The sequence below is a fragment of the Pseudomonas sp. HR96 genome (genome assembly GCF_034059295.1).
GTDB lineage: Bacteria > Pseudomonadota > Gammaproteobacteria > Pseudomonadales > Pseudomonadaceae > Aquipseudomonas.
The window spans coordinates 1,801,802-1,858,360 of sequence record NZ_CP139141.1; the positions used below are offsets into that span (position 1 = coordinate 1,801,802).

Genomic DNA, 56,559 nt, shown 5'->3' on the forward strand with positions numbered 1-56,559 from the left:
GCCGCCTTCTTCGTAGTTGAGTACGAACGACAGAGCGATGCGCGCATTGCCCGGCCAGTGCGGGTGGGGAGGGTTGGAGCCGTAACCGATCAGGTCGCGTGGGTAGTCAGCGCTCACCGCAGTTTCCTTCTGTGCGTCATGGGGGTGGCGAGGGCAACGGCCGCTGCGCCACGGCGATGGAATGATTGTATACAACTTTATCGCCAGATTGTAAGCCTGTTTTTGCTCGGATTTGCCTTGCCTGGCATCCTTTTCAAGCTTGCAAAAAACCTGCCCGTTTGGTCAAGATATCACCGGCGCGGGCTGTGTGGCAGACTCCGTGCATTATTACTGGCTATTTTGGCAGCATGGTCAGAGGTTGGACAAAATTATCAATAAAATTGTGTACAACTTTTCTAAAAACTGTCTTAATAGGCGCATTCGCAACGCTCCCCGGCGCCAAACCGGTGCAGCCCACCCCCATTTCATAGAGGACCGCCTGAGCATGGGACGTTTGACCACACACGTACTGGATGCCGCCCACGGTTGCCCCGGCAGCGCCATCAAGGTCGAGCTCTATCGCGTCGAGGGCACGGCACTGACCCTGGTCGCCACTGCCCTGACCAACAGCGACGGGCGCTGCGACGCGCCGGTGCTGCAGGGCGACGAGTACCGCACTGGGGTCTATCAGATCCAGTTCAGCGCCGGCGACTACTACCGCGCGCGCGGTGTGGCCTTGCCGGATCAGGCGTTCCTGGATGTGGTGGTGCTGCGCTTTGGCATCGATGCCAATCAAGAGCATTACCACGTGCCCTTGCTGATCTCCCCCTACAGCTACTCAACCTATCGCGGCAGCTAGCACGACACATTTTGCAACAGCCTGATGAAGTTCCCCGACCGACTTCGTAGGTAACCTCGCCCGCTCACACTGCGGGCTTTTTTTTGCCTGTTGTTCGTGCCAAGGGGCAGGTAATCTTGCCCGTTCACATGGCGGGCCGCTGTAAGGCCCGCGCGAAAGGAACTCGTCGGGTCGAATCATGAATAAGGCAGTCAGCGTCATCGCAGGAGTCGTGGTCGTGGTCGGGGCAGTGGCTACCGCCGGGGCCTGGTACACCGGTACCAAGGTGGAGGAGGTGATACGCGCCGGGGTGGCGGAGGCCAACGTGCAGTTGCAGGAGCGCATGGCTGGCGACAATGGCTCCGCCAGCCTGGAGGTCACCTCGGTGGAGCGGCATTTCTTCAGCAGCGAGGTGCATTACAAACTGCTGCTGGGCGGCGAGCACTTCTCCAACCAGGGCCAGCCGCTGCAGCTGGACTTCGTCGATCACCTGGAGCATGGGCCGCTGCCGCTATCGCGGGTCAGGCAGCTGAACCTGGTGCCGGTGATGGTGGCCAGTCATTTCGAGCTGCTGCGCACGCCGTCGACCGAAAAATGGTTCACCGCCACCCACGACGTCGCGCCGCTGCAGGGCCAGGCGGTGGTCAGCTACGAGCGCAACGCCAAGGTCGACGTGAACTTCCTGCCGCTGAGCCTCGATGGCAGCAACGGCGCCCTGCGCTTCTCAGGCGCCGACCTGCACATCTCGGCCTCCGGCGATGGCCAGCGCCTGGACACCACCGGCAGCATGGATGAACTGCAATTCACCCTGCCCACCGAGAAAGGCATGCTGAACCTGCTGTTCAAAGGCCTGACCCTGAGCTCGGGCGGCAGCAAGGGCCGCTCCGGTTTCTATCTGGGCCACACCGACGGCAAGCTGGCGTCGTTCAGCGGCCAGGTGCAGGGCGGCCCGGCCGTCGAGTTCAAGGATTTCAGCAGCGCCAGCCTGCTGCAGGAAGTGGAAGGCAACCTGGCCGGCGAGGTCAATTACGACGTGGCGGCCATCAGCGTCGCTGGCAAGCCGATCGGCTCCTCGCACCTGTCCGGCAGGCTGAACAATTTCGATATCGCCGCCACCCAGGCGCTGGTGCAGTTCTACCGCGCCAAGGTGTTGCCGCAAGCCCAGGCCGTCAACGCCGCACGGGCTGCCGGGCAGGACTACGACCTGCACCTGAGTCCGGCCGACCAGGCCCAGCTGAACGCCAATCTCACTACCCTGCTGGCGGCCAAGCCCCATGTGCAGCTGGACAAGTGGTCGCTCAAGACCGCCCATGGCGAAAGCCAGATCAGCCTGGCGCTTGACCTGGCCAACCCCGGCAGCTTCGATCAGGCGCCGGCCGACCTGTACCGCCAGCTGGTCGCCGACTTCAAGGCCGAGGTGCTGTTGAACAAGCCGATGGTGGCCGATCTGGTCGCCTTCCAGGCCCAGGTCCAAGGCCTGACCGATCCTGCTGCCGTGGCCAAGCAGGCCCAGGGCACCGCTGACGGCCTGGCCGGCATGGCCCAGGTGTTCGGCCTGGCCAGGATCGAAGGCGAGAACATCGTCTCGCGCCTGCACTTCGCGCAAGGCATGGTCGACTTCAACGGGCAGAAGATGACGCCGGAGCAGTTTGCGGCGCTGATGAGCGCCAAGGCAGGGCAGCTGGCGCCGCATTGAGGGTTTTTGGGTCACACTGGAAGGCTTGACTGCAACACAGGCGAGGGGGCAAAGCCCCCTCCCGCCGGCTCACGCCCTGCTCAACAACGACACCGTCCCCGCCGCCCCAAACAACCCGGCGCTGACCCGGTTGAACCAGCTCTGTCCCTTGCCAGTGCGCAGGTAGCGCGCCGCGCTGCGGGCGCCCAGGCCGTAGCCGACCTTGCACAGCAGATCGAGTACTGTCCAGGTTGCAATCATCACCAGCAATTGCCCCGCCAGCGGCCGATCCGCGCTGAGAAACTGCGGCAAAAAAGCGGCAAAGAACAGGATGTCCTTGGGGTTGCTCGCGCCCAGCACGAAGGCTCGCCCGAACAGCGCGCCGAAGCGTGGCGCCGGCAGCCCACCGGGTACCTCGCGGGCGGCGGCCGGCAGGCGCGATTGCTGCCAGCTCTGCCAGGCCAGATAGAACAGGTACAAGGCCCCGACGATCTTCAGCAGCGAGAACACCCGTTCCGAGGCCATCAGCAGCGCCCCCAAGCCCAGCGCCGAGGCGCTGAGCAGGCAGATCGACGCGCTCACCCCACCCAGAAATGCCGGGTAGGAGCGGCGCAGGCCGTAGTTCAGGCTGTTGCCGATCATCAGCAGCGACAGCGGCCCGGGGATGACGATCACCACCCAGGCGGCGCCGGCGAACAGCAGCCAGGTTTGCAGACTCATCGCGCATTCTCCTTACATGCAAAAGCCCCGTCGCAAGGACGGGGCTGGTGATACCTCAGAGCGTTAAAGGTATACAAACTTGGCGATAAATATCGCACAAAGTACCCACAGGCTCAGCGAAATTTCTTTCCAGCGGCCGGTGCCGGCCTTGAGCACCACGTAGGTGATGAAGCCCAGTGCGATGCCGTCGGCGACCGAGAAGGTCAGCGGCATCATGATGGCGGTGATGATCGCCGGAATGCTGTCGGTGGCTTCTTCCCATTCGATGTGGGCCAGGCCGCCCATCATCAGCATGGCCACGTAGATCAGCGCGCCGGCGGTTGCGTAGGCCGGAATCATCCCCGCCAGCGGGGCGAAAAACATCGCGGCGACGAATAGGATACCGACGGTGACGGCGGTCAGCCCGGTGCGGCCACCGGCCGCCACACCGGCAGCGCTTTCCACGTAGCTGGTCACCGGCGGCACGCCGAGCAGGGCGCCGCAGACGCTGGAGGCGCTGTCGGCCTTCAAGGCTCGCGAGAGATTCTCGATGCGCCCGTCCTTGTTCACCAGGCCGGCGCGCTGGGCCACGCCCATCAGGGTGCCGGCGGTGTCGAACATGTGCACGAAGAGAAAGGCCAGCACCACGCTGATCATGCTGATGTTGAACACGCCCTTGACGTCCATGGCCAGCCAGGTAGGCGCCAGGCTCGGTGGCATCGAGTAGATGCCGCCATATTGCACCAGGCCCAGGCCCCAGCCGGCGAGAGTCACGGCGATGATGCTGATGAGGATCGCGCCGAACACGCGGTGGTAGCTGAGCACCGCGATCATCAGAAAGCACACCGCCGACAGCAGCGGGCCTGGCTCGCGCAGTGAACCGAGCTTGATCAGCGTGGCCGGGCTGGCGACGATGATGCCCGAGGTTTTCAGGCCGATCACCCCGAGAAACAGGCCGACCCCGGCGCCCATGGCGTAGCGCAGGCTGACCGGAATGCTGTTGAGCAGCCATTCCCGCACTCGCGAGACGGTGAGGATCATGAACAGCACCCCGGAGACGAATACTGCGCCGAGTGCCGTTTCCCAGTGATAGCCCATGGTGCCGACCACGGTGTAGGTGAAGAACGCGTTGAGGCCCATACCCGGCGCCAGGCCCACTGGCCAGTTGGCGTAGAGGCCCATGAGCAGGCAGCCCAGGGCAGCGGCGATGCAGGTGGCGACGAATGCGGCGCCATGGTCGATGCCGGCATCGGCCATGATGTTGGGGTTGACGAAGATGATGTAGGCCATGGTGATGAAGGTGGTCACGCCGGCCAGCATTTCGGTTTTGACGGTGGTGCCGTGTAGCTTGAGTTTGAAAATCCGTTCCAGCCAGCTGTTGCTGACGGGCGCGAGATCCAGCGTAGGGGCTTCGGATTTGGGGCTTTCCACAGCGAGTACTCCTCAAGACTTTTCTTGTTTTGCGAAGCGCTCTGGGCAGAGGTCAGCTTCGTGAGGCAATCGGGATCGAGCTTGGCGCACAGAGTTGACCTGAAGGTCAGGAAGTGGCTCGGATGCGATTATGCTTTTGTATACAAATAAAGCAAATACTGTTTTTAAGATTGTTCGCCGAGTCAGCTTCGCTCTCGCTATATACCGTTGATTTGCGGGCTTTTGCCGGCGATCGACGGGGTGATTGGCTGAACCGCTTTACCTGACAGATAATCACGGCCCTGTGTACAATGCGCCCACTGCCGGTCACTTCGCCCACGAGCTACCATGAACGAACAGCTGCAACCTCTGAAAAAAGTTTCACGCGCCAGCAAGATCGGGCGCAGCGGTACCCAGGACGACATCGTCTATGCGCACATCTTCGAGGCCATTCTCGAACAGCGCCTGGCACCGGGTACCAAGTTGAGTGAAGAGGCTCTGGGCGAGATCTTCGGCGTCAGCCGTACCATCATTCGCCGCTCGCTGTCGCGCCTGGCCCATGAGGGCGTGGTGCTGCTGCGTCCCAACCGCGGCGCGGTGGTGGCCAGCCCCAGCGTCGACGAGGCCCGCCAGGTGTTCTTCGCCCGGCGCATGGTCGAGAAGGCCATCACCGAGCTTGCGGTCGAGCACGCCAGTGCCGAGCAATTGGCCGAGCTGCGCCAGATGGTTCGTGACGAGCGCGACAGTTTCTCGCGCGGCGATCGTGGCGCCGGCATCCGCCTGTCCGGCGAGTTCCACCTCAAGCTGGCCGAGGCGGCGCGCAACGCACCCTTGATCAGCTTCCAGCGCAGCCTGGTTTCGCAGACCTCGCTGATCATCGCCCAGTACGAAAGCGGCAACCGCACGCACTGCTCCTACGATGAACACACCCAGCTGATCGACGCCATCGAGGCGCGTAACCTGAGCTTGGCGGTGGACCTGATGATGCACCACATGGACCACATCGACAGCAAGCTCAACCTCGACGAGGAAAGTGCCTCGGATGATCTGCACGCGGTGTTTTCCCATTTGATGTTGGGCAAGAAGCCGGGCAAGGGGTGAGGGCTTCGTGCAGGGCTCGACGCTGCTCGCCCGCGTCAGATTTGCTCCTGCAGAAACTCCAGCAACACCCGATTGAATACCGCCGTATCACTCACGCTCGACGCATGCCCGCCATACGCCAGCAGGTGCAACTGCGCCTTGGGCAAGCGCTCTGCGAGCCGGGCAGATTGCTGCCAGGGCACCAGCATGTCGTCGCGATTGGCGATCAGCAGCGTCGGCGTAGTGATATCCCCCAGGCGCGCATCCACATCGAACGCCTGCAATGCGGCGATCCTTCTCAGCAAGTTCGCCTGCGGTGGAAAATGCGCCAGGGCATGGGCATCGTCCTGCGCCAATTGCGCCGTGTTGGCGGCGATCCAGTCGGCCGGATAGAGAAACAGCGCCTGCGCCTGCACATAGGCGGCCGGCCCGCTGTCGCGCAGCAGGGTCTTGCGCACCGCGAAGCAGCGCGCGCTGTGGTCGTTGGGGCGGCTCCAGGCGTTGATCAGCACCTGGCTTTGCAGCAACGCAGGGCGCTGCAAGGCCAGCTCCAGGCCGACCAGGCCGCCCAGGGCATGGCCGATGAAGTGGCAGCGCTGCACCTCCAGGCTGTCGAGCAGCACCGCCAGTTCACCGGCCATATGGCCGATCGAATAGTCGTCGGGCAGCTCGGCCTGCGAGCGCCCGCAGCCGGCCTGGTCATAGACGATCACCCGGTAGTCCTGCAGCAGCACCGGCAGTTGCGGCGCCCAGAAGCGCGCCGAGCCGCCCAGCCCGGAGCTGAACACCAGGGTAGGGGCGGCGGCGTCCTGGCGGCCGAGAATTTCGTGATACATGGATGGCTCCTCGCTGAATGGGAAACGGCGTCAGCCGATGTGGGCGATGCTGGCGATCTCGATCAGCGCTTCGGGTTTGACCAGCCCGCACTGGATGCAATAGCGCGCCGGTTTCTCGCCGGCGAAATAGTGCGCGTACACCAGGTTGATGGCCGCATAGTCGGCCCAGTCGCGCAGCATGATCATGTTGAAGGTGACGTCGTCCAGGGTGCCGCCGGCGGTCTCGATCACGCCCTTGATGGTCTCCAGCACATGGCGGGTCTGCGCGGCGGCGTCGCCGACATGGACCACGTTGTTGTCCTTGTCGAACGGCAGGGTGCCGGAGACGTAGAGCACGCCGTCGGCCAGGGAACCGGGTACGAACGGCGCGATCGGCACGCCGCTACCGGCGGGAATGATGGCTTGCTTGGGCATGGCAGGGTCCTCAGTGGTCGGTGTCGGGGGCAAAGGTGCTGCAGAAGTCATCGACGCTGGAAACCCAGCCGAAGAAGGTCTCGATGTTGAACAGCGCGGCCTGCTGGGCGAACGGCGGGCCGGCCTGGTGGGTAGCGTCGGCCAGCACCACGCCGAAGTACTCGAGGAAGAAGCCGTCGCGCAGGGTCGACTCCACGCAGACATTGGTGGCGATGCCGGTGAACACCAGGTTGCGGATGCCGCGGCTGCGCATGAGGCTGTCGAAGTTGGTGTTGAAAAAACCGCTGTAGCGGGTCTTGGGCACCACCATGTCGCCGGGCTGCGGGGTCAGTTCGTCCACCAGTTGGTAGTCCCAGCCGCCCTTGGCCAGCAGTGTGCCTTGCAGCTCCGGGCGCTGGCGCATGGTCTTGAGCGCATTGGACTTGTGCCAGTTGGGCGAGCCGGGGCCGCCGGCCTCGACGTAGGCGCTGTCCCAGCCGTTCTGGAAGAACACCACCGGCATGCCGGCAGCGCGGGCGCTGGCCAGGGCCTTCTGGATGTTGGCGACCACCGGGCCCGTGCTGCTGACATCGAAGCCGGCTAGGTCCAGATAGCCGCCTTGGGTCGAGTAGGCGTTCTGCATGTCCACCACCACCAGCGCGGTTTCATGGGCCTTGAGGCTCAGCGCTTCCGGGCGCGCGGGCAGGGTGCGGGCAGGGCGGGCGGGCAGCGCCGGGGCGTAGCCGCTGACGTGATTGGTAGCAGTGCTCATCAAGCGGACTCCTGCAAGGTGTGGATGTGCTGGCGGCTGCTCATCAGCGGCTGGATCTTCTGGCCGAAGTTTTCCACCCCGGCGATGAAGTCGTCGAAGGTGAGCATCACGCCCTGGGTGCCGGGCACTGTGGCCACTTCGTCGAGCATGCGCGCAACGCTGGCCCAGGAGCCCACCAGGGTGCCCATGTTGATGTTGACTGCCGATGTCGGGTCGGCCATCTGCCGCATGTTCGAGCCCGGGCTCTGGTCGGCGGCGCCTTTTTCCCCCAGCCAGGCGATGGCCTCCTGGTCGGCGCCGGCCTTGATGTGTTCCCAGCGTTCGCGGGCGGCATCATCGCTGTCGGCGGCGATGATCATGAACAACGGAAAGGAAGTGACGTTGCGCCCAGTCTCGCGGTTGGCCTCGATCAGCTTCTGCGCGGTGGGGGCGAAGGCGGTCGGGGTGTTGACGCCTTTGCCGAAGCAGAAGTTGTAGTCCGCGTACTTCGAGGAGAAGGCCATGCCGGCTTCGCTTTGCCCGGCGCAGATCAGCTTCATGTCGGCTTTGGGTTTAGGGCTGACGCGGCAATCGCTCATGGTGAAGTGCTGGCCCTTGAGGTCGCTGCTGCCGGTGCCCCACAGGTCACGCAGCACTTGCGCGTATTCGGCGAGGTATTCATAACGGGTGCCGAAAAATTCGTCGCCGGGCCACAGACCCATCTGCTCGTATTCGGGCTTCTGCCAGCCGGTGACCAGGTTGACGCCGAAGCGCCCATTGGAGATGGAGTCGATGGTCGAGGCCATGCGCGCGACGATCGCCGGCGGCAGGGTCAGGGTGGCGGCGGTGGCGAACAGCTGGATGCGGTTGGTGACCGCGGCCAGGCCCGCCATCAGGGTGAAGGATTCGAGGTTGTGCTCCCAGAACTCGGTCTTGCCGCCGAAGCCGCGCAACTTGATCATCGAGAGGGCGAAGTCCAGCCCGTAGTGCTCGCTGCGTTGCACAATCTGTTTGTTGAGTTCGAACGTGGGCAGGTATTGCGGGGCGTTTTCCGAAATCAGCCAGCCGTTGTTGCCGATGGGGATGAAGATGCCAATATCCATGAAGCAACCCTCCGAGGTGTCTGGGGTAGGGTTTTGCATGGACCGGGCCAGTTTTTGAATTGTATTGTGTTTCAGTGGGTTAGTTGATTTGCCGATTAATATCGGACCATCTGGTCTGGAAAAGAGCACTTGGTTTGTGCGCGCTGCGCTGGATTGGGGCGTTGCCCGCCGCCCCGATAAGAAGGGTGCAAGGCCAACTTGATCGGCGCTGCATTGCCTCGGCAGGTACGCCTATACCCAGGCGATCAGGTAAAGTGCCACCATCGAGCCGTTCTGGAATGCCTGCCTTCATGAAAGACAAAGCCCCCACCAAGCGCACGCCCAGCGCCGCCACCCTCAGCCGCCGCACCCGCCTAGTCGAAGGCAAGCGCACGGCAATCCTGGACGCTGCCTTGCAGATCTTCTCGCGCTACGGCCTGCATGGCACCAGCCTTGATCAGGTCGCCACGCTGGCCGACGTGTCGAAGACCAACCTGCTTTACTACTTCGCCAGCAAGGAAGAGCTGTACCTCAGCGTGCTGCGCCAGCTGCTGGACGTCTGGCTGTTGCCATTGCGCGGCTTCAGTGCCGAGCAGGACCCGATCATTGCCATCAGCGAGTACATCCGCATCAAGCTGCAATTGTCTCGCGACCATCCGGCCGAGTCGCGGCTGTTCTGCCTGGAGATCATTCAGGGCGCGCCGCTGTTGCTGGGCGAACTCGAGCAGCCGCTGCGCGAGACTGTCGAGGCCAAGGTGGCGGTTATCCAGGGCTGGATCGACGCCGGCAAGCTGGCGCCGGTGGCGCCCTACCACCTGATCTTCTCGCTTTGGGCGACCACCCAGCACTACACCGACTTTCGCACGCAGATCGACGCGGTCACCGGCAAGACCCTCGATGACCCGCAGTTCTTCGCCGAGGTGCTGAGCAGCGTGCAGAGCCTGTTCCTTGATGGCATAAGGCCAAGGGTTTGACACACCTTTGAGACATAACCGCCAAAGTTCGTGCTGGGGCGCCCCGAAAGCGAGCAGCCTGCACAAACCGGGTGCTCCGAAGTAGATCGACTGGTCAAACTCTGGCATTGTCTTTGGCTCAAGCCAATGAATCCAAAGACAATAAAAACCATGGCACACAATCTGCTATTCCAAAGCCCAGTCTTCACCCGTCAATGCTTGCATGGCTCTTTCAAGACGAGTTTCAGAAGCTCGCCCTAGAGCGCTCGCAAGCCATTGAAGCGCATCGCGCGATGCGCACGACATCAAGCCTCGCCAGCGATTGTTCACCGGTTTTGACCGGCGACGAACCTGTGTGCGCGCTGAAAACCGGAAAACTTTGAAGGATCAAGGAGTGTGGCCGTGGCAGTGAATAAAAAAGTGAAAGTTGCAAACGTTTGCGTAGGCCTGTGGAGCCTGGCAGCAGCCAGCACCGGCTGGACGGCCGAGGCGCCAGCCAAGGGCGTCGACAGCGCCCAGGGCGAGGGCCTGAGCTACGAGGTGGCGCCGCCGGAGCCGAGCAAGGCGGCGCCCTGGTTCAACCAGAACCTGACCCTGATCGGCAGCAAGGACATCAGCTTCGGCCCGCGCCCCAGCGACGACATCTACCTGGAATACGAGTACTTCGGTCGCAAAGGCCCCTTCGAGCTCTACGGCTACATCGACGCACCGAAGATTCTCGGCATCGGCAACAGCCATGACAGCGGCGTCTGGGACAAGGGCTCGCCGTTGTTCATGGAACACGAGCCGCGCATCTCCATCGATGAATTGACCGGGCGCAAGCTGGGCTTCGGCCCGTTCAAGGAGTTCTACCTGGCGTTCGACTGGATCTACGACAACGGCCACAACCGCGCCGGCCGCGCCAACACGCTGTACAGCGGCTTTGGTACGGACATCGACACCCACAGCCGGGTCAACCTGTCGGCCAACCTCTACGCCCGGCGCCAGTTCGAGAACTACGGTGCACCCAACGAATATTCCTGGGACGGCTACCGCGCCCAGCTCAAGTATGTGGTGCCGATCTACAAGTACAATAATGGCGCTTCGCTGACCTACATCGGTTTCACCAACTTTGACTTCGGCTCCGACCTGCATGACCAGGCTGGGCCCTCGCGTACCGCCGACGCCACCGTGGCCACCAACGTGTTTCTGTATTCGTTCACCCATCTGCGTTTCATGGCCGTAGGGCGCTACTTTCACAACGGTGGCAACTGGAAGGACGGCAGCGAGCTGAACTTCGGCGACGGCCCCTTCGAGGCCCGCTCGAACGGCTGGGGATACTACTTCGGGGTCGGCTATTCATTCTGAAGGCAGCTGCACGCTGCACTACCATCACAAGACGAGGCAAGGCTGAGATGAACACGCAACTTTCCAGTGAGCATTTGCAACTGCTCGAAGCGGCCAAGGCGGCCGCCCAGGCAACCTATTCGCCTTATTCGCACTTTCCAGTGGGTGCGGCACTGCTGACCGCCGACGGGCAGATCGTCAAAGGCTGCAACGTCGAGAACATTTCCTACGGCCTGACCAACTGCGCCGAACGCAGTGCCTTGTTCAGCGCCATCTCCCAGGGCGGCCAGCCGCGCAGTTTCAAGGCCATGGCAGTGTTCGCGCCCAAGGTCGAGCTGATCAGCCCCTGCGGCGCCTGTCGCCAGGTACTGCTGGAGCTGATGGCGGCTGACGCCTTGATCCTCTGCCAGGGCAGCGACCCGGCGGCGACCCGGGTGTGGACCCTGGAGCAATTGTTGCCCGGCGCTTTCAACGCCTTCTGACCCTACCTTGGAATCCAATACATGATCAGTCTGCTTGGCATTGTGGTGCTTGTCCTTATTGCGCTGGGCCTCTCGCGCCAGCGCCGTTCCATCCAGTGGCGCACGGTAGGCGGGGCGTTTCTCATACAAGTGGTCATCGGCGCCTTCGCCCTTTACGTGCCCTGGGGCCAGAGCGTGCTGGCAGAGCTGGCAGGCGCCGTGTCATCGCTGCAGTCCTATGCCAACAAGGGTATCGAGTTCATGTTCGGCGGCCTCGCTTCGCCGCACATGTTCGAGGTGTTCGGCAGCGGCGGCTTTGTCTTCGCCATCAGGGTACTGCCGGTGATCGTATTCTTCGGCAGCTTCATCTCGGTGATGTACTACATCGGCGTGATGGGCTGGATCATACGCATCGTCGGCGGCTTCCTCCACGTCGTACTGCGCACCAGTCGGGTCGAGTCGATGGCGGTGACCTCGGCGGTATTCATCGGCCAGTCCGAAGTGCCGCTGGTGGTGCGTCCGTTCATTGCCCAGATGACCCGCTCGGAACTGTTCGCGGTGATGGTCGGCGGCTTTGCCGCAGTGGCCGGCTCGGTGCTGCTGGGCTACGCCGGGTTGGGCGTGGAGCTCAAGTACCTGATCGCCGCCTGCTTCATGTCGGCGCCCGGGGCCTTGCTGATGGCCAAGCTGATGGAGCCGGAGACCGAAGAAGTGGTCGAGGCCCAGGCGCTGGACGTGCTGCACGACAAGGCCAGCAAGCCGGCCAACATTGTCGACGCCGCCGCCGAAGGCGCTCAGGTCGGGCTGCGCCTGGCCATGGCGGTGGGGGCCATGCTGCTGGCGTTCATCGGCCTGATCGCGCTGCTCAACGGCCTGCTTGGCTGGGCCGGGGGCTGGGTCGGCTTCCCGCACCTGACCCTGCAGCTGATCCTTGGCTACCTGCTCGCGCCGGTGGCGTTCATCATCGGCGTGCCGTGGAACGAGTGCGTGCTGGCCGGCGGTTTCATTGGCCAGAAGCTGATCCTCAACGAGTTCGTCGCCTATGCGGACCTGGGCAACTACCTGACCGCCGAGCGCGCGGCCCAAGCCAACGTGCCGCTGTTGTCGGCCCATACGCAAGTGATCGTGACCTTTGCCCTGTGCGGCTTCGCCAACCTTTCGTCGATCGCCATCCAGCTGGCCGGCCTTAGCGGCATCGCCCCGCAGCGGCGCCACGAACTGGCGAAACTGGGCTTTCGAGCCATGGTCGGCGGCACCTTGTCGAACCTGATGAGTGCGGCCATCGTCGGCTTTTTCATTTCCATCTGAAGGGGAGCGCGCGTCATGTGGATGGCCCAGGAAGTGATTCGTCGCAAACGCGACAGCCAGGTGCTCGGCGAGGCGGACATCCGCCGCTTTGTCGCCGGCATTGCAGATGCCAGCCTGAGCGACGCGCAGGTGGCAGCCTTCGCCATGGCGGTGCTGCTCAAGGGTATGACCCTGGCCGAGCGCATCGTCTTCACCGCCGCCATGCGCGACTCCGGCGAGGTGCTGCACTGGGCGCTGCCAGGGCCGGTGGTGGACAAGCACTCCACCGGAGGCGTCGGCGACTGCGTGAGCCTGGTGCTGGCGCCGCTGCTGGCCGCCTGCGGCTGCTATGTGCCGATGATTTCCGGGCGCGGCCTGGGGCACACCGGCGGCACCCTCGACAAGCTTGAAAGCATCCCCGGTTACGACTGCTACCCCAGCACCCAGCGCCTTCGCGAGGTGGTGCAAGAGGTCGGTTGCGCCATCGTCGGCGCGACCGCCAGCCTGGCGCCGGCCGACAAGCGCCTGTACGCCATCCGTGACGTGACGGCGACGGTGGAGTCGGTCGACCTGATCACCGCCTCGATCCTTGCCAAGAAGCTGGCTGCCGGTCTGCAAGTGCTGGTGATGGACGTCAAGACCGGCAACGGCGCGTTCATGGAAAGCGCCAGTGCGGCGCGGGAACTGGCGCAAAGCATCGTCGAGGTGGCCAATGGCGCCGAGGTGCGCACCTGCGCGCTGGTCACCGACATGGGCCAGCCGTTGGCACGCAGCGCCGGCAATGCGCTGGAGGTGGCCGAGGCGGTGGCGTTGCTCAAGGGCCAGGTGCGCAGCGAGCGGTTGTGGCAGGTGGTACTGGCCGTCGCCGAACAGGCCCTGTTGCTGGCGGGGCTGGCCCCCGACCTGGCCGCCGCCCGCGCGCAATTGCTGCACGCGTGGCGCAGCGGCGAGGCCTTGCAGCGCTTCGCGCGCATGGTCGTGGCCCTCGGCGGCCCAGCCGACCTGTGCCAGCGCCCCCAGCACTACCTCCCTGAGGCGCCGATCCGCTTCGCCGTATGGGCCCAGGCCAGCGGCCACGTCACCGCCATCGACACACGCAACGTCGGCCTGGCGGTGGTCGCCCTCGGTGGCGGCCGCCAGCAGCCGGACGACGCCCTCGACCTGGCCGTCGGCTTCAGCGACCTGGCCTTGCCGGGCGACGCGGTGGGCGAGCAGCGCCCGCTGGGCTGGGTGCATGCCGCCACCCAGGCGCGTGCCGAAGAGGCTGCCAACGCGTTGCGCGCCGCCTACCGGCTGGGGCCGGAACCGGTGGTGCCCGAGGTACTGATCCACGAACACATCCATTGACCCGAATGAATCGAAAAGCAACCACAAGGAGTCTCATCCGATGAACTCGATCAACCGTTTCACCCTCGTCGGCAGCCTGACCCTGGCCGCCCTGAACTGCCACGCCTACGCCGCTGAGGCGCCGCCGGTGCAACCCAAGGTGATGCTGATCGCCATGTTCGGCCCCGAGTCGCAGCACTGGATCGAACGCCTCAAGCTGACCCGCGACATCCCCGTGCCCGGCCTCTCCGAGGACTATCCGGCGGTGCACTGCAACGACCAGCAGGTGTGCCTGATGACCACCGGCATGGGCCAGACCAACGCCACCGCTTCGACCCTGGCGCTGGCCCTGGCGCCGCAGTTCGACCTGCGCAAGACCTACTTCGTGGTCGCCGGTATTGCCGGTATCAACCCCAAGCTGGGTACCCTTGGCACCGCCGCCTGGGCCCACTACCTGGTGGAGTTCGGCACCCAGTGGGAGATCGATCCCAGGGATGCGCCCAAGAGTTGGCCTACCGGCTACCTGGGCATCAACACCAAGGGGCCCAAGGAGAAGCCGCCGCTGGACTACAAGACCGAAGTGTTCGAGCTCAATCCGGCGCTGCAGGCCAAGGCCTATGCCCTGTCCCAGCACGTGGTGTTGAGCGAGAGCAAGGAGTCTGCGGCCTGGCGCAAACACTACCCGCAGGCCCCGGCCAACCTGGCGCCGGTGGTCACCCGCTGCGACACCGTGGCCGGCAACACCTGGTTTTCCGGCACGCGCCTGAGCGAGCGCGCCGAAGAATGGACGCGTCTGCTCACCGATGGCAAGGGCGCGTATTGCACCACTCAGCAGGAAGACAACTCCACCTACGAAGCGCTGCTGCGCGCCAGCCGCCTGGGCCGGGTGGACATCCAGCGCCTGGCGGTGCTGCGCGCCGGCTCGGATTTCGACCGGCCTTATCCTGGCTACAGTGAAGTCGACAACCTGCTCAAGTACGCCGATCAGGGCGGCTTCGTCCCGGCCCTGGAAAACCTCTATCGGGCGGGCGAGCCGCTGGTCAAGGACATCATTGAGCATTGGGCCCAGTGGGAGCAGGGGGTGCCGGCTTCCTGAGCGTGCGTGCGGGGGCAATGCCCCCGCGTGTTGAAAGATCAATTAAATCCAACTAACGACTTCGCGAAATTCAATATTCATTATCTTTACAGTTGTTCTTCTTGAGCCAGCTCGATACTCACCTATGCTCTCACTCAGCCTTTGAACCCGGGTTTATCCCGTTCATCCCAAGCAAGCCATGAGTGAGGAGGGTGGGCATGCTCGACCACGATGAGTTCCCTCAATTTGCTCGAAAATCTCAGGCGGTCGAGATTGACGGTGTCGGCGACTCAGGCACGAGCAGCGCGGCGTCAGGGTCACAGATACTGCAGTTCGTCGCCGCCAATGGCGGCCGTTCGCCAGCCCCGTCACCACAGCCGGCTGAGAGCGCCATGCGCGTGCATATCCAGGCCAGCGTCGAGCAGTCCCTTGGGCAAATGCTGGAGTTCGAGCGTTTTGGCCACAACCGCCTGCTCCCCAAGGCGGTCGACCTCGATGAGCTTAAATCTCGCTTGCGGGCCATGAAATGGCGGCCTTTGCAACGCTGGCAGCGCGATGTTCTGCACCTTCTTGAAGCGCCCGCGCTGGCCTTTATCGACAAGTTCAAGCTGTACAGTAAAGGTCGCGGCCTGCCGGGGGCCAACCTCGATCTCATCAACTTCAAGTTGCGCCTGCTGCAGGAAGGGCTTGATGAAAACAGCGCCGATTACGAACTGTTCAGACAGGCCAACCTGCTGGCTGAGCACATCGGCGCCACCCTGGATCTGTTTCCGAGCCTGATGTTCTATGCCAATGCACCTTCCTGGCAGGGGCTTGTGCAGAAAACCCGTGGACGACTGTTTGATGAAGTGCTGCCGGTACCTGCCGAGCGCCCGCCGATCAATCGACCCTTCACGCAGCAATTCAACCAGATCGTCAATTCGGCCCTCTGGGAAGAACGGGTCAAGCGCGAAGTACGCGGTGGGGAAGTACGGAGTAAGGCCAACAAGCTGCTGACCGGGGTGCGGCTACGCGGCAAATTTGCCGACGAGGTCCGCGGCGAGTCTGGCGGTGGCACCGAGCTTGCCGATTACATCCACGACGTCTGTCAGGTACTGCCCGGGGTGCTGGAGGCCATCAAGCGCACCAGCAAGGTGTTGCTGCCGTCCCATGTCGATCCCGCGCCGCTGGCCGACTCGGCCCAGGGATTCTTCGCCAGAGCCGTAGACAGAGAGAGTGACCTGAACAAGAAACTGGACGCTCCAGCGGACATCATTCCCAAGGGCCTCAAGCCGCAGATGAGCGGGTTGACCCTGGCCACTACCGCCGAAAGTGCCTTCCTGAGCGTCAAGAACACCCTGGCGAAGCTTGGCTCCAAAACGGTGAAAACCGCTTATCGGGGTTTGCAGCTGGCCTATGTGGCCAACCCCGCCAGCAACCAGGCCGTGCTGGCTGCGGGCCTGATATTGCTCGATAGCCTGCAGCAGACGATGCGCGACGTGGGCAGGACAAGAAACGCCGTGCAACCCTTGCGCGACGCCGTGGCATTGCAGCGCGAGCTGCGCCGCGAAGCCGCGCAGCCGCTCACCCCGGCGTTGGGCGAACGCTTGCAGAGCGATGCCGACGGCTGGCAGCTCAAGGCTCAAGCTGCGGAGAAAACCCTCCTGGAAGAGCTCGAGAGGCTGACGCCGCTGGCTGTGGACAGTGGCTGGCAGGCCCTGTTGTCGGATATCCGCGACCAGCTGAAACAGGCGCCATCCGCTGCACGCAACACCATTGACCGCTTCGACGAAGTCATAAAGGAGCAGGTCAGGAACCTGGCAGCGATCCACAGCGAAGTGCGCGAGCAGACGCTGCGGCTTGCCAGGCTGGGGATGGCCGGACGTGCCGACTTCGACCTCTACCTGAGATACTGGACACAGCAGCTGCAAGCCAGCAAAAACCAGCTCAAAAGCGACCTGGTCAAAGCCACGGGGCATTCCGCCGCCAACTTTTCCCGGCATGGCATGCTCAGCCGCGGCTGGGCCGAGGCGGCCGAGGCGGACAAGCAGCGCTATCTGCAGCAGCTGCCCGAAGCGGATCGCGCCGAAGCGGGCGTCCTCTACCAGCGGCTGTTGCTGGAGGCCCTGGAAGACCACCTGCCGCTGTTCGCCAAAGAGACGGACCCCAACGGCAAGCGGCTATTGCACCGGCTGCGCACCGAGTTGGGCCATGCCGAGCGGGGCACTACCGTTTACCCGGCGACCATGGCCGAGATCCTCGCTGGCGTGAAGAGCACCAGCCAGGAGATAAGCCTCTGGTCGCGCAAGCGCCTGGCCACCGGCCTGCTGCTGGGCATCGCCATGGGGACGTTTTCACTGGCAAGCCTGGGCTGGAAGGTCACGGCGCGGGTCGTGCTCACCGGCCACAAGTTGGTGTCAGCCGCCCGCACCGCGAGTCAGGGCGTGCGCGTGGGCCAGGGCAAGGCCAGCGACGAACTGCGCGAATACGCCAAGCACAGCGTCAAGACGGCGGCGGTCAAGCTGGTCGTGTCGATGACGCCCGGGCTGTCCTCGGCGTTGGGGGTCGCGACCGTGGTATGGGACGCCTACGAGGGGGGGTTGGAAGGCGCGGTCGACAAGATATTGCTGGATATTGCAGAAGGGCTGCCGATGATGCCCGTTCACGAGGCCCGGGGGTTCGTGACCGACACCGCCTCCGATTGGGCGATCAGGCTCAAGGATCACCTGCAGCAAATGTTGCATGAGGCGCCGCGTGAGGAGGCCGCAAGCACCGATGCTGCGATCGATGAGCCGGCGGTCGCGGCAAAACTGTCGACATCGCTGAGCACGCATGACGAGCTGTCGCGCATCGCCCAGTCGCACGACCCTGCACGAAGTGCATTGGCCAGGCGCCTGCAAGCACAGCTGGGCGACGCCGAGGTGCCGATGTCGCGCTCCAATCAGGGCGGCACCAGCCTCTACAGCCCCACCCACCACCAGATCGAACTGGCCGCCGACGCGGACGACTGGGTGATGCTGCACGAAATCGCACACAGCCTGACGGCGAACAAGTTGCGCTTCGGGCTGCGCAACCCGGATTCGGAACTGGGTAAAACCGCCGCGAGCATTGAGGCGCTGCGCCAGACGGCACTCGCGGCTTACCAGGGCTCAGATACCGATACGCGGTATTACCTGAGCACGGCCGAAGAGTTCGTCGCCGGCCTGTACTCCGGCAAGGCTGATTTCATCGAGCACCTGAAAAGTATCGATACCGGGGGCGACAGTGTGCTGTCGCTGCTGGTCGATGCCATCTGCTGGTTGTTGGGCATTGCGGCTCAGCAGCAGAGCGCTTTGTTCAAAGCGCTGGGGTGGGCTGACGAGCTAGTCGGAACTGAGTTGCCCGAGGATGGACAATTCGACGCGATAGAGCCGGGGGAAGACCTGCGCAGTTCGCCACAGGGCGACACCGCGCCGGGATGGAAAAAAATAGGCACGCTCTACCCTTCCGAGCGACCAATTCCAGCTGGGCAGCATGTGCAACTCAGGTTCGGTTATGAAAACGGTGGAAACTGGGTAGTGGTCATCGAGATTCCTGACGGGAAGCGCGGCTGGCCAGCCTGGCTGGACTATCTAACTCATTACCTCAACACTGTCACGCCTTCGAGACCGAAGCCCTGGACCAACCCAGTGCGGGTCGGCGAGCTGAAAGGGGGCGAGATTGAGACGGCTTCGTCGAGCTCTGCACACGATGTCTTCGTTGTCGGCCATTCCACGGCAATTTGGGTGAACTACAGTTTTGTCGATGCCCCAGACGCTCGAAGGGGTGTTAACTTCGCACGAGCAGCGACCCTGCCGCCACAAGCGCCGCCGGCTGCTATACCTCAGCCTCAAACTGAATCGATTACAGAAGATGGCGGGGCGTTGCCGCCGGCTGCTATACCTCAGCCTCAAACTGAATCGATTACAGAAGATGGCGGGGCGTTGCCGCCGGCTGCTATACCTCAGCCTCAAACTGAATCGATTACAGAAGATGGCGGGGCGTTGCCGCCGGCTGCTATACCTCAGCCTCAAACTGAATCGATTACAGAAGGTGGCGGGGCGTTGCCGCCGGCTGCTATACCTCAGCCTCAAACTGAATCGATTACAGCAGATGGCGGGGAGTTGCTGCCGGCTGCGGAGGATGATGATGATGACGCTATTCCTGCGGGCGCAAGTGCGTTGGACCGGCTGCCCGGTATCCGGCCCATCGGTGCGATGGATAATTCAGACATGGACTTTCCCCCCGGTAAAAAGCTGTACTTGAACTTTCGCAAACGCAGTGGGCAAAGATTTTCCATCGTCATCGATATACCCCAAGACGCTCGGAACGATGGCGAATGGCAGCGTTATGCTGCCGAATACATCAACGATCGCGAATTGCACCATGGTGCTATCAAGATCGGCAGGGAAGTCGGCAAAGGCTATGTCGTTCTAGCCGACCTCGGTGCACCGAATACAATCTATGCGGGAAGTGATAGCGATATAGAACACGCCACATGGGGGATCGATAGCAGGGTCCAAGTGCCAGGCACAGATCTTGATTTTCCCATGCTCGATCGCTACGTTAGAGAAAGCAATAGTATCGCCGAGTGGGTGGCTGAGCGCCAACGGCTGGAAGTATCGAAAGCAGCGGCATTGGCGCAAGTAGCAGACGATGATCAAAAGCAGTATGTCGCTGCTATCAATCTGCGGCTGCAAGCAATAGCGTATAGAATAGAAACCGCTAACGCCATGCGCAGTGAATTGCGAGGTCCGGCACAAGCGGAAAATGACCTGATCGAGGGGTTGTCTGCCGAGCCGCCGCCGCAGGTCTCGACGGGCAGTCCAAATATTGATGCTGTCGCAAAGGCTAAGTCCGAGCGCAGCAGTGTGTCTAAGAAACTGTTGGCAATCCGTGCCTACCAGAATTACCTGGATAACCATAGCGTGTTGTACAGTGGTGCAGAGCATGATGCCCGACGCGCAAAGCTGAATACGCTTTACACTACTCTTGCACAGCAGGCGGCCAATATAGATGTGAGCCTGGTTGCGCTTTATGGACCGGCAGAAACTGAGAAGGCTAACATTGACATCAGGGCGCGCAACAAGTCGCGTTTGCAAATGGGACGACAGGACGCCATCTATCTGCTTGATTTGAAAACAGAGCTGCACGTCATCCAACTACGCCTTAAAGATGCATGGGATTGGGATCATCGACACAAGGTCAAGCTGAATGCCTGGCAAACCGCTCCTGTCATGCCCACAGGCAGGTTCACTGCCGCCGACTTCCGTCTACCTCAATCCGAAGGTCGCGCGCTCCTCAAAATGCGCGACGCGGTCGAGGCAGAAATCAAAGCGCAGGAAACGAAGATTGTGCAGTTCGCTATTGATAATCCTCAAGAGCCAGAACGCGCTGTGACTGGTGGCATTGCGCCCGCCGAGTCGAAACCTGCCGGGGGCAATCACGAGCGCGAATATGAGCAAGGCGTCGCGGCTATCATAGGGCGCAGGGATCAGGTGATCGTGCAAGGTGCCTGGGCCAAAAGCATATATATATACGAAGCTGACTTGGATAAGAAATTCGAGGTTTCGTATAACGCCAAGGCTGGGCTAGTTGGCAAGGACCCATTGGGCAGAATCGCGCGTATGAGAATATTCACGCTCAGAGAGATCTTGCTCGGCGAAGCGGATCGTTACGTTTCTGCCACCACCACAATCAGAGATATCGTCCCGGTAGCAGATAGTTCGGAGCCCATCACTGAAGACCTTTCCGATGCTCTGATCAAGCTATTGATAAGGAGAAATAGGCTCGACGTGGCCAGTGATTTCAGCCACCAGATGGAGGCGGCCGTCGATAAACTGATCGCGCAGCCCTACCTGCAGGAAACGTTCGCGGCGCAAGTAGTAGGCGCCACCTTGAGAACATTGAAAGATAATCACCAAGTGATTGGCGCGGGTAAACCGATTTATCAGGATATTTTCAAGGCCTATCTGATGGGATATCTTGAGCCCACTCCTGTCTATGTTCATGGGAAAGCCATCCCTGGCGTCGTGGCCATAGGCCAAGGTAACTTCAGGATCTTGCTTTCTGTGCAGACGGGCAAGGTCATATTGTTCGATGCGAATGAGAAAAATGTCTTGCTCACTGACTTCCTCAAAGGTCATGTGGCCGCCCTTGATAAAAACACCATTACCGATTCGGCGCTGTCGCCCCGAAAAATCCGTGGTCGGGGTAATCTTGCCATCTGGCCGAACCAAAATATTAACTTCGGTTCAGGAAGTGAAGTTCTTCACAGCACGCTTCTGCAGGCCTCAGCGGATAGGCTTAAGTCGAATTTGAGCGGGTTGGCCTATACTCGTGAGGAGGCGGATGACGACCGCTATCGGGATGTAAAGAGGGGCATCGCCGAGGCGTCGCTGGCCCTGCTTACAGTCGCCACTGTTGACGTACCTGCAGGGGTCCAGTTTATGCTCGCCCTGTGGGGTACTGCCGCCAGTTCATTGGTAAATATGCAGGTAAATCATGAGGATGCACTAAATTCAGATCGTCTAAGCGATCTGGAGAAATCCCGAAAAGATGTGCGGGTGGGCAAATTTTTGATGGGGCTTAAATTGGTGGTTCCACATTTCTCGAAAATTAATATGGGCAGCAAGATGGACACGGCGGTGGCGGGGCTCAGCGAACTGTTGACACAGGGCTCTGAGTTTCTCGCCATCCCTCATTATCACAAGTCAGTGGCTCCCGTGATTCCCATAGAGAAAATAGTCGAAGCTTCAAGTGCAACTGACGAAGAAGCCAGCAAACCGGCGAATAATGTGTGAGGGGCGGGGCAACCCGGCCTTGCAGGCTTTCGGAGGAGACCGCCGCCTCCCACCTAAGTCTGCCTGGACGAGATCTGCAAGAATGTCTCGTGTGAGAGTGACACGGTGACCCAGCTTCTCAGCGCTTGTGCACCAACCGCCCCGCCGCAAATGTCTCGCTCACCGTCCGGTCATCGCCCAGGGTCATCAGCACGAACAAGGTTTCCTCGAACGCCTTGGACTGCTTGATGCGGTACGACAGCAGCGGCGTGGCGTTGTAGTCGAGCACCACGAAATCGGCGTCGGTGCCCGGTTGCAGGGTGCCGATCCGGTCTTCCAGGCGCAGCGCGCGGGCCCCGCCGAGGGTTGCCAGGTACAGCGACTTGAACGGGCTGAGCTTCTCGCCCTGCAGCTGCATGACCTTATAGGCCTCGTTCAGCGTCTGCAGCAGCGAGAAGCTGGTGCCGCCGCCGACGTCGGTGCCCAGGCCGACGTTGACCTTGTGCTTCTCGGCCTTGGCCAGGTCGAACAGGCCGCTGCCCAGAAACAGGTTCGAGGTCGGGCAGAAGGCGATGGCCGAGCCGGTCTCGGCCAGCCGTGCGCATTCCTGGTCACACAGGTGCACGCCGTGGGCCAGTACCGAACGCTCGCCGAGCAGCTGGTAGTGGTCGTACACGTCCAGGTAGTTCTTGCGCTCGGGGAACAGCGCCTTGACCCATTCCACCTCCTTGAGGTTTTCGCTGATGTGGGTCTGCATGTACAGGTCGGGGTATTCGCCCAGCAGCTGGCCGGCCAGGGTCAGTTGCTGCTCGGTGCTGGTCGGCGCGAAGCGCGGGGTCACCGCATAGTGCAACCGGCCCTTGCCGTGCCAGCGCTCGATCAGCGCCTTGCTGTCGGCGTAGCTGGATTCGGCGGTGTCCACCAGGTAGTCGGGGGCGTTGCGGTCCATCATCACTTTGCCGGCGATCAGGCGCAGGTCCAGGCGCTCGGCGGCCTCGAACAGGGCATCCACCGACTGCGGGTGCACGCTGGCGAACACCAGTGCGGTGGTGGTGCCGTTGCGCAGCAGTTCCTTGAGGAAAATCTCGGCCACCTGGTCGGCGTGCGCCTTGTCGGCGAACTGGCTCTCGCAGGGGAAGGTGTAGTTGTTCAGCCAGTCGAGCAGCTGCTCGCCGTAGGCACCGACCATGCCGGTCTGCGGAAAATGGATGTGCGTGTCGATGAAGCCGGGGGTGATCAGCGAGTCCTGGTAGTGGAGGATCTCGACTTCGTCGTCGAGCTCGGCGAGCAGAGCCTCGGCCGGGCCGACGGCGACGATCTTGCCGTCGTCGACCACCAGCAGGCCGTCTTCGAAGTATTCATAGGACGCCTCCACGCCGACCTCGGCCGGGTCGGCGAGGCTGTGCAGGATGGCGGCGCGATAGGCTTTGCGGGTCAGGCTCATGGCAGTTTCCGGTAAAGATAGGTAGCAAGCATTATTGGACGGCCTGGCTGCGTCGCGACATGGGCAGCAGCTGGGCAACGGACGGGGCGCTCGAAGCACCCGAGCCGAAGGCGGCGTTGTAGGTGGCGATGATCTCGCCGGCGATCGACACGGCGATCTCGATGGGCAGCTTGCCCTTGACCTCGCCAATGCCCATCGGGCAACGCATGCGTTGCACCACGGCGGGTTCGAAGCCGCGGTCGCGCAAGCGGTGTTCGAACTTGGCACGCTTGGTTTTCGAGCCGATCAGGCCGAACCAGGTGAAGTCGTTGCGCTTGAGGATGGCGGCGGTCAGTTCCAGGTCCAGCTGGTGATTGTGGGTCATGACGATGCAGTAGCTGCCGGCGGGCAGGTTATCGACTTCGTCCACCGGCTCTTCGCTGACGATTCTACTCACTCCGGCCGGAATCAGCGCCGGAAACTCCTGTTCCCGGGAGTCGATCCAGCGCACCCGCACCGGCAGGCTGGCCAGCAGCGGCACCAGCGCACGGCCGACGTGGCCGGCGCCGAACACGGCGATCTGCGCCTGGGGTTGGCCCATGGGCTCGAACAGCAGCACGGTGGCGCCGCCGCAGCACTGGCCAAGGCTGGCGCCGAGGCTGAAGCGCTCCAGGTGGGTGTCCTGGCGGCCGCTGGCAAGCATCTCGCGGGCGATGTGCATGGCCTTGAACTCCAGGTGGCCGCCGCCGATGGTGTCGTACAGGCCGCTGGCGCTGACCACCATCTTCGAGCCGGCGTTGCGCGGCGTGGAGCCTTTCTCTTCGATGATGGTGACAAGTACGCAGGCTTCGCCGCGGGTCTGCAGTTCGGCCAGGGCGCTGATCCAGTGGTTCATGGTTGGATTTCCTTTGGTTGGCCTTGGGGGTTGGCCTCGGGGATTGCCTTGAGGGCCCTGCCTGCAGGACCGAGCTTGCGCTCCAGCCCTTCCCGAGCGAGCTCGGTCCTACAGGATTCCGGGGCCGGCCGATTAAACGACGCTTTCGGCGGCCGGCACAGCGCTCACCGCCTTCGCCACTTCACGCATCTGCTCGCAGCCCCACAACACTCGCTCCGGGGTCGCCGGGGCGTCGATCTTCGGCTGCACCTTGTAGTCGGCGATGCTCGCCACGGCGTCCTTGATCGCGCACCAGGCGGCGATGCCGAGCATGAACGGCGGCTCGCCCACGGCCTTGGAATGGAACACCGTGTCTTCCGGGTTCTTGCGGTTTTCCACCAGCTTGACCCGCAGGTCGATGGGCATGTCCGCCACCGCCGGGATCTTGTAGCCGGCCGGACCGTTGGTCACCAGCTTGCCCTTGGCGTTCCACACCAGCTCTTCGGTGGTCAGCCAGCCCATGCCCTGAACGAAGCCGCCCTCGACCTGGCCGATGTCGATGGCCGGGTTCAGCGAGGCGCCGACGTCGTGCAGGATGTCGGTGCGCAGCATCTTGTACTCGCCGGTCAGGGTGTCGATCACCACCTCGCAGCAGGCCGCGCCGAAGGCGTAATAGTAGAACGGCCGGCCGCGAGCCTGGGAACGGTCGTAGAAAATCTTCGGGGTTTTGTAGAAGCCAGTGCTGGACAGCGACACCTGGGCAAAATAGGCCTGCTGGATCAGCGCCTCGAAACTCAGCAGCTGCTCGCGCACGCGCACGTGGCCGTTGCGAAATTCGACGTCCTCGGGGCTGACGTTGTAGTGCCGCGCAGCGAATTCCACCAGGCGCTGCTTGATGATCTCGGCGGCGTTCTGCGCAGCCTTGCCGTTCAGGTCGGCGCCGCTGGAGGCTGCGGTCGGCGAGGTGTTGGGCACCTTGTCGGTGTTGGTGGCGGTGATCTGCACGCGGTCGATATCGACCTGGAACACCTCGGCCACCACCTGGGCGACCTTGATGTTGAGGCCCTGGCCCATTTCGGTGCCGCCGTGGTTCAGGTGGATGCTGCCGTCGGTGTAGACGTGCACCAGGGCGCCGGCCTGGTTGAGGAAGCTGGCGGTGAACGAGATGCCGAACTTGACCGGGGTCAGCGCCAGGCCCTTCTTGAGGATCGGGCTGTGCGCGTTGAAACGCCGGATCGACTCGCGCCGCTCATGGTATTCGCTGCTGGCTTCAAGCTCGGCGGTGATCTCCTCGAGCATGTTGTGCTCGACGGTCTGGTAGTAGTGGGTGACGTTGCGCTCGGTCTTGCCGTAATAGTTGGCCTTGCGCACCGCCAGCGGGTCGGCACCCAGGTGGCGGGCGATGGCGTCCATCACCTCTTCGATGGCGACCATGCCCTGCGGGCCGCCGAAGCCGCGATAGGCGGTATTGGACGCGGTGTTGGTCTTGCAGCGGTGGCCATTGACCGTGGCGTCGCCCAGGTAATACGAGTTGTCGGAGTGGAACATCGCGCGGTCGACGATCGACGCCGACAGGTCCGGCGAGCAGCCGCAGTTGCCGGCCAGCTCGAAGTTGATGCCGTGCAGGCGACCGCTGTCGTCGAAGCCGACGTCGTATTCGATGTAGAAGGGGTGGCGCTTGCCGGTCATCAGCATGTCTTCGACACGCGGCAGGCGCATCTTGGTCGGCTGCCCGGTCAGGTGCGCGATCACCGCGCACAGGCACGCCGGGCTGGCGGCCTGGGTTTCCTTGCCGCCGAAACCACCGCCCATGCGGCGCATGTCGACAACGATCTTGTTCATCGACACGTCCAGCACTTCGGCCACCAGCTTCTGCACTTCGGTGGGGTTCTGCGTCGAGCAGTAGACGATCATGCCGCCGTCTTCGGTGGGCATCACCGAGGAGATCTGCGTCTCCAGGTAGAAGTGCTCCTGGCCGCCGATGTGCAGCGTGCCCTGGATGCGGTGCTTGGCCGTCGCCAGTGCGCCTTCGGAGTCGCCGCGCTTGTGGGTGTGGCTGTCGAGCACGAAGTGCTTCTTGCGCAGCGCCTCGACCACGTCGAGCACCGGCTCGAGGTCTTCGTATTCGATCACCGCCGCCATGGCCGCGGCGCGGGCGGTGGCCAAGTCCCTGGCGGCGACGGCGAGCACCGGCTGGCCGACGAACTGCACGGTGTCGATGGCCAGCAGCGGGTCGCCGGGCAGCAGTGGGCCAATGTCCTTGAGGCCGGGCACATCCTCGTGGGTGATGGCGATGCGCACGCCGGGGAAGTTGTAGCAGGGCGCGGTGTCGATGCTGAGGATGCGCGCGTGGGCGCGGTCGGACATGCGCGCATAGACGTGCAGCTGGTTGGGGAATTCCAGGCGGTCGTCGATGTAGATCGCCTCGCCGCTGACGTGCTTGTCGGCGCTGTCGTGCTTGACGCTGCGGCCGACGCCGCTGGTCAGGCCCTGGGCGAACAATTCGGCCATCTCGGCCTGGGTCTTCTGTGCGTGATGGTTAGACATAGTCAGTCACCCGGGTCTCGATGTGCGGCGTCTGCAGCTCGATGAAGTATTTGCGCAGCAGGTTCTGCGCGCCCAGCAGGCGGTATTCCTTGCTGGCACGGAAGTCCGAGAGCGGCGTGAAGTCCTGCGCCATGGCCAGGCAGGCAGCCTCCACGGTGGCCTTGTTCCACGGCTTGCCGACCAGCGCCTGTTCGCAGGCCTTGGCGCGCTTGGGGATGGCGGCCATGCCGCCGAAGGCCGCGCGGGCGTCCAGTACCACGCCGTTTTCGATGCGCAGGTCGAAGGCGCCGCAGACTGCGGAGATGTCGTCGTCCAGACGCTTGGAAACCTTGTAGGCGCGGAAGGTGCGCGCCTTGTCAGCGCGCGGCACGATGATCTTCTCGATGAACTCGCTGTCCTGGCGCGCGGTGATGCGATAGTCGATGAAGTAGTCCTGCAGCAGCAGGGTGCGGGTGGCGTCGCCCTTGCGCAGCACGATGCTGGCGCCCAGTGCGATCAGCAGGGGCGGCGAGTCGCCGATCGGCGAGGCGTTGCCGATATTGCCGCCCAGGGTGCCCTGGTTGCGGATCTGCAGGGAGGCGAAGCGGTGCAGCAGCGCGCCGAAGTCGGGGTACTCGGCTTCGAGCGCGGCGTAGCAATCGGTCAGGGGCGTGGCCGCGCCGATTTCCAGGCGATCGTCGAAGTGCTCGATGCGCTTCATCTCGGCGACGTTGCCGACATAGATCATCACGGGCAAGGTGCGGTGGAACTGGGTGACTTCCAGCGCCAGGTCGGTGCCACCGGCCAGCAGCCGCGCCTCGGGGTGCGAGCTGTAGAGGTCGGCCAGGTCGGCCACGGTCAGCGGTACCAGGCAGCGCTTGTCGCCGCTGTTGAGCTCGCCGGTTTCGGTCGGGGCGATGGCTTGCAGGCGGGCGACGGTCTGCGCCTGGTCGGCGTCGAATTGGTCGGGCTGGCGGCACGGGCCGCAGGACTGCTCGGCAGCGGCAAGGATCGGCCGGTAGCCGGTGCAGCGGCAGAGGTTGCCCGCCAGGGCTTCCTGGGCGCGGTGCAGGTCGGGTTCAGCGCTGTTCTTCTGCAGGGCGAACAGCGACATGACGAAGCCCGGGGTGCAGAAGCCGCATTGCGAACCGTGGCAGTCGACCATGGCCTGCTGCACGCTGTGCAACTGGCCTTTGTGCTTGAGGTCTTCGACGCTGATCAGCTGCTTGCCGTGCAGCGAGGAGACGAAGGTCAGGCACGAGTTGAGGCTGCGGTAGCGCAGGGTCTGGCCGCCCTGGCCGTCGGCGGCCAGTTCGCCGACCACTACGGTGCAGGCGCCACAGTCGCCGCTGGCGCAGCCTTCCTTGGTGCCGGACTTGCCCAGGTGCTCGCGCAGGTAATCGAGCACGGTGAGGTTGGGGTCCAGGGCATGCTCGCTGCGCAATTCCTGATTGAGTAAAAACTGGATCACGGGAAGGCCTCGCTGAAGCTTTTGTTGTTGTTGACCGAAAAACGGGCAATGCGGGATAGCGCTGAATTTAGTCATTCCTGACTTTTCGGTCAATCGCTTCCTGACTTTTAGGTCAAGAAATTTGGCGCGCCGATTCCGGGCGCCGATTCCACACTTGTCCTTGCGTGTTTCATGCCAATTTTTCCTTCGGCATTTGCGGTACAATTCGCCGCTTCACCCCAACGCCCTCAGCGACCCTCACAAGGCAAGGACCATCATGACGTTCAAGGCGCCGGACAGCCTCTCCGAGCAGATTGCCCATTACCTGGCCGAGCGCATCGTGCGCGGCGAGCTGGGGCCCGGCGAGCGCATCCAGGAGCAGAAAGTCACGGCCGCGCTGAACGTCAGCCGGGGCTCGGTGCGCGAGGCGCTGCTGATTCTCGAGCGCCGCCATCTGATCGAGATCCTGCCGCGCCGCGGCGCCCAGGTCACGCGCATGACCGAGCACAATGTGCGCAGCCTGTGCACGCTGATGAGCGAGCTGTACATCCTGCTCGGCAATGCCGTGGCCGCGCGCTGGCAGACCCGCGAGCAGCTGGCGCCGTTCGTCGAGATCCAGGCCCGGCTGAGCGCGGCCTACCAGCGCCAGGACATCACCGCCTTCGTCGAAGACAGCTTCAACGTGATGCGCGCCGCGTTCCCCTTTGCCGACAACCCGTACCTGCAAGAAACCATCGAGAACCTGCAGCCGGCCATGAGCCGCAGCTACTTTCTGGCCCTGGAGCAACGCAAGGCGTCCATGAGCGAGTACCTTACCCTGTTTGGTCAATTGCTTGACGCCGTGCTCGCGCGCGACCCGGCGCGCATTCGCAAAGTGCTCGGCGAATATGGTCAGCGTAGCTGCCAGTTGGTGCTTGCGGCATTGGCGAGCAGCTGACCCATGCGCTTGAAATGCATCCGCCTGGCCGGCTTCAAGTCGTTCGTCGACCCTACCACGGTCAATTTCCCCAGCAACATGGCGGCGGTGGTCGGCCCCAACGGCTGCGGCAAGTCCAACATCATCGACGCCGTACGCTGGGTGATGGGCGAGAGTTCGGCGAAAAATCTCCGGGGCGAGTCGATGACCGACGTCATCTTCAATGGCTCCACCAGCCGCAAGCCGGTCAGCCAGGCGAGCATCGAACTGGTCTTCGACAATTCCGACGGCACGCTGGTGGGCGAGTACGCCGCCTACGCCGAGATCTCGATCCGCCGCAAGGTCACCCGCGACGCGCAGAACACCTATTACCTGAACGGCACCAAGTGCCGTCGCCGCGACATCACCGACATCTTCCTCGGCACCGGCCTGGGCCCACGCAGCTACTCGATCATCGAGCAGGGCATGATCAGCAAGCTGATCGAGGCCAAGCCCGAAGACCTGCGCAACTTCATTGAAGAGGCCGCTGGCATCTCCAAGTACAAGGAGCGCCGCCGCGAGACCGAGAGCCGCATCCGCCGCACCCACGAGAACCTCGAGCGCCTGACCGACCTGCGCGAAGAGCTCGAACGCCAACTCGAGCGCCTGCACCGCCAGGCCCAGGCGGCCGAGAAATACCAGGAGTACAAGGCCCAGGAGCGTCAGCTCAAGGCGCAATTGGCGGCATTGCGCTGGCAGGCGTTGAATGAGCAGGTAGCCCAGCGCGAAAGCGTCATCGGCGACCAGGAGGTCGGCTTCGAGGCGCTGGTGGCCGAGCAGCGCAACGCCGATGCGAGCATCGAAAGGTTGCGCGACGGCCACCACGACCTCTCCGAGCGCTTCAATCTGGTGCAGGGGCGCTTCTATTCGGTGGGCGGCGACATCGCCCGGGTCGAACAGAGCATCCAGCACGGCCAGCAGCGCCTGCGCCAGTTGCAGGACGACCTGCAGGAAGCCGAGCGCTCGCGCCAGGAGACCGAATCGCACCTGGGCCACGACCAGACCCTGCTGGCCACCCTCAGCGAAGAGCTGGACATGCTCGAACCCGAGCAGGAGCTGCGCAGCGCTGCCGCCGAAGAGGCCGCCGTCGCCCTGGAAGATGCTGAAATCGCCATGCAGGGCTGGCAGGAACAGTGGGATGCTTTCACCGCCCGTTCCGCCGAGCCGCGCCGCCAGGCCGAGGTGCAGCAGTCGCGCATCCAGCAGCTGGAAACCTCCATGGAACGCCTGGGCGAGCGCCAGCGCCGTCTGGGCGAAGAGCGCGAGCAGCTGGCGGCCGACCCGGAAGATGCGGCCATCCTTGAGCTCGGCGAGCAGTTGGCGATCCGCGAGCTGGCGCTGGAAGACCTGCACGGCGAAGAAGAGCAGCGGGTCGAGCAATTGGCCCAAGTGCGCGAGGCCTTTCAGCACGCTACCCAAGCCCAGCAAAAGGCGCAGGGCGAGCTGCAACGCCTGAACGGTCGGCTGGCCTCGCTGGAGGCCTTGCAGCAGGCGGCTCTGGACCCTGGCACCGGGACGGCCCAGTGGCTGAGCGAACAGCAGTTGGCCGAGCGGCCGCGCCTGGCCGAAACCCTCAAGGTCGAGGCCGGCTGGGAGCTGGCGGTGGAGACGGTGCTGGGCGCCGACCTGCAGGCCGTGCTGGTGGACGACCTCGGCGGTTTCGATTATGCCCATTTCGACCAGGGCGAATTGCGCCTGCTGGTGGCGGGGCAGGGCGGGCAGGGCGTGGCTGGCAGCTTGCTGGATAAGGTCAGTTGCGACGTCGACCTGGCCCCGTGGCTGGCCCGCATCAAGCCGGTCGCCAGCCTCGACCAGGCGCTGGCGCTGCGCGGCCATTTGGCTGAGGGCGACAGCCTGATCAGCAGAGACGGCTATTGGGTTGGCCGGCATTTCCTGCGGGTGAGCCGCGCCAGCGAAGCGCAAAGCGGGGTGCTGGCGCGCGGCCAGGAGCTGCAGCAGCTGAGCGAAGAGCTTGGCGAGCGCGAGGCAGCCCTGGCCGTGCTCGACGAGCAGCTGCTGCAACTGCGCGAGCGCCAGGGCAGCCTCGAAGACAGTCGCGAGCAACTGCGCCGGCAGCTGCAGGACGAAGCGCGGCAGCAGGCCGAACTCAAGGCGCAACTGTCCGCCGGCAAGGCCAAGGTCGAGCAGTTGGTCCTGCGTCGCCGGCGTCTGGACGAAGAGCTGGCGGAGCTGGCCGAGCAGCGCGCCGTCGAGCACGAACAACTGGGCGAGTCGCGCCTGCAGCTGCAGGATGCCCTCGACGCCATGGCAGAAGACACCGAACAGCGCGAGCTGCTCGCCGCCGGGCGCGAGCAGTTGCGCGAGCGCCTCGAACGCATCCGCCAGGACGCCCGCCAGCACAAGGACCAGGCCCATCAACTGGCCGTGCGCCTGGGCTCGCTGCGGGCCCAGCACAGCTCCACGCGCCAGGCCCTGGAACGTCTGGAGCAACAGGCCGAACGCCTCACGGAAAAACGCGAGCAACTGAGCCTGGGCCTGGAAGAAGGCGAGGCGCCGCTCGAAGAGCTGCGCCAGAAGCTCGAGGAGCTGCTGGAACGGCGCATGGTGGTCGACGAGGAGATGCGCCAGGCGCGCATGGCCATGGAAGACGCCGACCGCGAGCTGCGCGAGGCCGAGAAACGCCGCAGCCAGGCCGAACAGCAGTCGCAACTGCTGCGCGGCCAGCTGGAACAGTACCGCATGGAATGGCAGGCCCTGAGCGTGCGCCGTACCGCCCTGCAGGAGCAACTGCGCGAGGACGGCTACGACCTGCACGGCGTGCTCGCCAGCCTCGACCCGTTGGCCAACGAGAAGGAAGCCGAGGCAGAACTGCAGCGCATCGACGGTCGCATCCAGCGCCTGGGCGCGATCAACCTGGCGGCCATCGACGAGTATCAGCAGCAGTCCGAGCGCAAGCGCTACCTCGACGCCCAGGACGCCGACCTGGTGGAGGCGCTGGACACCCTGGAAAACGTCATCCGCAAGATTGACAAGGAAACCCGCAACCGCTTCAAGGACACCTTCGACCAGATCAACGGCGGCCTGCAGGCGCTGTTTCCCAAAGTTTTTGGCGGCGGTAGCGCTTATTTGGAACTGACGGGCGAAGATTTACTCGATACAGGGGTCTCAATCATGGCAAGGCCCCCCGGCAAGAAGAACAGCACCATCCACCTGCTCTCCGGCGGCGAGAAAGCCCTGACCGCGCTGGCCCTGGTGTTTGCCATCTTCAAGCTCAACCCGGCGCCGTTCTGCATGCTCGACGAGGTCGATGCGCCGCTGGACGATGCCAACGTGGGGCGCTATGCCCGGTTGGTCAAGGAAATGTCCGAAACGGTGCAGTTCATCTACATCACCCACAACAAGATCGCCATGGAAATGGCCGACCAGTTGATGGGCGTGACCATGCACGAACCGGGCTGCTCGCGGCTGGTGGCGGTGGACGTGGAAGAGGCGATGAAGATGGTGGATGCCTGAGCGAAAGGGCGTGCCGGCGTCTGATTTTTCGAGAAATTCCCGGCAGCGGCGACAAGCGGTGTAAAGTTGCCCTGTGTCGTGCTAGCTTAATGTACATATTTCCCTACACGTGGGTAAAACGCCTGTCAGAACATAGAGTTGGCGCCACGTCTTAAAGGTGTTTAAACCCTTTATTTTTCAGCATTTTTTATTAGAGGCACAGGAATTACATGGAAATCGGTCTGCGCGAGTGGCTGATGGTCATCGGCATCATTGTTATCGCCGGTATTCTTTTCGATGGCTGGCGGCGCATGCGCGGCGGCAAGGGCAAGCTTAAATTCCGTCTGGACAAGAGTTTTGGCGAGGTCTCGGACGCGCCTGACGACGCCGGCAGCGCCGAAGTCCTGGGCCCGCCACGGGTGCGCGAGAGCCACGAGCCTCAGCTGGACGAACACGAACTGCCTTCCATGAGCGCCCCCCTGCGCGAGCCAGCGCCCAAGCGCGGCAAGCCGGTGGTGGAAAAACCCGAGAAGGCGGAAAAAACCGCCAAGCGCGAAACCCCGCTGGACTTGAACTTCAACGAGCCGAGCCTCAGCACCCGCGACGACTTCGCCGACGACGCCAAGCCCGGCACCTTCGGTTCGAGCACCGGCGCCCCTGAGGCCAAGGAGCTGCCGCCGGTGGAAGAGGTGCTGGTGATCAGCGTGATCTCCCGGGACGAAAGCGGCTTCAAAGGCCCGGCCCTGTTGCAGAACATCCTGGAAAGCGGCCTGCGCTTCGGCGAGATGGACATCTTCCATCGCCACGAAAGCATGGCCGGCAACGGCGAGGTGCTGTTCTCCATGGCCAACGCGGTCAAGCCGGGCATTTTCGACCTCGACGACATCGACCACTTCAGCACGCGCGCGGTGAGCTTCTTCCTCAGCCTGCCGGGCCCGCGTCATCCCAAGCAGGCCTTCGACGTCATGGTCGCCGCCGCCCGCAAGCTGTCCCAGGAACTGGGCGGCGAGCTCAAGGACGACCAACGCAGCGTGCTGACGGCGCAGACCATCGAGCATTACCGTCAGCGCATCGTCGAGTTCGAGCGCCGCGCGCTGACCCAGCGCCGGTGATGGCCGCCCAGCGGAGCCTGTAGGACCGAGCTTGCTCGGGAACCAGACCAGAGAGCAGCCCCGGCTGCTCTTTTGCATTGAACGAGAGCAGAAAAAAGATGAACGCCGAAACCCGGATCCTTGAGTTGCGCGCCGAGCTGGACCTGCACAACTACCGCTACCATGTGCTCGACGAGCCAAGCATTCCGGATGCCGAATACGACCGCCTGTTCCGCGAGCTCAAGGCGCTGGAGGCCGAGCACCCGCAGTGGGTGACCGCCGACTCGCCGACCCAGCGCGTCGGCAACGCGGCGCTCACCGCGTTCAGCCAGGTGCGCCACGAGATCCCCATGCTCAGCCTGGGCAATGCCTTCGAGGAAGACGACCTGCGTGAGTTCGGCCGCCGGGTGGTCGAGGGCCTCGACCTGCCTTCCGGCGACCTGTTCGGCGACGCCGCCAAGGTGCAGTACAGCTGCGAACCCAAGCTCGACGGCCTGGCCGTGAGCCTGCTGTACCAGGACGGCGCGCTGGTGCGCGGCGCCACCCGTGGCGACGGCACCACGGGTGAAGACATCAGTGTCAACGTGCGCACCGTGCGCAATATCCCGCTCAAGCTGCACGGCAGTGGCTGGCCCGCAACCCTCGAAGTACGCGGCGAGGTGTACATGTCCAAGGCCGGCTTCGAGCGGCTCAACGCGGCCCAGGCCGAGGTCGGCGGCAAGACCTTCGCCAACCCGCGCAACGCCGCCGCCGGCAGCCTGCGTCAGCTCGACTCGAAGATCACCGCCAGCCGGCCGCTGGAGTTCTGCTGCTACGGCATCGGCCAGGTCTCCCACGACATCGCCAGCACCCATGTCGACAACCTCAAGCAACTCAAGGCCTGGGGCCTGCCGATCAGCCGTGAGCTGAAGCTGGCCGAGAGCATCGAAGATTGCCTGGCCTACTACCGCGACATCGGCGAGCGGCGCAATGCACTGCCCTATGAAATCGACGGCGTGGTGTTCAAGGTCAACAGCATCGCCTCGCAGCGCGAGCTGGGTTTTCGCGCCCGCGAACCGCGGTGGGCCATCGCCCATAAATTTCCGGCCATGGAGGAGATGACCGAGCTGCTCGACGTCGAATTCCAGGTCGGCCGCACCGGCGCGGTGACGCCCGTGGCGCGACTCAAGCCGGTCAAGGTGGCCGGCGTCACCGTGGCCAACGCCACCTTGCACAACATGGACGAAGTGGCCCGGCTGGGCCTGATGATCGGCGACACAGTGATCATCCGCCGCGCCGGCGACGTCATCCCGCAGGTCATGCAGGTGGTCAGCGAGCGCCGCCCGGCCGACGCTCGGCCGGTGCACATCCCTGAAACCTGCCCGGTGTGCGGTTCGCACGTGGAGCGCACCCAGTTGATCAAGCGCAGCAAGGGCAAGGAGACCGTCAGCGAAGGCGCGGTGTACCGCTGCGTTGGCCGCCTTGCCTGCGGCGCGCAGCTCAAGCAGGCGATCATCCACTTCGTCTCGCGGCGTGCCATGGACATCGAGGGCCTGGGCGAGAAGAGCGTCGAGCAGCTGGTGGACGAGGGCCTGGTGGGCTCGCCGGCCGACCTGTACACCCTGAGCTTCGAGCAGGTGGTGGAGCTCGAAGGCTTTGCCGAGGTGTCGAGCAACAAGCTGTTGCAGGCCATCGAGGACAGCAAGCAGCCGACCTTGGCCCGGTTCATCTACGCGCTGGGCATTCCCGACGTCGGCGAGGAGACCGCCAAGGTCCTGGCCCGCTCCCTGGGTTCCCTGCAACGGGTCGGCGAGGCGCTGCCGCAGGTGCTCACCTACCTGCCGGATGTCGGCATGGAAGTGGCCTACGAGATTCACAGCTTCTTCGAGGACGAGCACAACCAGAAGGTCATCCGCCAGCTGCTCGAACGCGGGCTCAAGTTGCAGGAGGAGGGCGGCGTGCACGCTGAATACGCCGCCAGCACCACTTTGGCCGGGATGATCGCCAAACTGGACATCGCCTCGATCGGCCCCACCGGCGCCGAGAAGCTGGTGGCGAAACTGGACAGCCTCGATAAAATCATCGCCGCCGACGGTATCGACCTGCGCCAGGCACTCAACACCCGGCAGGCGGACGCGGTGCGCGAGTATTTCAAGGACCCGGCCAACGCCGAGCGCGCGCGCCAGGTCGAGGCCCAGCTCAAGGCCTTCGGCATGCACTGGGCCAGCGAGAAGAAGGTGGTCGAAGGCCTGCCCCTGACCGGCCAGACCTGGGTCCTCACCGGCTCCCTGGAGCAGATGAGCCGCGACGTCGCCAAGGACAAGCTGGAAAGCCTTGGCGCCAAGGTGGCCGGCTCCGTGTCGGCCAAGACCCACACCGTGGTGGCGGGGCCGGGGGCCGGATCGAAACTGGCCAAGGCCAACGAGTTGGGGATCAAGGTGCTGGATGAAGCGGCGTTCGTGAGCTTTTTGCAGGGACAGGGTTTGATCTAGGGTAAGGGCTGCCAGCGGCCGTTACGCGGCCTGTCGCGGACTCCTACGTTCGAAACACCCGTAGGAGCGCGCGAAGCCCGCGACAAGGCCGCCACGCATCGCCCCGTCATCCTGCGGAACACAACTTGCATCGTCACCTCACCAGCTCCCCCAGTGAGGTCCCCACCCATGCGCCATCTCGACACCGACGCCCTGGCGGCATTCGTCGCCGTGATCGACTACGGCGGCTTCACCGCCGCCGGCGACCGTATCGGCAAGACCCAGGCGGCCGTCAGCCTGATGGTCGCGCGCCTTGAAGCACGCGTCGGGCGCAAACTGCTGGAACGCTCGCGCAAGGGGGTCAGCCTCACCGAGCATGGCGAGCGGCTGATGGGCTACGCCCGGCGCATCCAGATCCTCGAAGACGAGGCGCTGCTGGCGCTGCAAGGCGAGACCGAAGCCTCGCGCATCCGCATCGGCATGCCTGACGACTACCTGGAATCCATCGGCTGTGTGCTGATGCAGACCTTCACCGCGCGCCATCCGCACCTGCAGGTGGAGATCATCTGCGATTTCTCCAACCGCCTGGAAAGCCAGCTGGCCGACGGCAGCATCGATCTGGCCATCGTCACCCGCGCCGACGACCGCGACAACGGTGAGCTGTTGCGCAGCGAAGCCCAACTTTGGTGCGCCGCACCCGGGCATCGACCGGAAGTGGGCGGCGTTTTGCCATTGTCGCTGTTCGCCGACACCTGCCGTGCCCGCCCGCGCATCCTTGAAGCGCTGGACAAGGCCGGCGTGCCCTGGCGCGTGGTCAGTTCCTCCTCGCACCTGCCCGGCGTGCTGCACGCCGTGCGCACCGGCCAGGCTGTCACCGTGCTGCCGGCCTCGGTGGTTCCCGAAGGATGGCGGGTGCTTGGCCGCGCCGAACGGCTGCCGGACCTGCCAGCTTTGCCGCTGGCCCTACTGGTGCCGGACAACGCCCGGCTCAGCGCGCGGCGTCTGGCGCAGTGCGTACGCGAGCATTTCAGTGGCTCAGCCCTTGGCCAGGCGAGCGGCGGCGCGGCGGTAGCCCGCTAGCAACTCGGCCAGCACCGCCTGGGTGTGGGCAAAGGTCAGGTACACCCGGCCGTAGGCGAACGGCATGCTCATCACCTGCTCTTGGCGCAGGGCCTTGTGCAGCTGCAGGGTCCAGGCCGGGTCGGCGACCTGGCTGGCCTCGGCATAGTTGCCTGGCGCCATGGCCCCCGGCCAAAGGGTGAACACGCTGCCGTAACCGGTGGTACGCACGCTGATGCCGCGATCGGCGAAGACCCGGACAATGTCCGCACGCAGTTGCTCGCCGCGTGCCAGCAGCCCGGCATAGTCGGCGCCGGCCAGGTGTTCAAGGGTGCTGACCACTGCCGCGCAGGCCGGCGGCGCACCGCTGTAGGTGCCCGCGCGCACCACCAGGCCTTGCTCGAACAGCTTCATGTACCGAGCCTTGCCAACCAGCGCTGCCACCGGCACTCCGCTGCCGATGGCCTTGCCGACCGTGGCCAGGTCCGGCTCGGCGCCGAGCAGGGTGCCGCTGAGGCCGGCATGCAGGCGAAAGCCCATCAGCACCTCATCGAGAATCACCAGCGCCCCGTGCTGGTGGGCCAGGTCGCTCAGGTGCTTGAGGTAGCCAGGCGCCGGTTGCACGCAGCCGGCATTGGCCAGCACCGGCTCGATCACCAGCGCGGCGATGTCAGTGTGATCGCGGAACAGCTGCTCGGCGTCGGCGAAATCGTTGTAGCGCAGCAGCAGAACGCCGTCGCGCTCGGGGCGCTGGGCATCCGTCATCCGCGCGGTATCGGCGCCGGCGTTGCCAAAGGCGACCTGGTCGTACCAGCCGTCGTAGCCGGCGGCAAACTTGACGATGCGCGAGCGGCCGGTGGCGCTGCGCGCCACGCGGCAGGCCAGGTGCACGGCTTCGCTGCCGGTGTTGACGAACACCACCTGGTCCAACTCGCCGGTAAAGCGCGCCAGCGCGGCTGCAGCGCCTTCTTCCAGGTCGTGGGCAAAGGAGGGCATGGGCCCGGCCATCAGGGCCTTGCTGGCCGCCTGCATCACCGGGGCAAACCCGTGGCCGAGCATGGTCGCGCCAAAACCCATGGCAGTGTCGATGTAGCGTTCGCCCTGGCCGTTCCACAGGTAGGGGCCCTGGGAGCTGAGCACCGAGAAGGCCTGGCCGTCGATTTCCGGCAAAGCGCGGCCGGCGCTGGAAATTCCACCGATAAGATGCGTCATGTGAGGTCTCGATCAATAAAGGGAAAGGGTCAGTAGCCCATCAGGCGTGGCAGCCACTGCGTCAGGTCGGGCAGTGCCACCAGCAGGCCGATGGCCACGGCCGTGGCCACCCAGAATGGAATCAGCCGGCGCGACACCGCGCCGATGCCGACCCGCCCGACGTTGCAGACGACAAAAATGTTGGTGCCGATCGGCGGGGTGAACAGGCCCCAGCCCAGGGTCATGGTGAAGATCAGGCCGATCTGGTAGGGCTCGAAGCCGGCGGCCTTGGCCACGGGCACCAGGATCGGCGCGAGGATGATCATCGCCGGGCCGAGGTCGAGCCAGAATCCCACCACCTTGAGCACCAGGATCACCAGCAGGATGGTCGCGATGGGGCCGGCGTGCATGTCGACGATCCACGAGGCCACGGTGTGCGGCACCCGCTCGAACGTCAGGATCCAGCCAAACGGCATGGCCACGGCCATGATGATCATCACCGAGCCGGTGATGGTCACCGCTTCTGTCATCGCCGGAAACAGGTCGCGCCAGCTCAGTTGCCGGTAGACGATGCTGCCCACCGCCAGCGCATACAGCACCGACAGCGAGGCGGCCTCGGTGGCGGTGGCGAAACCGCTGACGATCGAGCCGAGCACCATGATCGGCATGGCCAGCGCCGGCGCCGCGACCCACAGGTCCTTGAGCAGGGCGCGGCCGTCGAACCGGGCGTCGACCTTGGGGAAGTTCTCGCGCAAGCCAACCAGGTAGGCGGTGAGCATGAAGGTCGCCGCCAGCATCACCCCCGGCACCACGCCCGCCATGAACAGTCCGCCGATCGAGGTGTTGGTCAGCACGCCGTACATGATCAGGATCACGCTGGGCGGCACGATGATGCCCAGGGTGCCGGAGGCCGCCGTCACGGCTGCGGCGAAGGCACGCGGGTAACCGCGTTCCTCCATCACCGGGATCATCACCTTGGCTACGGTGCCGGTGTCGGCGGTGGCCGAACCGGTAAGGCCGCCGTAGATGAACGCCGTGGCCACGTTGACCAGGCCCAGGCCTCCACGCAGGCGACCGAAGCAGTGCTCGGCGATGCGCATGATGCGGTGGGTCAGGCCGCCGCGGTTCATCAGTTCGCCGGCCAGCAGGAACAAGGGGATCGAAGCCAGCGTCGAGGAATCGGCGCCGCGCAGGGTCTGCTGCGCCAGCCACGCCAGGGGCATGTGCAGGTCGCCGAAGGTCAGTGCGGCGATGCTGCCGCCGGCCATCGCCCAGACCACCGGCAAGCCGGCCATCAACAGCACGAAGAAGGCGCCGAACAGGATCAGTACAGTCATGCTTTCGCTCCACGGTGCATCAACAACTTACCCAATCGCAGCAGGGCAATGATCGCCAACATGGCCGCCGCGCTGATCAGCGCGGCGATGGTCAGGCCGGCCGGCCAGCGCAGCACCGGGCTGGGGGTCCAGCCGCTGCGGCCGATCATCGCCACGCCGCTGTACAGCAGCCAGGCGCTGATGATCAGCAAGGCCAGGCTGGCGACGCCGTCCAGCGCCGTTTGCATGCGCGCCGGCAACATCGACACCAGGCCCTGGAAGCGCACGTTTTCATGCTTGATCTCGGCGATCACCGTGCCGATGAAGGTCACCCAGATGAAGCTCAGGGTGGCCACTTCGAACGACCACTCGAAACCGTGCAGGTTGAAGTAGCGCGAGAACACCCCGGCGAGGGTCGACAGCAGGGTGATCAGAAACATGACCACCCCCAGCACTGCCAGCACCCGCTCGGGCCACGCGTGCGGCGCGGGGTCGGTGTGCAGCGTCAGCGACATCGCTTAGTGCCCCTGTGCGTCGTGGCGCAGCTGGGCGACGAAGTCGGCGCCCCAGAGCTTGCCGAACTGCTCGTACACCGGCCCGCTCATGGCCAGGAAAGCGGCGGTGTCGACCGCGTTGAACTTGACGCCCTTGGCCTGCATCTCGCCCTGGATCCTGGCGTACACCGCGTCCAGCTGCGAACGGTACCAGGTGGTGGTGTCGCTGACGGCCTTGTCCACCGCAGTGCGGTCGGCGTCGCTGAGGGCCTCGTATTTGTCCTTGTTGATGAACCAGAAGTTGGCCGACCAGACGTAGTTGGACATCGACACGTTCTTCGCCACCTCGTACCACTTCTGGTCGTAGAAGTCGCGCAGCTCCGGCTCGACGCCGTCGACCACCCCCGACTGCAGCGAGGTGTACACCTCACCGAACGGAATCGACTGCCCTAGCGCGCCCAGCTGCTTGATGGTGGCGAGGATCACCGGGTTGGGCGGGGTGCGGATCTTCAGGCCGGCGAGGTCGGCGGGCTTGGTGATCGGGTGCTTGCTGTTGGCGAACTGGCGAAAGCCCGAGTCCAGCGCGGCGAGCATGACGAAGCCCTTGTCCTGGCCCATGGCGAGGAATTTCTTGCCGGCCGGGCTATCGAGGAAGGCATGCACCGAGGCGGCGTCCTTGAACAGGAAGGGCAGCGACAGGGCGTTGAGCTTGGGGTCGATGGCATCGGTGGAACCGCCCAGGCCGATGTCGATGGCGCCGGCGCCAACCGAGTCGACGATGGGCGCTTCGTCACCCAATTGGCCGTCCGGGTAGATCTGCACCTTCAGTTCACCCTGGGTGGCCGTGTCGACTTGGGCGGCGAAGCGAACCATCGCCTGGTTGATCAGGCTGTCGGTGCTCGAGGCATGCGCCAGGCGCAGGGTCTGCTCGGCCTGGGCCAGGTTGACGGAGGAACACAGGGCCAGGCCAATGAGGGTGGCCAGCAGAGACTTGCGCTTGAGTGACATTGCAGATACCTCGCTGATGGTCGATGAGCGAGTTATGCTTTTTTGCCACTAGCGCCGTCAAGGAAAGCCGGGCCGCGGCCCATCAAGATTTCAAATGCGCCCATACGATTATTAATGCGACCAACGGTTGTTCTGCCAACTAATTGAATTTATTGGATAAATATTTGATTTTTGGCGATTCGCCAGCACTGGGGCGATCTGTCGCACAAGCGCCCTCGGCCGCTCGATCATGCCGACGGAACTGCCGTCGATGCGTCATGATCTAGTCTTGGCGAGCACACACGGAGGCCGCCCATGTACAAGTTTTTCGAACAATTGACCACACGCATCACCGCGCCCTTCATCAAGCCTGAAACCCGCCACAGCAAAGTGTGGGAATGTCAGTGCGGGCAGTCGATTTTCTTCGCCAACAGCCAGTGCCTGGCCTGCAGCTCGATGCTCGGCTACTGGCCGCAGCGCAATGAACTGGCGTCCCTCGACGCCGGGCCGCAGCAGGGCACCTGGCAGCTGCACGCTGCCCCCGAAGCCGGCCTGTTCCGTCGCTGCGCCAACCTGGACACCCCAGCGGCCTGCAACTGGCTGCTGCCCGCCGACGCCCCCGGCCAGTTGTGCATCGCCTGCAGCCTGAACCACACCATCCCCGACCTCAGCGTGCCGGAAAACCCCGAGCGCTGGCGCAAGGTGGAAACCGCCAAGCGCCGCCTGGTGGCGCAGTTGATCAGCCTCGGCCTGCCGGTGGTGGCCAAGACCGAGAACGAAGCCACGGGCCTGTCGTTCGACTTCATCGGCATCGACCTGGACGGCAACCTGCCCACCACCGGCCACGCCAACGGCCTGATCACCCTGGACATCCGCGAAGCCGACGACGCCTACCGCGAAAAGGTCCGCATCCAGATGCGCGAACCCTACCGCACCTTGCTCGGCCACTTCCGCCACGAAGTCGGCCACTACTACTGGGACCGCCTGATCGCCGACAGCCACTGGCTCGGCGAATTTCGCGCGCTGTTCGGCGATGAGCAGCAAAGCTACGCCGAAGCCCTGCAACGCCACTACGACCAAGGCGCGCCATTGGACTGGAACCAGACGCACGTGAGCGCGTATGCCACCATGCACCCTTGGGAAGACTGGGCCGAGACCTGGGCCCACTACCTGCACATGATGGACGCCGTCGACACCGCCCTGGGCTTCGGCATGAGCACCCGGGAAATGGACTTCGACTACACCCCGTTCCCTCTGGAAACCCTCTACGACCCGCAACACGCCAGCGGCCCGGCCTTCCTCGCCTTCGTCAACGCCTGGATCGAACTGGCCGGCATGCTCAACGAACTGTCCCGCGCCATGGGCCAGCCGGACTTCTACCCGTTCGTTCTGCCGCCCGCCGTGATCGCCAAGCTGCACTTCATCCACCTGGTGATCCAGGAGAAGGGCGGCCGGGCGGACGAGGTGTTGCAGGTGGGGTGAGGGTCGTTCTGGCCCCTCCCGCCTGTGCGGGGGGGGGGCCAAGGGCGGCTTGATCTGTGGCCCGGCAGGTAATATCTGCCGCGCCCCTCGCCAGCTTCGCGGGCTGTGGGGCATCCCGGGCCGCTGTAGGAGCCGGCGCAGCTGGCGAAGGCGTCACCTCGGTGGCCTGGTGGATCATCTAACGGTATCGCGGCCCATGGCCAGAAAACCTGGCGATCGGGGTTGCCTCGCTCGCCAGCTTCGCCGGCTACATCGGGGGGCAACGTTCCGAACGGCTGCCACGGCGGTGCGGTTTCGCCCTCTGATCCAGGGCCGTGAAATATCAGAAATTTCCACCCGATCAGCCAGAAATTTCCTACATCTTTTCCCATCCCAAGCCCTGCATAGTTCGACCTGCGCATCCGCTCACAAGGACAACAGGTCATGGACAAGCTCATTTGCTGGTCAGATATAAGCGATTACAAGCTGGAGAATATCGAGTCACCCTTTTTCGCAAGCTTCAGAGTCGAGGACTATCTCGAGGATGAACTCAGTTATCCCGGACTCGACGCCGAAGACTTTGAGGAGGAGCACGAGATTGGGGAATTCTACCCCCGCAGTGGTCCGGATGAGCTGGAGGCCGCGCTTGAGTCAGTCGAAGAGGGCAGCTGGCTGCTCGTCACCGACGAGCCCTTTTCACCGCTCAGTGACCCCGACAACCTCGCCGACTACCCGCACATCGCCAGAGCCCACCGGCAGCACCACGCGCCGCAAGACCCACCCATGCCCACCTTCACCGACTACGCCCGCCGCCCACCCCAACCCGTCGGCGCTGACCCTGGTTTCTACGTGGTCCCGCGCACCAGCACGCAGAAGGAGGTGCTCGCGGAGCTCTTCGGCGACCGCGCCACGGACTTCCTCCGGCCCATGCGCCAGCTGAATTCCGACACTGGCGAAATCAAGGCCGGCGAGATATTCATCCTCACCGACGAGAACAATTTCAACTGCCAATTCGAGACGACCAACCTTACTCGCGCCGCGAGCAAGGTGCGCTCAGCGCAACACAACATCGCTCAGGAGGATGCCGAGTTCCAGGTCGACCATCACTCCGCAATCCAGGACTTCCTCAGCTACGCCTCCACGGGTGTCGGCATCGGCGAAAGCATGATCGCCTACCACCTCAAAGCCATCGAAGGGTTGCTCAAGGAAATCGACGCTTTACACGTGCGCACCTACGTGATGCACGGCAACCTGCGTAACCCGGCATTCTTCGCCGAGCGCAAGGTCTTGTTCGACAAGCTCGACGCCAGCCTGTCGAAGCTGGTGCGCAAGGGCATCGGCTTTCCCGACCATCCGGATCTGAAAAAGGCTTTGGGCATCTCCAGCCGCAGCCTGGTCCACCACTGGAAATACGCCGGCGCCCCGGGGCCAATTCCGGGGTATACCGCGCATTTTGATGGGGTCAGCAGGGCTGCGAAATATCTGAAAGCAGGCGGTTATATTGGCATTGGGTTGGGGGCTGGCGCGGCTTACATGAACGTCAGGGAAGTATGCCAAGCTGGCGAGACGCAGGAGTGCAAGAAGATTCGTGTTTCTGAGGCGGGTGGCTTTTCAGGAGCGTTAGGGGGCGCGATGGCCGGGGGTTATTTCGCGGCCAGGGTTGCACCTGCTTGCGTAGTTCTTGGATTTCCAGTGGCCATCGCAGCCTGCGGGATTGCATTGGTGGGTGCGGGGTCATTGATAGGCGGAGTAGGTGGCGGCGCAGGCGGCGAATTCATCGCGGATTTTATCTACGAACATACACCATGACTCCGAGAAATCTGTTAGGAATTAGTGCCATATTGGTGATGACGGCATTGTTCGTTCATTTGGCTTGGATGCTGTATTGCGCCTACACCAAGCTCGACCCTGTGCTGGATCGAATGGAAGAGGCCTCAGGCAAGCGCATGACATCCTTCTATTCCGGACCCAAAGGCCGTTTTCTTTTGCTGCGTGATGTCTCCGTGATTGCTGTCGATCCTCGGCTTGCATTGAAGCTGGGTCTGGTCACTGAAGCTGAAGTAGGTGCCATTCCCGAGTCGTTTCGCCGACTGTCACGGATTAATCATCGAATCAATGCGACGGTGTTCATGGCAATGCTTCTCGTGGCAGGTCTTATCTGGACGGGATGGTTCGACTAGGGCTTTGATGCGCTGGGCGAGTCCGCTGCACCGAGAACGCTCCGGCAGCCTCTCGCGGGCTACGCCCATTCCCATATCGGATCGCGTTCCAAGATGGGAGGGGCTAAGCCCTCAAGAAGCCGTTTTGGCCGGTCAGATCTGAGCGCCTCATTCAAAACCTGCGAAATATCAGAAATTTCCACCTGCTCGGCCGGAAATTTCCTACATCTTTTTGCCCCTCAAACCCCGCATAGTCTGGCCTGGCTATCCGCTGGTGGGAAGAAAGGGGCATGGGCAAGTATGAAAAACAGGTGTACAGCAGGCCGCCATGTTGGCATTGGATGGGGGGCGACGGCTTCCTGCATGAAGGTCGAGGAGGTTTGCCGGGCGGGAGATGCAGGAGTGCAAGACGATACGGGTGACGGAGGCGAGTGGGTTTGCGGGGGCGTTGCGGGGGGGGAACGGCTGTAGCGGCACGTGCCGCTCAGCTAACTTAGCGGATGGAGTTATCGGCGGCATGGCTGGTGATGAAATCGGCCAAATGATCTACGAGTATATCCATGAGCGCGAGACTGATTTTTGAGCTTATAACAGTTGTTGTCACACTTGCTCTGTTCATTAACGTTCCATGGTTGATGTACTGCGCCTACACAAAACTCGACCCGGTTCTGGATGTGATGGAAAAAGTCTCTGGAAGGCGACTGACTCCCATCTATTCCGGCCCGAAAGGTCGCTTCCTGCTGCTCTGCGAAGTCCAGGTGATAGCCACTGACCCTCGTTACGCCCTGAAGATATATCGGGTGAACGAAGCGGAGGCCGCAGCCATACCGGATGGGTTTCGACGACTGGCCAAGATCAATCATCGGTTAATCGGGATTATTAATACTGGGCTGGTGCTGGTCGCCGGCATGAGCTGGTCGGGATGATTTGAATAAGGTCCCTTCCACCGGTCAAGTCTGCTCAAACCAAAACCGGCCTGCGGCCTCTCGCGGGCTACGCCCACTCCCACATAGGATTGCGTTCCAAGGTGGGAGGGGGCAAAGCCCCCGAGAGGCCGCCAGGCCGGTGTGCTGTGGCTTACACGTCAACCGGTAGCCAGGCGCTCCTCGATCAACCCCATGACCCCGCACCCATCCTCCAGCAACACTCGGGCCGCATTCGACACCTGTCGCAGGTCACAGTCGTCTGCGCCCTCCAGACTTGCCAGCAACTGGCGGGCCATACGGAAACGGTGGTCGGCGAAATCAAGCATGTCCGGCAGGCTGGCTTCAGCGTCGATGTGCAGGATGGCAGGGGAAGAGGAGTCCAGATTCAGCGAAACGTAGCGTGGTTCTTTCATGGAAGTATTCCTTTCAGGCTCAGTCATCTCACGCCGCAGCCTGGCTGGATGCTCACCGCCAGAGCGTCACGGTCGTGACCGTTTCCTGTAATTTCGGGCTTCCACCCCCGGCCCAGGCTGCAAGCCCCGGCATCGGCGACTATACGATTTCCCCGGGGTCTGGTCCAACCCTGACCTCAAGTGCTTGACCCCTATCGAATTTTTTATCTTCACCGATGGGTTGTAAGTTCTTCTGAGACCGGTACAATGGCCCCGCTCGCTGCCAGGCGAGCACTGCGTTATGGTGACCCCATCGGTCCCCCCGCAACGATTACCCGTTAACCTGGTCAGGCCCGGAAGGGAGCAGCCACAGCGGGAACATTGTGTGCCGGGGTGTGGCTGGTGGGGTTGCCTCCATCGACTCAAGCGCCAGACGCTTAACCTCGTTGTCCTGTCACTGCACTCAACATAATCGATCATTTTGCCTGGCTCACGTCCGTGTGAGGGCGTATCTAATACATCCTCAAGTGACCATGCGGAGTATGTTCGAGCGAGACCAAGTCTAGGTACTCACCCCAAAAACGTCTCCGCCGTCACCCCAAACCGCTTCGCCAAATCCTGCACCTGCCGCACACTCAGCTTGCGCTTACCCGCCAACAACTGCGAAACCGTCGACTGATTCCCCAGCTCTGGCAGGTCTCCTTGCGTCAGCTGATGTTCTTCCATGAACGACCGAAGCACCTCTATCCCTGAGGCTCGGCGCATCGGGTGCGTGCGCAGGTCGTAGGCCTCGATCAGTAGCGCGATAGCATCTGCCAGACCATCCAGCGGATGGCCGCAATCGTACCCCGATATGGCTTGAATCTCGTCCAGCGCCTCTACCAGGGTGTTGTATTGGATTTCGTTGGTGGGTGGGCTCAGCAGCGGAGCCGGATACGGCCAATGTTCTTTGGCTTGTTCTACCAGAGCAGACATCTGTCTATACCTTCCGGTTGTTTCTGTCGTATTGCGCGTGGTTGAGTACGTGCTTTATGAAGACCTGCTGTGTCGAGTACGCAACCCCGGCAATCAGGCGGATCTTGTTGCCGCCGATATCGAAAACATGGAATTCGCCCACTAGATCGGTTGCGGGAAAAATCGATTTCATCTGCGCAAAATTCTGCGGGTTATTCAGTCGGATTTGGTCATCCCAACTGATGAGAGCGGTTGAGCAATAGGGCCATTTCGCCTGAGCCTCCCTGATCCGCGCGACCGTGGTCACTCGCATCGACTGCCTCTCTATTTGTTTTTGCAATGACCTGAATGGTAGCCCTGCGTGCAGGGCTATTGCAGATTCGAATAGTGAGATTTCGTGTGCGGCCTGTGCGATGGCTCTACCACGGGCCTCTTGCCCCCAGTTCTCTGGAACTCCGCCTGCTAATTCCCCCTCCATTGCACATACCCCAAGCTTCGGAGACCCCCTCATGCAGCGCCGCGAATTTCTCATCAAGACCGGCCTGGCCGCCGCCACCGTCCCGCTCTCCGACGTCCTGCTCGCCGCCCCCGAACCTGGCCAGCCTGCGCCACCCAACAGCACCCCGCGCGCAACCGCCATCCTGCAGATCAAGGACCTGGAAATCGGCAAGGGCGCGCCGAAGATCATCGCCTCGATCACTGCCAGCAGCGCCGACCAGGCGCTGCAGCAGGCCGATGCCATCGCCAGGTCCGGCCAGGTCGACCTGGCCGAGCTGCGTATGGACTACCTGCCCAACCCCGGTGACCACGCCGCCATGCTCGACCTCATTGGCCGCGTGACCTACAGCCTGCAAGGCAAGCCGCTGCTGGCGACCTGGCGCAGCCAGCAGGAGGGTGGCAAGCAGCCGTTGAGCGACGACGAGTATTTCGCGCTGTACCGGGCCATTGTCGAAGGAGCCAGCGTCGATCTGATCGACTTGGAGATGAGCAAGCCTGAAGCGCAGGTCACCGCGCTGGTGGACGCGGCCCACGGCCGCGATATCGCGGTGATCCTATCCAACCACGACTTCAACGCCACCCCGCAGCAGGCGGTGATCGTCGAGCGCCTGCGGCGCCAGCAGGCGCTGGGGGCGGATATTCTGAAGATTGCGACCATGCCCAACAGCCCGGCCGACGTGCTGACGTTGATGGCGGCCAGCCAAGAGATGTTTACCCGCTACGCCGAGCGGCCCTTGCTGACCATGTCGATGGGGCCGCTGGGGGTCACTTCACGGGTGGCGGGGCAGTTGACCGGTTCGGCGCTGACCTACGCCAGCGTCGGTCAGGCGTCCGCCCCGGGGCAGTTGCAGGCGGACTCGGTGCGCTCGGTGCTGCAGATCATCGACCAGGGTTCGCGGGCTTGAGCTTCACTCGGCCAGCTTGCCGCTGTGCATCAGGGCGGCGACCTCGGGCTCGATCTGATTGAGCGCGCCCAGGTAGTCGATCAGTTCCGCCGCCCGGCTACCTCGCAGCCCGGCGGTGGTCAGCTGGCCGTCGCGTACGTAGGTATACACACCCGACACGGCGAAGGCCTTGAGGCTGGCGATGTGTACGGCCTGTTGCGCCTGCGAATCAAGGAACGCACCGCTGGCGAAAAACTGCCGCCGCTGCATCGGCGAGGCGAAGGCGACCTCCACCACGGCCAGTTGCTGGCGGTCGGCACTGGCGGTGTGTGCGACGCCCGGCGATGGCGGCCGCTGGCCGTCGTTGACGAATGGGGCGCACAGGTGCAGCTGCAGCTTCATCAGGCCCGGCGCGGCGCTCAGCAGCCGGCTGAAGTCGCCCTGCAGATAGCCGTGCAGGTCATCCAGAGTGTTTTTCGCGCTCAGGTGCAGGTGAATGCGGTCGAGCCGATCGGGGCCGTTATGGGTTTGATCGGCGCAGTGGTTGACCAGGGTGCTGGAGCCCTGCGGCAGGTCGTAGGCCAGGGTTTCGTCGAACATGTTCTGTTCGTCGCTGAACAGGATGGGGCTGGCCGCCTTGAACCGTTGCTGGTCGTCGGCCGAGCTGAAGCCGATCTCGACTCCGCCGTCCAGTTCGTAGTCGGCGATTTCGCTGATGCCGTCGGCCAAGGGCCACAGGTGCGCGTCCTGATTGCGCTCGAAGTGGTGCTGGATGTACAGGCCAAGCCCCGGCAGCCGGGCGCACAATGGCCCGTGCACGTCGCGCCAGTAGTGGGCGAATACCTCATGGGGCACGCGTTCGCGGCGCTTGACGGTAGTGTAGCTGTTGAGGGTGATCATGAGTCGATGCTCCAGGCCAGTGTGTTGAAAATTTCGGCGCTGCGCTCGACGGCAGCCATCAGCGTCGGCTTGTCGCGCCACAGCGAGTCGGCAACGCCCTCGGAGAAAATCTCCAGCACGTAGTCGCCGTCGTAGCCAGCGTTCGCCAGGCTACCCAGCAAGGGCGCCAGGGCCAGCTCGCCGTCGCCCAGGGCGCGCCGGTCGTGCAGCGAGCGCGGCCGGCGCCAGTCGGCCACTTGCACGATGAACAGCTGATCGGCGCTGATGGAAGAGAGCAGGGCAGGGTCCTGCCAGCTGTTGTAGAGGTCCAGGCACAGGCCCAGGTGCGGGTGGTCGACGGCGCGCACCATCTCCTGCGCCTGGCTGAAGCTGAACAGGATCGAGTTGCGGTTCATCAGCGACGGGCCAAGGGCTTCCAAGGCGATGCGCATGCCGTGGCTGGCGGCGTGGCGGGCGAGGCTGGCGTAGTGTTCGAGGCAGCCGTCCCAGACTTTTGCCTCATTGCCCTCGGGGTCGGCGCCGGTGTTGCTGAGCAGCGCCAGCCCTGGCCAATAGGGTGCAAACAGCTCGACCGAGGCGGCCAGCAATTCCAGGCGCGCCTGGGGTTCGGCAGGTTCCTTGGCCGAGGCTGACGGGAAGAGGGTCAGGGTGCGTGGCTGGATCGAGGTGATCGGCACGCCGCTGTCCTTGATCATCGCCAGTTGATCGCGCGCTTGGCCAGGATCCCGGGACAGCTTTTTTTCGGCGATCTCCAGGCCGCAGCCCAGGCGCTGGCACAGGGCGAGGTCTTCGCCGAGGGTGAGCGGGGCAGTGGTGATCTGGCTGATGGCGAGTCTGTGCATGGGTGCCTCGTCGACAAAAAGGGGAATGAGCCTTGTGCAGAAGAGGGCGCGCGGGTTGGCGAAGTTCAGGTGCGATTGTCGCAGGCAGCCGTTTCGAACCCGCGCGATCTGGCCGGGTCCTCTGATCAAGGAGGGCAAAACCATGAAGAAATCGGAAATCACGGCGCGCGAGTTGGGCCTCGACCCGGCCAGTCACCACGAACCCGACCTGTTCGCCTGGCTGATCGCCAGTTTTCTGTTCGGCAAGCGCATCCAGCAGGACATCGCCAAGGCGGCGTTCGAGGTGATAGTGCGCAAGCACCAGGTCGACAGCGTGGCCAAAATGGCCAGCTGCAGCCACCGCCAACTGGTGGCCATGCTCGGCGAGGGGCGTTACGCGCGCTATGACGAATCCACCGCCACGCGCCTGGCGGCCTTGGGCCAAGGGCTGCAGCGGGAGTATCACGGCAAGGTCGGCGAGCTGCTCAGGCACAGCACCGACCGGGCCGACTGCGCCCGGCGGCTGCAGGCGTATGCCGGCATCGGGCCGAAGACGGCGCAGATCTTCTTGCGTGAGGCTTGGCCGGACTAGTCAGCTGGCGCTTGGGTCACCGTGACCGACTTGCTCGTCGTATTGCCCCCGATATGCCTGGTCGCCTTGCCCTTGAGCTTGTCGAACGAGCGCATGCCGGCGATGCCCAGCATGCCGGCCGTCAACGAATACAGCTGCGAAGCGTCCAGATGCACTGCAGGGTGGCCCGGAAACAGCCAGACCAGCAGCGGGTCGAGCACAAATTGGTAGCCCAGCCCCGCCGCGCAGACCCAGCCGATCGCCGGTCGCCAGCCGGCGACGAACCAATCCGGATTGGCCGCTTCGATCTTGTTGATCTCGACCTGGGCCAAGTCGCGCTGCTGGGCGGCCTTGTCCAGCTCGATCCGCCAGTCGGCCTGCTCGGCCGGGCTGTCGACGAATTTCTCGACGGCGTTGACCACCGTGTTTTTTCCGCCATCCCCGGCCGCCAGGGCGTTGCTGACGACGCTCATCATGCTGCTCCCAGGGCGCGGTTGAGCCAGCCCAGCAGGAACCTGTCCTGCGAGCGATTGCGGTTGCACAGGCCGACGTAGCGCATGACCTTGGCCAGGGTGTAGTCGGTCAGAAAGGTCTCCACCACGCATCGATTGATGGCCGTCAGCGTCGTCGGCGACATGCAGCCGTCGACAGGATGCTCACCCAGGGTGACCTGGGCCAACTTCACCGCGCGGCTGACACCCATGTTTACCGCCGTATCGAACAGGTTCTCGGCAATGGCCTGGGAGAGGATGCTGTTGCCACAGAGCGGGTCCCAGTAATCGCGCTGGTAAATGGCGGTGGCTTGTTGTTCGGTCAGGTTCCTGATGTCCAGCGACGGGTAGGCGCGCTTGGAGATGCCGTACCGGGTCGCGCCGCCGGCATCGCCCGGGGTTTCGGTGTAGCGGGCGCCGCCCTCGCGGGCCAGGGTCTTGGGGATTGCTTCGTCGAAGTTCGCCATGTTTTTGTACTCCAAAGCCGATACGGCATGCTCCTGCCGCGGGTACTGAGAAGTGTGGGTTCGTTATCTGGCTAGCGCTGAGCACCACCCCTGCGATGACCATCGAGGAGGCAGCGGGCCGAGCACGCTGTACAACGAACGTCGAAGCGATCAACGTGGGAGGGGCCTTGGATGAGCAAGCTAGTACAGGCGCAGAGAACCCGCCACGTCCATTGACAAATTGGCGGGTTGTGACTGGAGGATACGGTCTAGCCTTGTCATCGCCTCCAGTGCTTTGCTGGTGCATCCATTGACTGACCGACTGGCCGACTGGTGTACCCAGCGTGCCGGCTTCGTGAAATGTCCCGAACTATCACCCGTGACCATGATGTAATCGTTCAGATGAACACACTATCGAACTATTGCAGCAGTTTGGCGTTTGCGCTCTTTCTGCTCGCCCCCCTGGCCCAGGCCCAATCCACCGCCTATGGCAACGGCGCCGCCAGTTGCGCCTTGTTCGTCACCGCCGTCGAGGCCTCGCGCCAGGGCGATCGCAGTGTCGACAGCTACATGCAGTGGTTCAGCGGCTATGCGAGCCTGGCCAGCGCGCAGACCGGCATCGATTACTTCGACGGTACCGACAACCCGCGCATGCAGCACTGGCTGGAAACCTGGTGCCGGGCGCACCCGCTGGGCATGTTCGACGAGGCGGCTGCCGAGTTGATGGGTGAGTTGGGGCGCCACCAACTCGGCGAGTGAGGCTAGCGGCTCTGGCCTACCGGCAGGCCGTTGTAGTGGCGCACCAGGTCGTCGACCTCGCCGGACATTTTCATCCGCAACAGGGTGCGCAGCACGCGCTGCACGGGCACCGCCGGGTCATTGCGCACGTAGCAACCCAGTTGCAGGTCCTGGATCTCGGCCACTTCATGCAATTGTTGGGCGGGGGGCAACTGGTGGTTGAGCCAGTTGACGGTCAGTTCGTTGCTGGCCGCATAGCGATAACGGTGAGCCAGGAGTTTTTCCAGCACCTGATACTGGTTGCGTGCGTCGTCGCGTTGCAGCAGCCCTTTATCGAAGCCCGGCTGCAGTATCGGATAGATGAAACCCAGCACGGTACCGATCTTTTCGTCCTTGAGCCGGCTGATGTCCACCGGCGCGTCGTCGCCGACCTGGGCGACGAGGATGTCGCGCTGCTGCATCACCGGGATGCTCCAGATGTAGTCGCCGGACAGGTTCGGCAGCCATGACTGGGCGGCGTAGCAGCGCACGTCGATCTGGCCGTTTTCCATCGCCGCCTGCAGGCGCTTGCGCGGGATGACGTAGAACTCGGCGGGCACGCCCACCTGGCGCGCCAGGCTGCTCATCAGGTCATAAAGGATGCCGCCGTGCGCCTGACCGTCGTCGACCTGCACCAGTGGCATGGTCCAGCTCTGCGCGATGGAAAAACGCAGCGCCGGTTCGGCGGCCAGTGCGCAGCTTGTCAACAGCAGTGCCAGAGCACTTGAAGCTAGTCGCATGCAGTGCCTCTCAGGCCTGTGGAACCGCTGATCACCGGCGCGCGCCAATATAGCGGTGCCACCGGATGCAATTTTTCCCCTGCTCCGCTACGATTAGCGGTCTTCCGCTTCCCAGTTGCGACGGTTTTTCATGAGTTATCAGGTTCTTGCACGAAAATGGCGTCCGCGCTCGTTCCGCGAAATGATCGGCCAGACCCATGTGCTCAAGGCCCTGATCAACGCGCTGGACAACCAGCGCCTGCACCACGCCTATCTGTTCACCGGCACCCGCGGTGTCGGCAAGACCACTATCGCGCGTATTATCGCCAAGTGCGTGAATTGTGAAACCGGTATCACCTCGACGCCCTGTGGTGTCTGCTCGGTGTGCACGGAGATCGACGAGGGCCGCTTCGTCGACCTGATCGAAATCGACGCCGCCAGCCGCACCAAGGTCGAAGACACCCGCGAGCTGCTCGACAACGTGCAGTACGCGCCGAGCCGCGGGCGCTTCAAGGTCTACCTGATCGACGAAGTGCACATGCTTTCCACTCATTCGTTCAACGCCCTGTTGAAGACTCTGGAAGAGCCGCCGCCCTACGTCAAATTTATCCTCGCCACCACCGACCCACAGAAGCTGCCGGCGACCATCCTCTCGCGTTGCCTGCAGTTCTCGCTGAAGAACATGACACCCGAGCGTGTGGTCGAACATCTGACCAACGTCCTGACCGTCGAGAACGTGCCGTTCGAGGACGATGCCCTGTGGCTGCTCGGGCGTGCGGCGGACGGCTCCATGCGCGACGCCATGAGCCTGACCGACCAGGCCATTGCCTTCGGCGAGGGCAAGGTGCAGGCCGCCGATGTGCGCGCCATGCTCGGCACCCTCGATCATGGCCAGGTATACGGCGTGCTGCAGGCCTTGCTCGAAGGCGATGCCAGAGGTCTGCTCGAAGCCATCCGCCACTTGGCCGAGCAGGGGCCGGACTGGAACGGCGTGCTGGCCGAGATGCTCAACGTGCTGCACCGCGTGGCGGTGGCTCAGGCGCTGCCCGAGGCGGTAGACAACGGCCAGGGCGATCGCGACCGGGTGCTGGCCGTGGCCCAGGCGCTGCCGGCTGAAGATGTGCAGTTCTACTACCAGATGGGCCTGATCGGCCGTCGCGACCTGCCGTTGGCGCCGGACCCACGCAGCGGCTTCGAAATGGTCATGCTGCGCATGCTGGCATTTCGCCCCGCTGACGCCGAGGACGCCCCGAGGCAGACACTAAAGACAGTGGGGATCAGCCAGGCCACAGCTGATTCCACCCCCACCGTGGCGGCGCCAGTGGCGCCCATCGAGCCTGAACCTGTGGCAGCGCCTGGCGCCGTGCCGGCGCCGGTTGCGCCCACTGCAAACGAGGCAGAAGGGGCCCCGGCCAAGGCGGTGCAGGCGCCCGACCTGCCGTGGAATCCGTTGCCGGTGGTCGAGCCTGAACCTGCGCCCGAACCCGCTGCGCTCGCCCAGGCCATTCCCGAGCCGATTCTGGACACCGTTGCCGAGCAGCCCGAGCTGACGCCCATGCCCACGCCGGTGCCGGCCAGCGCCGTGCCGGATGCACCCGAGGTCGAGCCGCAAGTGCTTGAAACGGTCGTCGAGCTGGGCCCTGGTGCCCTGGCCGATCCCGTGCCGCCGGGCCACCCTGGCGATTTTGCTCCCGCCGGCATGGACCGCGACGACGAGCCGCCGCTGGACGAAGACTATTACGAACCGGACCTCGACGTTGGTGCTGCCTACAGCTACCTCGACGAGCTGGCCAGCGAGGCCACCCCTGCGCTCGTCGCCGAGCCCGAGGTATTGCCGGCCGCCGCGCCGGCCACGGGGCTTGCCCTGCAATGGCTGGAACTGTTCCCGAAGCTGCCCATCTCCGGCATGACCGGCAGCATCGCCGCCAACTGCACCTTGATGGCAGTGGACGGCGACCAGTGGCTGCTGCACCTGGACCCGGCCCACAGCGCGCTGTTCAATGCCACCCAGCAGCGGCGACTCAACGACGCCCTGAATCAGTACCATGGCCGCACCCTGAGCCTGCGCATCGAGCTGATCCGCCCCGAGCAGGAGACCCCGGCCCAGGCTGCGGCGCGCTTGCGTGCCGAGCGTCAGAAGGACGCCGAGGCGTCTATTCACGCTGACCCTTTTGTCCTACAAATGATGCAACAGTTTGGCGCGGTCATTCGTGACGACACGATTGAACCAGTCGATACCATGGCCAGCCCAACCCCATAACCGAGACGGGCGCCCGCCACACCTGGCGGGTCCCGGTGCAAGACCAATCAACCGATGAGGTGATCCCCATGATGAAAGGTGGCATGGCCGGCCTGATGAAGCAGGCTCAGCAAATGCAGGAAAAGATGGCCAAGGCCCAGGAAGAACTGGCCAATGCCGAAGTGACCGGGCAATCGGGTGCCGGCCTGGTCAGCATCGTCATGACCGGTCGTCATGATGTCAAGCGCGTGACCCTGGACGACAGCCTGATGCAGGAAGACAAGGACGTACTCGAAGACCTGATCGCCGCTGCCGTCAACGACGCAGTGCGCAAGATCGAGGCCTCGAGCCAGGACAAGATGTCCGGCATGACCGCCGGCATGCAGCTGCCGCCGGGCTTCAAGATGCCTTTCTAAGGGGCACTTGCTGCACCACGGACCGGGCCTCGTGCCCGGTTTTTTGTCCGCCGCGTATGCCGTCCGGCTGCCTTGACGCCACCGGGGGGCGGGCGTATAAACCGCGTTCTCGTCGTTAGCCAGGCCTATAAACATGAGCTTCAGCCCCCTGATCCGCCAACTGATCGACGCCCTGCGCATCCTGCCGGGCGTGGGCCAGAAAACCGCCCAGCGCATGGCCTTGCAGTTGCTCGAGCGCGACCGCAGTGGCGGCAGCCGCCTGGCGCAGGCGCTGGGGCAGGCGATGGAGGGGGTCGGCCATTGCCGCCTGTGTCGCACCCTGACCGAAGAAGAACTGTGCCCGCAGTGCGCCGACACGCGCCGCGATGACACCCTGCTGTGCGTGGTCGAAGGCCCGATGGATGTCTACGCGGTGGAGCAGACCGGCTACCGCGGCCGCTACTTCGTGCTCAAGGGCCACCTGTCGCCGCTCGATGGCCTGGGTCCGGAGGCCATCGGCATCCCGCAACTGATGGCGCGCATCGAGGAGCAGGCCAGCTTTGCCGAAGTCATCCTGGCCACCAACCCGACGGTCGAAGGCGAAGCCACCGCCCACTACATCGCCCAGCTGCTGGCCAGCAAAGGCCTGGTCGCCTCGCGCATCGCCCACGGCGTACCGCTGGGGGGCGAGCTGGAACTGGTTGACG

Annotated in this window: 49 protein-coding genes and 1 other RNA gene (2 of these 50 only partly in view); 27 read left to right on the forward strand and 23 right to left on the reverse strand. The window is 63.6% G+C overall.

What is annotated here, in order from left to right; translation table 11 throughout:
- On the reverse strand, positions 1–117 hold the beginning of the coding sequence (gene puuE, locus SFA35_RS08485; RefSeq protein WP_320577212.1) for an allantoinase PuuE. Its footprint begins 843 nt before the window's first position; only the first 117 of its 960 coding nucleotides appear in the window; it begins with the start codon at positions 115–117; the stop codon falls past the left edge of the window.
- A gap of 367 nt (positions 118–484) precedes the next feature.
- On the opposite strand from puuE, the gene uraH reads away from it, so the two are divergent.
- Both uraH and SFA35_RS08495 read left to right on the forward strand, forming a co-directional pair.
- The gene (gene uraH, locus SFA35_RS08490; protein WP_320577214.1) at positions 485–838 is read left to right on the forward strand and encodes a hydroxyisourate hydrolase; all 354 of its coding nucleotides are present in this window, start codon (positions 485–487) and stop codon (positions 836–838) included.
- Positions 839–1,016: 178 nt separating this feature from the next.
- Positions 1,017–2,513, forward strand: a complete 1,497-nt coding sequence (locus SFA35_RS08495) for a YdgA family protein (protein ID WP_320577217.1) — start codon at positions 1,017–1,019, stop codon at positions 2,511–2,513.
- Between the two features lie 69 nt (positions 2,514–2,582).
- Here the strand turns inward: SFA35_RS08495 and SFA35_RS08500 are convergent, their stop codons facing one another.
- Together SFA35_RS08500 and SFA35_RS08505 are read right to left on the reverse strand one after the other, a co-directional pair.
- On the reverse strand, positions 2,583–3,212 hold the full coding sequence (locus SFA35_RS08500) for a LysE family translocator (RefSeq protein WP_320577219.1): 630 nt from the start codon (positions 3,210–3,212) through the stop codon (positions 2,583–2,585).
- Positions 3,213–3,275: 63 nt separating this feature from the next.
- A complete protein-coding gene (locus SFA35_RS08505) occupies positions 3,276–4,622 on the reverse strand; it encodes an NCS2 family permease (protein ID WP_320577222.1) in 1,347 nt (448 codons plus the stop codon).
- 327 nt (positions 4,623–4,949) lie between these two features.
- Between SFA35_RS08505 and SFA35_RS08510 the strand changes: the two genes are divergently transcribed.
- Positions 4,950–5,702 carry a GntR family transcriptional regulator gene (locus SFA35_RS08510; RefSeq protein WP_320577224.1) on the forward strand — a complete coding sequence of 251 codons (753 nt, stop codon included), beginning with the start codon at positions 4,950–4,952 and terminating at the stop codon, positions 5,700–5,702.
- Between the two features lie 35 nt (positions 5,703–5,737).
- Here SFA35_RS08510 and rutD read toward each other — a convergent pair whose 3' ends face one another.
- From rutD to rutA, 4 genes are read right to left on the reverse strand one after another with little or no spacing between them, the layout of a single operon-like run.
- Positions 5,738–6,517, reverse strand: a complete 780-nt coding sequence (gene rutD, locus SFA35_RS08515) for a pyrimidine utilization protein D (RefSeq protein ID WP_320577226.1) — start codon at positions 6,515–6,517, stop codon at positions 5,738–5,740.
- 30 nt (positions 6,518–6,547) lie between these two features.
- Positions 6,548–6,931, reverse strand: a complete 384-nt coding sequence (rutC, locus tag SFA35_RS08520) for a pyrimidine utilization protein C (RefSeq protein ID WP_320577228.1) — start codon at positions 6,929–6,931, stop codon at positions 6,548–6,550.
- A 10-nt stretch (positions 6,932–6,941) separates the two neighbouring features.
- Positions 6,942–7,682: a pyrimidine utilization protein B gene (gene rutB / locus SFA35_RS08525; protein WP_320577230.1), complete on the reverse strand. Its 741-nt coding sequence runs from the start codon at positions 7,680–7,682 to the stop codon at positions 6,942–6,944.
- Complete coding sequence (gene rutA / locus SFA35_RS08530; protein ID WP_320577234.1) at positions 7,682–8,764, reverse strand: pyrimidine utilization protein A; 1,083 nt, start codon at positions 8,762–8,764, stop codon at positions 7,682–7,684. Before rutA ends, rutB begins: the two co-directional genes overlap by 1 nt.
- 290 nt (positions 8,765–9,054) lie before the next feature.
- On the opposite strand from rutA, the gene rutR reads away from it, so the two are divergent.
- The 8 genes from rutR (at position 9,055) to SFA35_RS08570 (ending at position 21,971) form a co-directional block, all read left to right on the forward strand.
- Positions 9,055–9,717, forward strand: a complete 663-nt coding sequence (gene rutR, locus SFA35_RS08535) for an HTH-type transcriptional regulator RutR (protein ID WP_320577238.1) — start codon at positions 9,055–9,057, stop codon at positions 9,715–9,717.
- Positions 9,718–9,830: 113 nt separating this feature from the next.
- The gene (locus SFA35_RS08540; RefSeq protein WP_320577240.1) at positions 9,831–10,079 is read left to right on the forward strand and encodes a hypothetical protein; all 249 of its coding nucleotides are present in this window, start codon (positions 9,831–9,833) and stop codon (positions 10,077–10,079) included.
- A 64-nt stretch (positions 10,080–10,143) separates the two neighbouring features.
- On the forward strand, positions 10,144–11,043 hold the full coding sequence (locus SFA35_RS08545) for a nucleoside-specific channel-forming protein Tsx (protein ID WP_320578916.1): 900 nt from the start codon (positions 10,144–10,146) through the stop codon (positions 11,041–11,043).
- A 47-nt stretch (positions 11,044–11,090) separates the two neighbouring features.
- A complete protein-coding gene (locus SFA35_RS08550) occupies positions 11,091–11,504 on the forward strand; it encodes a cytidine deaminase (protein ID WP_320577242.1) in 414 nt (137 codons plus the stop codon).
- A 21-nt stretch (positions 11,505–11,525) separates the two neighbouring features.
- The gene (locus SFA35_RS08555) at positions 11,526–12,791 is read left to right on the forward strand and encodes a NupC/NupG family nucleoside CNT transporter (protein ID WP_320577245.1); all 1,266 of its coding nucleotides are present in this window, start codon (positions 11,526–11,528) and stop codon (positions 12,789–12,791) included.
- Positions 12,792–12,806: 15 nt separating this feature from the next.
- Complete coding sequence (deoA, locus tag SFA35_RS08560) at positions 12,807–14,117, forward strand: thymidine phosphorylase (RefSeq protein ID WP_320577247.1); 1,311 nt, start codon at positions 12,807–12,809, stop codon at positions 14,115–14,117.
- Positions 14,118–14,157: 40 nt separating this feature from the next.
- Positions 14,158–15,192, forward strand: a complete 1,035-nt coding sequence (locus tag SFA35_RS08565; RefSeq protein WP_320577249.1) for a purine nucleoside permease — start codon at positions 14,158–14,160, stop codon at positions 15,190–15,192.
- Between the two features lie 197 nt (positions 15,193–15,389).
- Positions 15,390–21,971: a hypothetical protein gene (locus SFA35_RS08570; RefSeq protein ID WP_320577251.1), complete on the forward strand. Its 6,582-nt coding sequence runs from the start codon at positions 15,390–15,392 to the stop codon at positions 21,969–21,971.
- 118 nt (positions 21,972–22,089) lie between these two features.
- Here SFA35_RS08570 and guaD read toward each other — a convergent pair whose 3' ends face one another.
- The 4 genes from guaD to xdhA all read right to left on the reverse strand — a co-directional run bounded on the left by guaD (position 22,090) and on the right by xdhA (position 28,244).
- Complete coding sequence (guaD, locus tag SFA35_RS08575; RefSeq protein WP_320577253.1) at positions 22,090–23,394, reverse strand: guanine deaminase; 1,305 nt, start codon at positions 23,392–23,394, stop codon at positions 22,090–22,092.
- 31 nt (positions 23,395–23,425) lie between these two features.
- Positions 23,426–24,268, reverse strand: coding sequence for a xanthine dehydrogenase accessory protein XdhC (gene xdhC / locus SFA35_RS08580; protein ID WP_320577256.1), 843 nt, complete (start codon positions 24,266–24,268; stop codon positions 23,426–23,428).
- A 132-nt stretch (positions 24,269–24,400) separates the two neighbouring features.
- Positions 24,401–26,794 carry a xanthine dehydrogenase molybdopterin binding subunit gene (gene xdhB / locus SFA35_RS08585; protein ID WP_320577259.1) on the reverse strand — a complete coding sequence of 798 codons (2,394 nt, stop codon included), beginning with the start codon at positions 26,792–26,794 and terminating at the stop codon, positions 24,401–24,403.
- Entirely contained in the window at positions 26,787–28,244 is a 1,458-nt protein-coding gene (xdhA, locus tag SFA35_RS08590) for a xanthine dehydrogenase small subunit (protein ID WP_320577261.1), read from the reverse strand. The genes xdhB and xdhA overlap by 8 nt, the downstream gene beginning before the upstream one ends.
- A gap of 256 nt (positions 28,245–28,500) precedes the next feature.
- On the opposite strand from xdhA, the gene SFA35_RS08595 reads away from it, so the two are divergent.
- The 5 genes from SFA35_RS08595 (at position 28,501) to SFA35_RS08615 (ending at position 37,252) form a co-directional block, all read left to right on the forward strand.
- Complete coding sequence (locus SFA35_RS08595) at positions 28,501–29,160, forward strand: GntR family transcriptional regulator (protein WP_320577263.1); 660 nt, start codon at positions 28,501–28,503, stop codon at positions 29,158–29,160.
- A 3-nt stretch (positions 29,161–29,163) separates the two neighbouring features.
- Complete coding sequence (smc, locus tag SFA35_RS08600) at positions 29,164–32,652, forward strand: chromosome segregation protein SMC (protein ID WP_320577264.1); 3,489 nt, start codon at positions 29,164–29,166, stop codon at positions 32,650–32,652.
- Between the two features lie 209 nt (positions 32,653–32,861).
- Entirely contained in the window at positions 32,862–33,743 is an 882-nt protein-coding gene (gene zipA / locus SFA35_RS08605; RefSeq protein ID WP_320577266.1) for a cell division protein ZipA, read from the forward strand.
- A gap of 98 nt (positions 33,744–33,841) precedes the next feature.
- Entirely contained in the window at positions 33,842–36,193 is a 2,352-nt protein-coding gene (gene ligA / locus SFA35_RS08610) for an NAD-dependent DNA ligase LigA (protein WP_320577268.1), read from the forward strand.
- Positions 36,194–36,361: 168 nt separating this feature from the next.
- On the forward strand, positions 36,362–37,252 hold the full coding sequence (locus SFA35_RS08615; RefSeq protein ID WP_320577270.1) for a LysR substrate-binding domain-containing protein: 891 nt from the start codon (positions 36,362–36,364) through the stop codon (positions 37,250–37,252).
- On the opposite strand, the gene SFA35_RS08620 is transcribed toward SFA35_RS08615, so the two are convergent.
- The 4 genes from SFA35_RS08620 to SFA35_RS08635 are packed head-to-tail and all read right to left on the reverse strand — an operon-like array spanning position 37,208 to position 41,240.
- On the reverse strand, positions 37,208–38,443 hold the full coding sequence (locus SFA35_RS08620; RefSeq protein WP_320577273.1) for an aspartate aminotransferase family protein: 1,236 nt from the start codon (positions 38,441–38,443) through the stop codon (positions 37,208–37,210). The two genes, SFA35_RS08615 and SFA35_RS08620, sit on opposite strands and share 45 nt — an antisense overlap.
- A gap of 29 nt (positions 38,444–38,472) precedes the next feature.
- A complete protein-coding gene (locus tag SFA35_RS08625) occupies positions 38,473–39,759 on the reverse strand; it encodes a TRAP transporter large permease (RefSeq protein WP_320577275.1) in 1,287 nt (428 codons plus the stop codon).
- Positions 39,756–40,253: a TRAP transporter small permease gene (locus SFA35_RS08630; protein WP_320577277.1), complete on the reverse strand. Its 498-nt coding sequence runs from the start codon at positions 40,251–40,253 to the stop codon at positions 39,756–39,758. Before SFA35_RS08630 ends, SFA35_RS08625 begins: the two co-directional genes overlap by 4 nt.
- A gap of 3 nt (positions 40,254–40,256) precedes the next feature.
- Complete coding sequence (locus SFA35_RS08635) at positions 40,257–41,240, reverse strand: TRAP transporter substrate-binding protein (protein ID WP_320577279.1); 984 nt, start codon at positions 41,238–41,240, stop codon at positions 40,257–40,259.
- A gap of 294 nt (positions 41,241–41,534) precedes the next feature.
- On the opposite strand from SFA35_RS08635, the gene SFA35_RS08640 reads away from it, so the two are divergent.
- The 4 genes from SFA35_RS08640 (at position 41,535) to SFA35_RS08655 (ending at position 45,765) form a co-directional block, all read left to right on the forward strand.
- Positions 41,535–42,701 (forward strand): putative zinc-binding metallopeptidase, encoded by a 1,167-nt coding sequence (locus SFA35_RS08640; RefSeq protein WP_320577280.1) that lies wholly within the window; start codon positions 41,535–41,537, stop codon positions 42,699–42,701.
- Positions 42,702–43,124: 423 nt separating this feature from the next.
- On the forward strand, positions 43,125–44,489 hold the full coding sequence (locus SFA35_RS08645) for a hypothetical protein (RefSeq protein ID WP_320577283.1): 1,365 nt from the start codon (positions 43,125–43,127) through the stop codon (positions 44,487–44,489).
- Positions 44,486–44,860, forward strand: a complete 375-nt coding sequence (locus SFA35_RS08650) for a hypothetical protein (RefSeq protein WP_320577285.1) — start codon at positions 44,486–44,488, stop codon at positions 44,858–44,860. Before SFA35_RS08645 ends, SFA35_RS08650 begins: the two co-directional genes overlap by 4 nt.
- A 539-nt stretch (positions 44,861–45,399) precedes the next feature.
- Complete coding sequence (locus SFA35_RS08655) at positions 45,400–45,765, forward strand: hypothetical protein (protein WP_320577287.1); 366 nt, start codon at positions 45,400–45,402, stop codon at positions 45,763–45,765.
- A gap of 158 nt (positions 45,766–45,923) precedes the next feature.
- Here SFA35_RS08655 and SFA35_RS08660 read toward each other — a convergent pair whose 3' ends face one another.
- The gene (locus SFA35_RS08660) at positions 45,924–46,178 is read right to left on the reverse strand and encodes a hypothetical protein (RefSeq protein WP_320577290.1); all 255 of its coding nucleotides are present in this window, start codon (positions 46,176–46,178) and stop codon (positions 45,924–45,926) included.
- Between the two features lie 290 nt (positions 46,179–46,468).
- On the opposite strand from SFA35_RS08660, the gene ffs reads away from it, so the two are divergent.
- Positions 46,469–46,565: signal recognition particle sRNA small type (gene ffs / locus SFA35_RS08665), an RNA gene on the forward strand.
- 162 nt (positions 46,566–46,727) lie between these two features.
- Here ffs and SFA35_RS08670 read toward each other — a convergent pair.
- Complete coding sequence (locus tag SFA35_RS08670; protein ID WP_320577292.1) at positions 46,728–47,132, reverse strand: helix-turn-helix domain-containing protein; 405 nt, start codon at positions 47,130–47,132, stop codon at positions 46,728–46,730.
- Between the two features lie 4 nt (positions 47,133–47,136).
- The gene (locus SFA35_RS08675; RefSeq protein WP_320577293.1) at positions 47,137–47,424 is read right to left on the reverse strand and encodes a type II toxin-antitoxin system HigB family toxin; all 288 of its coding nucleotides are present in this window, start codon (positions 47,422–47,424) and stop codon (positions 47,137–47,139) included.
- A gap of 196 nt (positions 47,425–47,620) precedes the next feature.
- Here SFA35_RS08675 and aroD point away from each other — a divergent pair, with 196 nt between their 5' ends.
- Positions 47,621–48,514 (forward strand): type I 3-dehydroquinate dehydratase, encoded by an 894-nt coding sequence (gene aroD, locus SFA35_RS08680; protein WP_320577296.1) that lies wholly within the window; start codon positions 47,621–47,623, stop codon positions 48,512–48,514.
- 3 nt (positions 48,515–48,517) lie between these two features.
- Here aroD and SFA35_RS08685 read toward each other — a convergent pair whose 3' ends face one another.
- Together SFA35_RS08685 and SFA35_RS08690 are read right to left on the reverse strand one after the other, a co-directional pair.
- A complete protein-coding gene (locus tag SFA35_RS08685) occupies positions 48,518–49,393 on the reverse strand; it encodes an EthD domain-containing protein (RefSeq protein ID WP_320577298.1) in 876 nt (291 codons plus the stop codon).
- Positions 49,390–50,235: a sugar phosphate isomerase/epimerase family protein gene (locus tag SFA35_RS08690; RefSeq protein ID WP_320577301.1), complete on the reverse strand. Its 846-nt coding sequence runs from the start codon at positions 50,233–50,235 to the stop codon at positions 49,390–49,392. The genes SFA35_RS08685 and SFA35_RS08690 overlap by 4 nt, the downstream gene beginning before the upstream one ends.
- 142 nt (positions 50,236–50,377) lie before the next feature.
- Here SFA35_RS08690 and SFA35_RS08695 point away from each other — a divergent pair, with 142 nt between their 5' ends.
- On the forward strand, positions 50,378–50,806 hold the full coding sequence (locus SFA35_RS08695; RefSeq protein ID WP_320577303.1) for a DNA methylase: 429 nt from the start codon (positions 50,378–50,380) through the stop codon (positions 50,804–50,806).
- On the opposite strand, the gene SFA35_RS08700 is transcribed toward SFA35_RS08695, so the two are convergent.
- Positions 50,803–51,258: a 3TM-type holin gene (locus SFA35_RS08700; RefSeq protein WP_320577306.1), complete on the reverse strand. Its 456-nt coding sequence runs from the start codon at positions 51,256–51,258 to the stop codon at positions 50,803–50,805. The genes SFA35_RS08695 and SFA35_RS08700 overlap by 4 nt on opposite strands.
- Positions 51,258–51,743, reverse strand: coding sequence for a glycoside hydrolase family 108 protein (locus SFA35_RS08705; protein ID WP_320577308.1), 486 nt, complete (start codon positions 51,741–51,743; stop codon positions 51,258–51,260). Before SFA35_RS08705 ends, SFA35_RS08700 begins: the two co-directional genes overlap by 1 nt.
- 381 nt (positions 51,744–52,124) lie before the next feature.
- Between SFA35_RS08705 and SFA35_RS08710 the strand changes: the two genes are divergently transcribed.
- Positions 52,125–52,481, forward strand: a complete 357-nt coding sequence (locus SFA35_RS08710) for a hypothetical protein (RefSeq protein ID WP_320577310.1) — start codon at positions 52,125–52,127, stop codon at positions 52,479–52,481.
- A 2-nt stretch (positions 52,482–52,483) separates the two neighbouring features.
- Here SFA35_RS08710 and SFA35_RS08715 read toward each other — a convergent pair whose 3' ends face one another.
- The gene (locus SFA35_RS08715) at positions 52,484–53,239 is read right to left on the reverse strand and encodes a substrate-binding periplasmic protein (RefSeq protein WP_320577312.1); all 756 of its coding nucleotides are present in this window, start codon (positions 53,237–53,239) and stop codon (positions 52,484–52,486) included.
- A 130-nt stretch (positions 53,240–53,369) separates the two neighbouring features.
- Between SFA35_RS08715 and dnaX the strand changes: the two genes are divergently transcribed.
- From dnaX to recR, 3 genes are all read left to right on the forward strand, one after another.
- Positions 53,370–55,478 (forward strand): DNA polymerase III subunit gamma/tau, encoded by a 2,109-nt coding sequence (gene dnaX, locus SFA35_RS08720; protein WP_320577314.1) that lies wholly within the window; start codon positions 53,370–53,372, stop codon positions 55,476–55,478.
- Between the two features lie 68 nt (positions 55,479–55,546).
- Positions 55,547–55,873, forward strand: coding sequence for a YbaB/EbfC family nucleoid-associated protein (locus tag SFA35_RS08725; protein WP_320578918.1), 327 nt, complete (start codon positions 55,547–55,549; stop codon positions 55,871–55,873).
- Between the two features lie 133 nt (positions 55,874–56,006).
- Positions 56,007–56,559 carry the 5' portion of a recombination mediator RecR gene (gene recR / locus SFA35_RS08730; RefSeq protein WP_320577316.1) on the forward strand. The gene runs 50 nt beyond the window's last position, so the window shows 553 of its 603 coding nt (coding positions 1–553); it begins with the start codon at positions 56,007–56,009; its stop codon lies beyond the right edge, outside the window.

Excerpts from the sequence above, each read along its gene's own strand:
- uraH (WP_320577214.1), top strand. The coding sequence starts at position 485 with ATGGGACGTTTGACCACACACGTACTGGATGCCGCCCACGGTTGCCCC.
- SFA35_RS08495 (WP_320577217.1), top strand. The coding sequence starts at position 1,017 with ATGAATAAGGCAGTCAGCGTCATCGCAGGAGTCGTGGTCGTGGTCGGG.
- SFA35_RS08500 (WP_320577219.1), bottom strand. The coding sequence starts at position 3,212 with ATGAGTCTGCAAACCTGGCTGCTGTTCGCCGGCGCCGCCTGGGTGGTG.
- SFA35_RS08510 (WP_320577224.1), top strand. The coding sequence starts at position 4,950 with ATGAACGAACAGCTGCAACCTCTGAAAAAAGTTTCACGCGCCAGCAAG.
- rutD (WP_320577226.1), bottom strand. The coding sequence starts at position 6,517 with ATGTATCACGAAATTCTCGGCCGCCAGGACGCCGCCGCCCCTACCCTG.
- rutC (WP_320577228.1), bottom strand. The coding sequence starts at position 6,931 with ATGCCCAAGCAAGCCATCATTCCCGCCGGTAGCGGCGTGCCGATCGCG.
- rutB (WP_320577230.1), bottom strand. The coding sequence starts at position 7,682 with ATGAGCACTGCTACCAATCACGTCAGCGGCTACGCCCCGGCGCTGCCC.
- rutA (WP_320577234.1), bottom strand. The coding sequence starts at position 8,764 with ATGGATATTGGCATCTTCATCCCCATCGGCAACAACGGCTGGCTGATT.
- rutR (WP_320577238.1), top strand. The coding sequence starts at position 9,055 with ATGAAAGACAAAGCCCCCACCAAGCGCACGCCCAGCGCCGCCACCCTC.
- SFA35_RS08550 (WP_320577242.1), top strand. The coding sequence starts at position 11,091 with ATGAACACGCAACTTTCCAGTGAGCATTTGCAACTGCTCGAAGCGGCC.
- SFA35_RS08555 (WP_320577245.1), top strand. The coding sequence starts at position 11,526 with ATGATCAGTCTGCTTGGCATTGTGGTGCTTGTCCTTATTGCGCTGGGC.
- deoA (WP_320577247.1), top strand. The coding sequence starts at position 12,807 with ATGTGGATGGCCCAGGAAGTGATTCGTCGCAAACGCGACAGCCAGGTG.
- SFA35_RS08565 (WP_320577249.1), top strand. The coding sequence starts at position 14,158 with ATGAACTCGATCAACCGTTTCACCCTCGTCGGCAGCCTGACCCTGGCC.
- SFA35_RS08570 (WP_320577251.1), top strand. The coding sequence starts at position 15,390 with ATGCTCGACCACGATGAGTTCCCTCAATTTGCTCGAAAATCTCAGGCG.
- guaD (WP_320577253.1), bottom strand. The coding sequence starts at position 23,394 with ATGAGCCTGACCCGCAAAGCCTATCGCGCCGCCATCCTGCACAGCCTC.
- xdhC (WP_320577256.1), bottom strand. The coding sequence starts at position 24,268 with ATGAACCACTGGATCAGCGCCCTGGCCGAACTGCAGACCCGCGGCGAA.
- xdhB (WP_320577259.1), bottom strand. The coding sequence starts at position 26,794 with ATGTCTAACCATCACGCACAGAAGACCCAGGCCGAGATGGCCGAATTG.
- SFA35_RS08595 (WP_320577263.1), top strand. The coding sequence starts at position 28,501 with ATGACGTTCAAGGCGCCGGACAGCCTCTCCGAGCAGATTGCCCATTAC.
- smc (WP_320577264.1), top strand. The coding sequence starts at position 29,164 with ATGCGCTTGAAATGCATCCGCCTGGCCGGCTTCAAGTCGTTCGTCGAC.
- zipA (WP_320577266.1), top strand. The coding sequence starts at position 32,862 with ATGGAAATCGGTCTGCGCGAGTGGCTGATGGTCATCGGCATCATTGTT.
- ligA (WP_320577268.1), top strand. The coding sequence starts at position 33,842 with ATGAACGCCGAAACCCGGATCCTTGAGTTGCGCGCCGAGCTGGACCTG.
- SFA35_RS08615 (WP_320577270.1), top strand. The coding sequence starts at position 36,362 with ATGCGCCATCTCGACACCGACGCCCTGGCGGCATTCGTCGCCGTGATC.
- SFA35_RS08620 (WP_320577273.1), bottom strand. The coding sequence starts at position 38,443 with ATGACGCATCTTATCGGTGGAATTTCCAGCGCCGGCCGCGCTTTGCCG.
- SFA35_RS08625 (WP_320577275.1), bottom strand. The coding sequence starts at position 39,759 with ATGACTGTACTGATCCTGTTCGGCGCCTTCTTCGTGCTGTTGATGGCC.
- SFA35_RS08630 (WP_320577277.1), bottom strand. The coding sequence starts at position 40,253 with ATGTCGCTGACGCTGCACACCGACCCCGCGCCGCACGCGTGGCCCGAG.
- SFA35_RS08635 (WP_320577279.1), bottom strand. The coding sequence starts at position 41,240 with ATGTCACTCAAGCGCAAGTCTCTGCTGGCCACCCTCATTGGCCTGGCC.
- SFA35_RS08640 (WP_320577280.1), top strand. The coding sequence starts at position 41,535 with ATGTACAAGTTTTTCGAACAATTGACCACACGCATCACCGCGCCCTTC.
- SFA35_RS08645 (WP_320577283.1), top strand. The coding sequence starts at position 43,125 with ATGGACAAGCTCATTTGCTGGTCAGATATAAGCGATTACAAGCTGGAG.
- SFA35_RS08650 (WP_320577285.1), top strand. The coding sequence starts at position 44,486 with ATGACTCCGAGAAATCTGTTAGGAATTAGTGCCATATTGGTGATGACG.
- SFA35_RS08655 (WP_320577287.1), top strand. The coding sequence starts at position 45,400 with ATGAGCGCGAGACTGATTTTTGAGCTTATAACAGTTGTTGTCACACTT.
- SFA35_RS08660 (WP_320577290.1), bottom strand. The coding sequence starts at position 46,178 with ATGAAAGAACCACGCTACGTTTCGCTGAATCTGGACTCCTCTTCCCCT.
- SFA35_RS08670 (WP_320577292.1), bottom strand. The coding sequence starts at position 47,132 with ATGTCTGCTCTGGTAGAACAAGCCAAAGAACATTGGCCGTATCCGGCT.
- SFA35_RS08675 (WP_320577293.1), bottom strand. The coding sequence starts at position 47,424 with ATGCGAGTGACCACGGTCGCGCGGATCAGGGAGGCTCAGGCGAAATGG.
- aroD (WP_320577296.1), top strand. The coding sequence starts at position 47,621 with ATGCAGCGCCGCGAATTTCTCATCAAGACCGGCCTGGCCGCCGCCACC.
- SFA35_RS08685 (WP_320577298.1), bottom strand. The coding sequence starts at position 49,393 with ATGATCACCCTCAACAGCTACACTACCGTCAAGCGCCGCGAACGCGTG.
- SFA35_RS08690 (WP_320577301.1), bottom strand. The coding sequence starts at position 50,235 with ATGCACAGACTCGCCATCAGCCAGATCACCACTGCCCCGCTCACCCTC.
- SFA35_RS08695 (WP_320577303.1), top strand. The coding sequence starts at position 50,378 with ATGAAGAAATCGGAAATCACGGCGCGCGAGTTGGGCCTCGACCCGGCC.
- SFA35_RS08700 (WP_320577306.1), bottom strand. The coding sequence starts at position 51,258 with ATGAGCGTCGTCAGCAACGCCCTGGCGGCCGGGGATGGCGGAAAAAAC.
- SFA35_RS08705 (WP_320577308.1), bottom strand. The coding sequence starts at position 51,743 with ATGGCGAACTTCGACGAAGCAATCCCCAAGACCCTGGCCCGCGAGGGC.
- SFA35_RS08710 (WP_320577310.1), top strand. The coding sequence starts at position 52,125 with ATGAACACACTATCGAACTATTGCAGCAGTTTGGCGTTTGCGCTCTTT.
- SFA35_RS08715 (WP_320577312.1), bottom strand. The coding sequence starts at position 53,239 with ATGCGACTAGCTTCAAGTGCTCTGGCACTGCTGTTGACAAGCTGCGCA.
- dnaX (WP_320577314.1), top strand. The coding sequence starts at position 53,370 with ATGAGTTATCAGGTTCTTGCACGAAAATGGCGTCCGCGCTCGTTCCGC.
- SFA35_RS08725 (WP_320578918.1), top strand. The coding sequence starts at position 55,547 with ATGATGAAAGGTGGCATGGCCGGCCTGATGAAGCAGGCTCAGCAAATG.